This window comes from Nonomuraea sp. NPDC049141, assembly GCF_040648415.1.
Classification (GTDB): Bacteria; Actinomycetota; Actinomycetes; order Streptosporangiales; family Streptosporangiaceae; genus Nonomuraea.
On the sequence record NZ_JBEZDR010000017.1, the window covers coordinates 115344 to 173014 of the forward strand.

Genomic DNA, 57671 nt, shown 5'->3' on the forward strand with positions numbered 1-57671 from the left:
TCGAAAGGATCACGAGCCTTTGCTCGACGCGGCCGAACGGAGCGTCGCGGAACCTGCCGCCCAGGAACCTGCCTCTGTGAAGCCCGATCCCTGGTGGGGCCGCCGGCGAGCCCAATCCAAGGTCGGCGACGACCAGAGGAACTTCGGTCCTTGGTATCTGAGGTATATCGCCATCGGCGCGGCACGATGCGACCCGTCACGCGCCGAGACCATCGCTGCGCGGATCGTTGAAGCCCGCTATCGGGGTGAGGCATTCGCCGAAATGGCCCGCGAGATCGCCGAGATCAACCCCCTGCAGGCGCGGTGGTGGCTCAACGCCGCATACCAGACCGCCCTCGAAGCCGAGCCAACCCAAGCTGTCCCCACAATGGGAAAGATCGCAGCAGCCGGGGCCATCGTGGGCCCCAGCACCGCACAGCAGGCCGCTCAGTACATCACCGGCCATGCGGATGATACGGACCTGGAGCCATCGCAGCTGGTAGTGGCCGCCGAAGATGTCGTCGCCGTCGACCCAGATCTGGCCGTGCGCCTCATCGACCTCGCCGAGACCCGAGCGCAACAGCCCGGCAAGGAGCGGCTCGACAACCGTGATCTGGAGCGCGTGGCCAAGACTCTGATGGCAGTGGCGATAGCATGGGCCAACTCCAGACCTGAACGGACCGGACCCATCCTGCGCCACGTGCTGGAGGCGGCCCTGGCCGCACAATCGACCGAGTACCTGTCGATCGCTGAAACCGCCGTGCCGAACCCACAGGCCGTCGAGCGGCTCCTCCAGGAATACCGCGGTCCCGGCCGGAATCATCTGCTGTGCATCGCGACCGCGGCGTTCGCGGCGACCGATGCCCACCGCGCCGAAGGGTTCACCCAGGAGATCACCGATGACACCCTGCGGGACGCGGCACTCAACGTCCTCGCTATGTTGATCATCAAGCAGGCCATGAGCTCGGCTGTCGGCCCAAACGCCAAGCGCGCCACATAGCGCCCCGGATCCTGCCTCAACCCGTGTCTCCCATCCGACAATGCCCTTCGCAGCTCAGCGCCGTTGCCGGCTCCCGACCAGCGTTAAGCCGCGAGTGACGACGCGCTCGTCCCACGAGCGCGTTCGGCCGGGCCGGGATGACGTCCCTTGGAGTGGCCTACCTCCTGGCGATCCCTGGAGTGGGGTAACTCCTGGCGATCTTCCCGGGGCGTCGACGGACGATCACCTTGCGCTTTGAGAGTCTTGGATCTTGAGACCGACCGTGGAATTCCCCGAGGACCGGCCGGGGCAGGTGGCCTACTGGCGGTCGCTGGCCTGCCGGGCCTACCAGCGGCGCCTCCACTTGACGGGACGTCACCCGGGCGGGCCCGCCAATGTCGCCCTAGCCACCGAGCGGGGCCGGCGGTCCTTCCCACGCCTCAAGCGTCTGTTCAAATCCGCCACCGCCGCCATCGAGCCGCACCGCCACAGATGGACGCTGCACCAGCTGCGCCTACTCTGCGCTGGACGGTCGACTCCCCGCGAAGGCAGGGAAATCAGATACGGCCTCAGACAGCCGGGCGTCCGCGAAACGCGGGAAACAGATGTTGCGCCGGACAGACAGCTCCCCGGGAAGCGCGCAGAGAGCAGGTACAGCGTCAGACTGCCGGCCCTCAGGGACATGCGCGGAAACCGGGTCTTCGGAGCTGACGTGACATCGGATATGGCATCAGACGGCGACCTGCCCCCGGTGAACACGAGCAAATCAGGTACGGCGCCAGGTACCCCCTTAGAGGCCGAACTTCCGGAAGGACGAGGAAAACGAAGTACGGCTCCAGACCACCGAACCTCCGGAAGGAGAGGAAATCGGGTGCGGGGTCAGGCGGCGGGGTCTTCGGGGAGGGCGGGTGGGGGTGGTTGGACGGCGGGGATGCAGACGCGGTCGCGGCCGAGTTCTTTCGCCCGGTATAGGGCCAGGTCGGCGGCGGCCAGGAGTTCGATCAGGTCGTCGCCGTGGACGCTCATCAGGGCCACACCCGCCGAGACGGTGACGCTGATCATCGCGTCGTCGGCCGGGACGGCCATGCGGCCGATGCAGTAGCGGAGGCGTTCGGCCACTCGGCGCGCCTCGTGGACGTCGGCGCGTGGCAGGAGGACCACGAACTCCTCCCCGCCGAAGCGGCCCACCACGTCGTAGTCGCGCAGTTGGCTGCGGAGGGTGGCCGCGACGCCGACGAGGACCTGGTCGCCGGCGAGGTGGCCGTGCTTGTCGTTGACCCGTTTGAAGTGGTCGATGTCGATGATCAGGAGGGCGAGCGTCTCGCCGGTGCGGCGGGCGCGGACGATCTCGGTGTCGGCCTCCCGCTGCCAGGCTGCGGCGTTCAGCAGGCCGGTCTTGGAGTCGGTGCGGGCCGCCGCCTGAAGCTGGGCGTGCAGAAGGCTGCGCTGGAGGAGGACGACCGGCGGCAGGGCGAGGATCAGCAGGGCGAGGTTGAGCCCGCAGGCGATCGCGACCGTGACTCCCAGGCAGAGCTCCACGACGTCGAGGAGCACGCTCTCCCTGTCCCAGAGCACCTCGCGCCAGGAGATGTCGGGGTTGGCGGTGTGCGCGGCGATCGCGATGAGGATGGTGTTGAGCAGGGCGAAGATCATGGCGGCGGCGACCGCGAAAGCGATCGGGGGGCCGTTGCCCCGCGAGAGCACCGCCGAGTTGGGCACGAGCCAGTGGAACGTCACGGACGCCGTGCAGGCCGCCAGCCCGATGACCGCCGCGCTGCACACCCGTCGATAGAGGACCGTCGCACGGACCCGCCATTGCAGGAGGACCTGCAGCACGATCGGGGCGAACAGGGAGTAGACCGGCGGTAGCAGCAACGCCACCGGCAACCACCATGCCGACAGCAGGTCACGGGACACACCGGCGGGCATGCCCAGGCGTCTGGTGGCCTCGATGCAGACCGCGCCACAGCCCATAAGGGCGGCGAACGTCAGTAGTTCCGGCCATCGAAGCACGGTTGACATCATGAAATAGACGGTCGCGGCGAGATTGAGGGTGACAATTCCGCCCAGGTAGTACAGAAGCGGGCGGCGCTGTCCGAGTAGCGGCCAGCGGTCGGCCAGCGTTGACACACCGTTGCGAGGCTTGACCGAGGCGTGACTGGTCGCCGCCATCTCGTCCCCTCCCTGACTAACGATGTGTAACACATTAATTGCGGAGTGTGCGTTGCGCGATGGGAACCCACTACGTTTGACGTTGTGACCACATACGTGCTGTAGTCGGCGAATGACACCGCTCACTCCGCGAGCGGACCGTGCTCGGAAAGGAGCAGCCATGGTGCAGGGCGTGACCTGGACCTGAATGACGCTCTAGTCATCTGAAACCGGCAACGCCATCGGCCGAGTTTCGGTGCCAGGTCCTTCGGGGCTCCATGGCATCACCGCGTACGGCCGGTGCACCCCTCCCTCCCGCCCTCTCTCCCTGCGGGCGCATGAGCGGGCACCGGCTTGATCGACCGATGCTCCGCTCATGCGTGAGCCGTTGTGCCGCAGAGCCCGCTACGCCGCCGCCCGCTCCTCCGTCGGCCAACCGGCGTCCTCCGCCTCGGTCTCGTTGTCGTCAGCGCCCAAGATCCGTACGGTTGCGCTGCTGCTCCTGTCTGTGTGAGTGAGAGCGCCTGCGGACGGGGACCCCGTTGAGGCGGTTGGCGCAGCACCTGTTGATGACGAGGCGGATCGCTTGGCGCTGGGCTGCTTGGTGGGTGAGGTGCCGGTGCCCTGCTTGGTGGAGCCTGTCGTAGTGGTGCTTTCGAGGGTGCGGCTGCGGCGAGAGCCGGTGCCGAGCACGCTGGCGGATGTCTGTTCCTTGGCGCCAGCAGTCAGTGCACGTCCCTCTCCGACCGGGCCGCTCTCCCCGGACGTGTGCGTCTGTGAAGTCGAGCGATCCTGCTGCGAGATCGGGCGGTCCGGCGATGCCGAGACCCCGTCCGCGAGAGCTCGCGTCTCCGCCAGGTGTTCGGGTGCGCGCTGCTGCTCCTCCGCGCCGCTGACTACGACACCTTCATCGATCACATGCGCCCGAGTAACGGCCTGAGCATCCGCTCGCACGTCCATCCGCGCATCCGCCCGAGTAACGCCTTCAGCATCCGTCCTGGCGTCCGATCGAGCATCCAGCCGGGTTGCCGTGTGGCGGTCGGGGGTGGGTTTGGCGCCCAGGGCCCAGTCCTGGGTTTCCTCGTCCAGGCGGTCGCGCATCTCCTTGCTCACCGAGACGGTGCCGCCGGCGCGCTCCGGCTTGGCGAAGACGCCTGTGCCCCAGCGCAGGTCGTGGCCCACCGCGCTGGCCTCCACCTCGGGCATGAAGCGCCGGTCGCCCTCGGGGCCGAACTCCCTGATGCGGAGCTTCCCGGAAACGACCACAGGCTGCCCTACCTGCACAGATTTGGCGACATTGTCACCGAGGGCGCGCCAGCAGCGGACCGCGAAGCACACCCGCTCACCGTCGGCCCACTGCCCGGTCTTCCTGTCGAAATAACGGTGGGTGGTGAGCACTCGGAGCGAGGTCACCCTGGCCCCGTCGTCGAAGCTGTATTGCCGTGGCTCTGCTGCGACGTTGCCGGTGAGCGTGATGTAGATGTCGTTCATCCCGTTGCCTCCCCTGTGGCGGGCGGGGTGCCCGCGACCTGGGAATACGGTGCCTCAGGCGGGCAGGGGCGGGAGGAGGCGAACGGGGTTCTGTGGATAAGGCCACCGCTGGGGCGGAGGCCTGTGGACGGAGGTCAGCCGGACAGGCCGCGCATGGCGCTGTAGAAGGCGTGGTGACGGCCGAGCTCGCGTTCGACGGGCTCCACCACCATGGTCTCCGACACCGCGGCCACCCGGCGGCGCATCTCCCGCTCCAGCCGTTCGCGTTCCCTCGACGCTCCAAGCACGACGAAGTTACGCGACGCGATGCCCGACAGCGCCCCCAGCCCCAGTACGGAGGCCATCATCAGCCCCACCCAGGGCAGCGCGGCGCTGTCGCCGAGCAGTTGGAGAGCCGCGGGCAGCTGGCCGGGGACGGTCAGCCCCACCGTCAGCCAGGCCAGTCCGCCGACGAAGGCGCCGACCAGGAAGTACTGCCAGATCTTCAGCAGCCGCCACCAGCCAGGAACCCGGTCGAGCTCGGGCGCGACCTCCGTGAGGTCCTCGGTCAGCGCTTTGGGCAGCTGGCTGGAGCGGGAGCGGGCCGCGCGGTGCACGGCGGTGCGCCACACCGGGTGCATCCCGACCGACAGTCCGTCGGCCAGCGCCTGCACGGCGTTGGACACCTCGGCGGCCTGCGCACTCACCGACCCGGTCGTGATGCCGCGGATCTCGTCGCTGACATCCTCCAGCCGCAGCGATTTGAGCGGGTCCGGACGGAACTTGGCCAGCCAGCGCGGGTACGGCCAGCCCACCCAGCGGCTCGACCGCTCGGCGTAGACGTTCTCCATGGCCTCGCCCACGGCCGGAACGCCCACAGCGTCGCAGAGCGCGTCCGTCAGACCGAGCCTGCGGGCCTCGTCGACCGACGCCGGTGCGGAGAGCGCCTGGCCGACCGGCATGGTCTGGGACAGGCGCTGCTCCAGCCGGCGCAGGTCGGCTTCGATCTTGTGGATGGCCGCCCGCCGCCGGCTGACCGCACTCGAGATGACGCTCTTGAGGCTGTCGACGCCCCGGCCGCTGACCGCCGAGGTGGGCACCACGCTGGGGTGTTCGACGCCTTCGCGGCGGAGCAGGTCGTTGAGGTCGATGACCAGCTCGGCGAGCTCTTCGGGGCTGAGCCGGTCGGCCTGGTTGAGCGCGAACACGGTCACCGCCTCGTGCCCGGCCAGTTCGGCGACGTAGCGCCGGTGCGTGGAGGCGTCGGCGTATTTCTGCGGGTCGAGCACCCACACCACGAGGTCGGCCAGGCCGATGAGCCGGTCGGCCTCGGTGTCGGTGAGTGCCCTGATCGAGTCGTGGTCGGGCAGGTCGAGCAGGATCAGCCCGTGGAGCTGGCTCTCGCCCTTGTCCAGCGCGCTGGCGCGGGCGAAGCGGTGGCGCCACTGGATCTGCAGCCAGTCGAGCAGCGGCGCGGCACCCTCCAGCCCCCACACACAGGCGTGTGTACGGGCGGTGGTGGGCCGGCGCACGCCCGTGGGCGACAGCTCCAGCCCGGAGATCGCGTTGAACAGCGACGACTTGCCGCTGCCGGTGCCGCCGGCAAGGGCGACCACGGTGTGCTCCGACGACAGCTTGAGCCGGTCACCGGCCCGCGTCAGCAGCGTGCTCGCCTCGGAGAGCAGCTTCTGGTCGAGCCGCCCGGGCCCGAGCTCGACGATCTTGGTCAGCGCGGTCAGCCGCGGAGCCAGGCCCGGCCTGGTGGTGACGGTGGTCATCGAGCGACCTCGAGGTTGTACGTCGCTTGGTAGAGGCGGGTCGCGATGGACTCGTCGGGTATCCCGGCCGAATCGAGCGCTTGCACGTAACGCATGGATTCCTCGTCGAACAGCATGCCGATCCTGGCTCGGAGGTCACTGAGCGCCTTGGCGCCGATGCCGCGCAACGACTCGGCACCGAGCAGCGCGTTGACCAGCCGGTGCGGGACGCCTTCGACGGTGCCGCCGCTGAACATCGCGACCATGAAGATCAACGATAGCGAGTCGGCATCGAACGACACGAATTTCGACACCGACCGCTTGGCCACGCCCTCCGTACGTACGAGCTCCGTGACGTGCTCCTGCCAGGCGGCGATGGCCCGGGTGGCATGACGTACGAGCTCGTCGGAAGGGCCGTCGAGGCCGGCGCCGATCGTGCCGCCCAGCTCCGAGCGGTGCCGCCAGCGGGCGACCACCTCCTCGGCGGCGCGGTTGGCGGCGGCGACGATCAACGATTCCAGACCGGCACGCAGCGCCGATCGGAACGCCGTGACACGCTCGGGCGCCTGCCTGCTCGACCTGCCCCGCTTGCGGAACTGGATAGTGCGCATGAGGTCGCCGGACCCGGCGAAGTCCTGCCAGCGAGCCAGCACCTCGCCGTGGACCAGCATGCCGTTTCTGGTCGCCTTGTCGATCTCGGCGAGCGCGCTCATGTAGGCCGCTTCCACGTCCGCGCGGAGCTCCGTGCGGAACGCGACCTGCCCCTCCAGGTGCCTGGCCAGCGCGGGGACGCGGGTGCGGAAGCTGTCGAGCACGCCGTTGAGCGTCTCGTGTACGGCCTGCGCGCGGCGGTCCTCGTCGACGGAGAGCTCGGCCAGCCAGAGGCGCAGATCGGTCATCTCGTGGTCGGGCAGCCTGCCGTCGACCACCTTCGCCTCGCCGATGACGAACCTGTCGACCTCGCCCAAGCCGTATTCGGTGAGCATCCGGACGAAGTGCTTCAGCACGACCTCACGCGCCTTGGGCTGGACGCGCGAGAGCACGATGGCCAGCCGGGCACCGCGTTCCTTGGCCAGGCGCAGCAGGTTCCAGGCGGGGGCGTCGGCGTAGCGGGCGGCCGTGGTGACGAAGATCCACAGGTCCGCGGCGTCGAGCATGCGGTGGGCGATCTCGTGGTGCTCCTCGACGACCGAGTCGATGTCGGGGGTGTCGAGCAGCGCGACGCCCTGCGGCAGCTTCTCGGTCGCGACCACGACCAGGCTGCCGAGGCCGGCGTCGCGCGAGGGCTTGTCGATCCGCCGCATACCGCCGAGCAGGTCACCCTTGGTGAACCACTGCCGGTCGTCCGGGTGGCAGACCAGCACGGGGATGCCGGTGGTGGGCCGCCGTACGCCGGTGCGGGAGATGTTCTTCTCGGCGAGGGAGTTGACCAGGGTGGACTTGCCCGCGCCGGTCGAGCCCGCGACCACTATGAGGGCGGGCGCGGTGTTCGTCCGTACTCTCGGGATTACGTAGTCCTGGAGCTGGGCGAGCAGGTCGGCACGGGCCTGCCTGGCCTCGACCGCGCCCGGCAGGTCCAGGCCGAACCGCAGGTCGGACACGCTCTCGCGAAGCGCGTTGAGCGCCGCCGTCAGCGCCGCGACCATCTCGGGAGGCAGCGGCTCGACGCGCGGTGCGGGGGGCCTCCCACCGGCGGGCTTCCCCGCGTCGGCGGCCGCCGCGGAGTCTTCGCGGACAGCCTGCGCGGCCACCTTTCGTTCGGCCTGCGGGTCCGGGAAGTGCCAGGCGGACGGCTCCTTGGCGGCGTCCGCCGATCCCGCAGGCTCGTCCTCGGCAGACTCGTCGGTCTCCGCGGGCTCGACCCGCGCCTGCGGCTCATCGAGTGTCAGGAACCCGGCCGGTTGCCCAGGCTTGTCGGTCTCCGCGAGCTCTGCCCGCGCCTGTTGCTCCGCGAGCTTCGCCCGTGCCTCCGCCTCGTCGAGCTCCCTGAGCCAGGCCGGCTCCGCGGGCTCGTTGTGCTCGTCGGGCTCTGCTGGCTCGTCTGGCTGCGCAAGCTCGGCTGATTCCGCGGGCTCCTCGTCAGACGGAGCCTCAGGCTCCTCCAGCTCCGCCCGCACGTCAGGCTCCTCGTCAGCCGGCTCGTCCAACTCGGCCCATGCCTCCGGCTCTGCGGGGTCCACATCGCCCGCATCGCCGACATCAGACGACGCCTCGGGCCCGTCAGAAGATTCCTCGGACGACGCCTCAAGCTCCGCCGCCTCGCCGGACGACACGTCAAGCTCCTCCGGCTCTTCGGAGTCCGACGCGCCCACATCGCCGACATCGCCGACATCAGACGACGCCTCGGGCCCATCAGAGGGCTCCTCGGACGACGCCGCAAGCTCCGCCGCCTCGCCGGGAGACTCTCCGGCCGAAGCCGGGGCCTCCTCCTCGGCCGCAGAGGCCGGCGATGGCGCCGCAGAATCGTCTTCGACCGCGGCGGCCGGCGTCGGTGCCGCGGACTCGTCTTCGTCTGCAGCGGTCGAGGATGACGCCGCAGAATCGTCCCCGACCGCAGCGGCCGGTGGTGGCGCCGCGGACTCGTCCGTGATGGCGCGGAAGCTCAACGTCTGCTCCCCAGGCGACTCCTGGCGCCCGTCATCCATGGCCGTGCTCACGGCAGACGCCCCGCTCGAACCATCTCGACCTCCTGGCCGACCCTTACGACGTCGCCGACGATGACGATCGCCGGCGGCCGTATACCAGCCGCGGACACGCGGTCGGCCACGGTGGAAAGTGGAGCCACAACCGCCCGCTGGGTCGGAAGAGTACCGTCCTGTACCACCATTACGGGAGTCTCCGGAGGGCGTCCATCTCTCAGGAGTGCCTCGGCCACCTTCGCCAGCCTCTCGACGGCCATCATCAGCACCAGCGTGCCCCGCGAACGGGCCAGCCCCGGCCAGTCGACGGTCGATTGGGGGTCGTCCGGCGCGACGTGCACGGAGATCACGTGAAACTCCTGGCTGACCCCGCGATGCGTCACCGGGACCCCGGCCGCGGCGGGCACCGCCACGGCGCTGGTGATGCCGGGAACCACGAGGACCGGGATGCCCGCGCGGGCACAGGCGATCATCTCTTCGCCGCCGCGCCCGAACACGAACGGGTCGCCGCCCTTGAGCCGGACCACGAACTTGCCCTGTCTGGCCCGGTCGATGAGCAACTCGTTGATGGACTCCTGCGAGAGCGACCTGCCATAGGGCACTTTGGCCGCGTCGATGAGCTCGACGTCGGGTGCGAGCTCGTCGAGGAGGGCGCGGGGCGCGAGCCGGTCGGCGACCACCACGTCGGCCTGCGCGAGGAGCTGCCGCCCCCGCACGGTGATCAGGCCGGGATCGCCGGGCCCACCGCCGACCAGGGCCACGCCGACGGGTTTGGTACGGCTGCGGCGGGCATCGACCGTGCCGTCGCGCAGCGCGCCCACGACCGCGTCCCTGATGCCGGCCGCCCTGCGCGGGTCGCCGCCGGCGGTCACCGCCACGGTGATCTCGTCGACCCGCCCGGAGGCGGGGGTCCAGGCGGCGGAGGCGTCCTTGTCGTCGGCGCGCACGCACCAGATCCGTTTGGCCTCGGCCTCGGCGGCGACGGCGGTGTTGACGGATCTGTCGTCGGTGCAGGCCTGGACGAGCCAGGCTCCGTCGCAGTCGCCGACCTCGTAGGGCCGGGCGTGCCAGGTGATCCGGCCGGTGGCGATCAGGTCGTCGAGAGCCGGCGTGACGCTCGTGGACACCACGGTGACCTCGGCACCGGCCTCCAACAGCGCCGGAACCCTTCGCTGGGCGACACGCCCGCCGCCCACGACGAGGACCCGGCGCCCGGAAAGCCGCAGGCCAAGGAGGTAGGGGCCCATGCTGGGGAATCTCCCGTTCGCGAAGCTTGGTGTGTTAAGAGGTAAACCTACCGGGTCTTACCGAGAGATTTATCGGCCGTCAAGAAGCGGCTGGTGAGGATCCCAGCGGGGCCCGCCATTATCGTCCTTCCGGCGTCTGGCCATCGCTGACAGCGCCTCAAGGATAACCCGGTTCCCGAGGAACGCGGTGATGTCCGCATGATCGTACGGCGGAGCCACCTCGACCACCTCCATGCCGGCCACCGGCAGTTCGTAACAGATCCGCCGGACCGAGTCGAGGAGTTGCCTGGCCGACAGCCCGCCCGGCTCGGGCGTGCCGGTGCCGGGCGCGTGCCCTGGGTCGCAGACGTCGATGTCGACGGACAGGAAGATCTGGTCGCACTCGTCGAGCGCGATGCCGAACGCCTCGGTCAGGCACTCCTCCAGCCCCCGGGCGACGATCTCGGTCATCTCGTACGAGCGCATGTGCTGCTCGGCCATCCAGCCGAGCGTCTCGGGGCCCGGCCAGTAGCCGCGCAGGCCGATCTGCAGGAACCGGTCACCGCGGATGGCACCGGACTCGATGAGCCGGCGCATGGGCTGGCCGTGGCCGTACAGGTGGCCGAAGGCGATGTTGCCCGTGTCGGCGTGCGCGTCGAAGTGGATCATCGAGGTGCGGCCCGGCTCGTACGCCCTGGCGGTGCCCCTGGCGTCGGGCAGCGCGACCGTGTGGTCGCCGCCCAGGACGAGCGGCACAGCCCCGGAGGCGGCGACGCGGTGGACCGCGTCCTCGATGGCGGCCAGCGAGGACTCGACGTCGCCGGAGTAGCACTCGACGTCGCCCGCGTCGAGCACACGCAGGTCCTTGAGCGCGTCCACGCGCAGCGCCAGGCTGGGCCTGGAGCCGTCGTGCGGCAGGTAACAGGCCTGCCGCAGGGCCATCGGGCCGAACCTGGCTCCGGGACGGTTGGAGGTCCCACCGTCGAACGGAGCCCCGATGATCACTACGTCGGCGCCCGCGTAGGTCGCCGGGTCGCCGACGTCGCATCGGTCGACGCCGAGGAAGGTGATATCGGGCCCGTACATGGGGCCGTATCTCGACATGACCCCATCATCACACGGGTTTTTCCGTCACTCCCGCCGAGTCGAAGGTGGCGACCTCGTGCATGACACGTACGGCGGCGCAGACGATCGGGTAGGCCAGCAGCCCGCCGGTGCCCTCCCCCAGCCGCAGCTCCAGGTCCACCAGGGGGCGCAGACCGAGGTGTTCGAGGGCGGCGGTGTGGCCGACCTCGGCAGAGCGGTGCCCGGCGACGCAGTGATCCAGCGCGGCGGGGTCGAGCGCGGCCGCCACGAGGGCGGCCGACCCGGCGATGACCCCGTCGAGGATCAGCGGCACGCGGGCCGCGGCGCCGCCGAGGATGAAGCCCACCAGCGCCGCGTGCTCGAAGCCGCCCACGGCGGCCAGCGCCCGCAGGGCGTCGCTGGGCAGGGACATGACGGAGTTCACGCCGTTCACCCGGAGCGCCTCGCGGATCACTTCCACCTTGCGGGCGTGGGTCTCGTCGTCGATCCCGGTGCCCCTGCCCGTGACCTCGACGGGGTCCCGGCCGGTGAAGGCGGAGATCAGCGCGGCGGAGGCCGTGGTGTTGGAGATGCCCATGTCGCCGGTGATCAGGCAGCGGGCGCCGCCCGCCACCAGCTCGCGCGCCACCGAGATGCCGGCTTCCAGAGCCTGTACGGCCTGATCCACGGTCATGGCCGGACCCACGGACATGTCGTCCGTACCGTAGCCGATCTTGCGCTTGACCAGGCCAGGCGCGTCGGGCAGGTCCGCCGCGACACCGACGTCGACCACGGTCACCGTCGCGCCCACCTGCTTGGCGAAGGCGTTGGCCACCGCGCCGCCCGACAGGAAGTTGGCCACCATCTGGACCGTGACCTCCTGCGGCCACGGGGTGACGTTCTGGGCGTGGACGCCGTGGTCGGCGGCGAAGATGGCCAGGGCTGCCGGGTCCGGCATGGGCGGCGGGGTGGCGCCCGCGGCGCCCGACAGACGTACCGCGACCTCTTCCAGCGCGCCGAGCGAGCCGCGCGGCTTGGTGAGACGGTCCTGGTAGGCCCGGGCGTCGGCGATGGCGCGCGGGTCGGCGGGGCGAATCGCGGCGAGCGTCTCAGCGAGCACGGCTTACCTCCGGGTAGGGATCAGGGGACCAAGTTGGAGCGCTTCCTCGTAGCGGTCGATGACGACATCGGCCAGGGTCTCGCAGTCGCCGATCACCTCGGCGCAGCGGATGTCGAGCTCGGGGTGGCCGGCGCCATAGGCCAGCGCCTGCGCCCACACGCGCTCCAGCATCCCGCCCGCGAACAGCAGGTACGGCACGACGATCACGCGCTTGGCACCCAGGCGGCGGCAGCGCTCGAGCCCGCCGGGGACCCCGGGTGGCGTGACCGACACGAAGGCGGTCTCGACCGTCATGAAGTCATAGGCGTGCGTCTCCCAGAACAGCCGGGAGACACGGTGGATCTCGGCGTTGCCCGTCGGGTCGGTGGAACCCTCGCCGACCAGGACGACCGCGGTCTCCCCGGGCTCGATGTGGGCAGGCGGCTCGATGGCCGCCGAGTCGACGGCCCGCAGCCGCGGGCGGCCGCCGACCAGCTCCAGCGGGCGCAGTTTGGGTATCTCGGTGGCGGCGTCGTTGAGCCGCTCGGCCAGCAGCGCGAGCACGCGCGGGTCGGGCCCGAGCGGGCGGCCGTAGTCGCACATCAGCGTCGGGTGCCGTTCCTGCACCCGCGCCATCTCGGCGGGGAACTCCGCGCCCACCCGGTTGAGGCTCAGCGGCAGCGCCACCAGGCGGTGGTGTCCCCGGGCGACCAGGGAGGCGACGGACTCGCTCACCCGTGGCGTGGCGCGCTCGAGATAACCGCCGGAGACGTCGGCGGCCCGCTGGTCCAGACGGCATCGGAGCCTGTGGACGAACCTGCCGAACTCGGCGGAGTCGGCGTCATCGTTCGAGCCCTGCCCGATGAGCAGGAGCGGGGGCTTCATTGAGGGATTCTCCGGTGCGTAGGCAAGACACGCGAGGATAACCGATGCGTGCCGGTTGGGACAGGTCACGCCACACGCGAGGGGGTCGCGTGCACGACGAAGACTGGGTCGGCCGCGGTCAGGCTATGCGATCCGTCCGGCTGAATGGTGAGCTTTGAGGCGATTATCTGCGTGCCCTCGGCACGATAGCCGTGCTCGCGGAGCCGGTCGAGCACCGCGGCGACCTGTTCGACCGACTTGAGCGCGCATACCAGCGTACGGGGGCGGCGGGCGGCGCAGGCGACGATGACATCGCCCCCGCCCCCGCCGACGAACACGGCGTCGGGATCGGGCAGCGGTTCGAGCGCGGGTGGCGCCTGGCCCCTGGCCAGCGCCACTTTGACGCCGTGTTCGAGCACCGCGGCGCGCAGCCGGGCGCAGGCCGCGTCGTCACGCTCGACGGCCACGACGGCCGCGCCGAGCCTGGCGCACTCGACGGCGATCTCGCCGGAGCCGGCGCCCACGTCCCACACCAGGTCGCCGAGCCTGGGGCCGAGCTTGGCCAGGATGTACGCCCTGGCCTCGGCCGGGATCGCGGTCGCGGACGGCAGCGCCCACTCGGCCGGCCCCGGCTGCGCACCCGCCACCCAGCTGGGCTCTCTGGCCTGGTGAAGGGGGTCGATGACGAGCACCACGTCGGGGTCCTTCCACGGCCGGGTGGTGGCCTCACCCATGCGGCTGTGGGTGACCCGCTCGTCGGGCCCGCCGATGTCCTCGCAGACGATGAGCTCGCGCGGGGTGGTGGGAGCCAGCTCGCGGGCGATGTCACCGGGCCCGACCCCGGGCGCGACCAGCAGGGCCACCTTGGGGTGCGCTCTGCAGGCGTTGACCACGCGGTTGAGCTGGTGCGGGCCGGCCGGGGCGACGACCAGGGCGTCCTCCCAGTTGAGCCCGGCGCAGGCGAAGGCGCGGGTGACCAGCGAGGTGGCGGGGAGCACGTCGGGCTTGAGCCCGTGGGCGCGCAGCCTGCGTACCACGCCGAAGAAGCCGGGATCGCCCTCGGCGACCACCACGGCGGCGCCCTCGCCCTGCTCGAAGTGGCTGTCGAGGGTCTGGAGCAGCGACCCGTCGGCCACGACCGGCGCGGTCAGCTTGAGCTGCCCGATGATGGCGTCGGGCCCCACCACGAGCGTCGCTCCGCGCAGCCGCTCGACCGCCCTGGCCGACAGCTCTGATCCGTCCCACCCGACCACTGTGATCATGGGCCTCACCACCTCACCACTAAGGGTGACTGTTGCTGAGGAGTTTCACAAAGGGGTAGGAGGGCCAGTCCGGTGTGCCTGTCCGCACGAACCAACCCTTAGCTCAGATCGGACGGGATGAGACTGTAGACGACCAGGTCCCGGCCCTGGAGCGCGTTGCGCACCACGCCCTCGCGGACGAAGCCCGCCTTCTCCGCGACACGCTGCGAGGCCACGTTGGAGACCGCGACGCGCAGTTGCAACCGCACGAAACCCTGCGTGACGAACAGCCAGCGGGACACCGCCCGCACCGCCTCCCCCGCGTACCCCTTGCCGCGGGCCCAGGGCGCGGTCATGTAGCCGACCTCCACCGTTCGGTTGGCCCAGTCGGCGTCCCTGAGGTCCACGTTCGCCACGAAACGGCCGCCGGCCAGTTCCGCCACGGCGTAGGCGATCCCGTGTCCCCTGGTCCGTGCCCGCTCGGCGGCGCCGATGAACGCGCGGGCGTCCGCCTGGGTGTAACCGCGCGGCAGCCCGGTCTCGGCCTGGGTGAGCGGGTCGGCGCCCGTGGCCGCCAGGTCCGCCACATCCGCCTCGGCCAGCGGTCTGAGCAGCAGTCGCTGGGTACGCAGCTCGGTCCGGGGCAGCGTCTCGAAAGGGGCGCGACTGTCGCCGCGCAGCAGGCCGAAGATCACCAGATCATGCGGCCCGTCGTCCTCCATCGCGGCGTCACGGAGCACGCCTTCCCAGGTGAAGCCCGCTTTCTGCGCGACGCGCAGCGAGGCCAGGTTGTCGAGGTTGGCCGTCAGATCGATCCTGCGCAGCTCGGTGGTGGCGAACACCCAGTCGACCAGCCCGCGCACGGCTTCGGGGGCGAAGCCGCGGCCCCGGTAGAGGGGGTGCACGCCGTAGCCGACCTCGGTCGTGCCCGCGCCCCACGCGGTCTTGAACAGGCTGATGGCGCCGACGACGCGGTCGTCGGCGTCGGCCATCGCCAGGTGCACGCCCTGCCCGGAGCGCCGCAGCTCGTGCACGCCGGTCTTGAGCCAGTGCGCGATGCCCGACACCTTGGCGGGCGTGCCGGGCGGCAGGAACTGGACACCGGACTGCACGATCGAGCGGATCCGGTCGGCGTCCCTGGTGCTGAAGGGCCGGAGCACGAGCCGCGCGGTGGTGATTCTCACGCCGGGATCGAACACCCTCGGCAGGGTACACACTCGCGATGTTTGCTCATGAAAGCGGGGGTAGGCGCAGGGGAGAGGAAGAAGTGGAGGTGGTGAGCAGTGCGGCTCGACTTCATCCGGCCGCTCTTTGAGCGCCGCGGGCCGTACGCGTCGGTCTATCTGGCCGGGCTCACTCAGCGCGACCGCGAGCGACACTGGCAGGTGCTGCGCCGCCGGCTCCGTGGCGAAGCGGACCCGGCGACGCTCGACGCCCTGGAGGCGGAGGCGGCCGGGGCGGCGGCGGCCGGGCGGGCGATGTTCGCCACCCACGGCGACGTGGTGCTGGCGGAGACGTTCGCCGAGGAGCCGGCCGCGCTGGCCGCGTACTCGCCGTTGCCGCTGGTCACGCCCATGCTCATGCTGCGCGGGGAGAACGTGCCGCATCTGCGGGTCATCGCCGACCACGCGGGCGCCGAGCTGACCGCCTTCGGCGGCGGCTCGCCCCGCCGGTCCACCGTGGAGGCCACCTCGTGGCCGCTGCCGAAGACCGCGCAGGGCGGTTGGTCGCAGAAGCGGTACGAGCGCGCCGTGGAGGAGGCGTGGGAGCAGACCGCGGTGGCCGTCGCGCACGAGATCGACGAGCAGGTCCGGCGGCTCGGCCTCGAACTGATCGTGCTGGGCGGCGAGCCGAAGTCGCGCGCGCTGCTCTGCAACCACCTCGGTACGAAGTCCGCGGACCGCGTGATGATGGTCGAGCACGGCAGCCGGGCCGACCACGGGCAGTTCGTACGCGACGCCGAGACCGCGCTCGACGCCTACCTCGAGCGCCGCCGGGCGGAGCTGCTCGACCGGCACCGCGAGGCCGGCGGCCCCACCGGACGGGCCGGCGTCGCGCACGCCCTGCGGGAGGGCAGGGTGCACGCGGTGCTCATGCCGGGCGAGCTGCCGCAGCCCATGTGGATCGGCGGCGGCGGCACGCAACTGGCCCCCGACGCCGGGGAGCTACGCGGCTGGGGGGTCGACGAGCCGCGGCCGGAACGCGCGGACTCCGCGCTGGCCAGGGCCGCGACCATGACGGACGCCGAGCTGTGGTTCACGCCGGAGGTCGCGGACGTGGCGGCGGTCATCAGGTACTTATGATCACTTCCAGCGTCCTGGGCCCGTGTACGCCCTCCACCCGGTTGAGCTCGATGTCGCTGGTCGCCGACGGCCCGCTGATCCAGGTCAGCGGGCGGACCGGGTCGAGCCTGGCCACCGCTTCGGGGACGCCGGCCACGATCTGGTCCGCGCGGACCACGCACAGGTGATAGTCGGGCACCAGGGTCTGCGCCCTGCGGCCCTGACCGGGGCCCGCGTCGAGGACGATCGTGCCGGTCTCGGCGATCGCCACCGCGCAGCCGGTGACCACCCCGTCGGCGCCGTCCAGCTCGGCCACCGTGCCGCCCGCGACGCCGCCGGGCACCCGCCACTCCGGCGGCAGCCCGTCCGGCACGACCATCCGGCGGCCGGCCACCAGCTCGGTTATCTTGCCGGGCACCTCGGCCGAAGGCAGCACGTGCACGACCGCGCGGTAGTCGTCCACCCGCTCGGCGAACAGCCCCACCAGGTCCTCCACCTGCGCTGCCGTGCGGTAGCCGCGCGGGATCGCCACCTCGGGCGCGCCTTCCACGGCTCGGCGGACCCTGGCCAGGATCTCGTCACGCGCGCTCATTACGCTCCCACCAGTCTCTGAACGATTCTTCCGGGATCTCCGGCAGGTCCCGGGTGTCGGTCCAGGCCGACAGCGGGCCCGGCAGGCGTTTCGGCACCACCTTGCGGAAGCGGGTGGCCAGGCGTTGCGCCTTCGACAGGCGTACCTCGTCGTTGAGTATCCAGCCCGCCACGCGCATGCCCACGCGCTCGGCCGGCGCGTGGCGGACCTTGGCGCGCAGGTCCACGAGCACCTCGGGGATGTCGATGGCGACCGGGCACACCTCGTAGCAGGCGCCGCAGAGGCTGGAGGCGTACGGCAGCGAGGCGTCGAGCTCCGACGACATGCCCCTGAGCTGCGGGGTGAGGATCGCGCCGATCGGGCCCGGGTAGACCGAGCCGTAGGCGTGGCCGCCCGCGCGTTCGTAGACCGGGCAGACGTTCAGGCAGGCCGAGCAGCGGATGCAGCGCAGCGCCTGGCGGCCCACCTCGTCGGCGAGCACGTTCGTGCGGCCGTTGTCGAGCAGCACCAGGTGGAAGTCCTGGCCCTCGGTCGAGCCGGTCCACATGCTGGTGTAGGGGTTCATGCGCTCGCCGGTTGAGCTGCGCGGCAGCAGCTGCAGGAAGACCTCCAGGTCGCGCCAGGAGGGCAGCAGCTTCTCGATGCCGACCACACTGATCAGGGTCTCCGGCAGCGTGAGGCACATCCGGCCGTTGCCCTCGGACTCCAGCACCACCAGCGTGCCGGTCTCGGCGATCATGAAGTTGGCGCCCGAGACGGCGACCTTGCTCTTGAGGAAGCGTTCGCGCAGGTGCAGCCGGGCGGCCTCGGCCAGCGCGCGTGGCTCGTCGGTGAGGTCTTCCGGGACCGGGCGCATCTTGTCGAGGAAGATCTCGCGGATCTCGGCCCGGTTGCGGTGGATCGCGGGGACCAGGATGTGGCTCGGGAAGTCGTCGCCGAGCTGGACGATCAGCTCGGCCAGGTCGGTCTCGTAGGCGGTGATGCCCTGCGCGGCCAGCGCCTCGTTGAGGCCGATCTCCTGGGTGGCCATCGACTTGACCTTGACCACCTCGGTCTCGCCGGTGGCCTGGACGAGCCGGGTGACGATGCGGTTGGCCTCGTCGGCGTCGCGGGCCCAGTGGACGTGGCCGCCCGCCCTGGTCACGGCCTCCTCCAGCTGGACGAGGTAGCGGTCGAGGTGGCGCAGGGTGTCGTCCTTGATCGCCTTACCGGCCGCGCGGAGCTCCTGCCAGTCGGGGAGCTCGTTGACGACGTTCGCGCGCTTGCCCCGGATGGTGTGCGTGGCCTTGCGGAGGTTGTAGCGAAGCTGAGAGTTCTGTACGGCCTTCGCCGCATTTTGCGGGAAATTTCCTGGCATGCCGATGAATGTCGCGCTCATTGGGCGTCGCCACCTTTGGTGGAAGCTTCGGTCGAGGCGAGGATCTCGGCGAGGTGCATGACCCGGACCCCGGTCCGCTGGCGGCTGAGTGTGCCGCCGATGTGCATCAGGCACGAGTTGTCGGCCGCGCACAGCACCTCGGCGCCCGTGTCGAGCACGCTGCGTGCCTTGTCGGCGCCCATGGCGGCGGAGACGGCCGGGTTCTTGACGGAGAACGTGCCGCCGAAGCCGCAGCACTCGTCCGCCGCCGGGAGCGGGACCAGCTCCAGACCCCGGACGTTCTGGAGGAGCCTGGTCGGGCGGTCGCCGAGGTGCAGCCCGCGCAGCGAGTGACACGTCGGGTGATATGTCACCCGGTGCGGGAAATATGCGCCTACGTCGTCGACTTTCAGGACGTCCAGCAGGAACTCGGAGAGCTCGTAGACCTTGGGCGCGACCTCGGCGACCGCCGCCGCTCCCCTGCTGCCCGGCCGGACCAGCTTGGGGTACTGCTCGCGCACCATGGCGGCGCACGATCCGGACGGCGCGACGACCGCGTCGTATCCGGCGAACACCTCGGTGAAGCGGCGCGCCAGTCGTACGCCCTCCTCGCGGTAGCCCGTGTTGACGTGCATCTGGCCGCAGCACGTCTGGGCGGTGGGGAAGTCCACCTCGCAGCCGAGCCTGCGCAGGAGCGACACGACGGCCTTGCCGGTGCCGGGGAAGAGCGTGTCGTTCACGCACGTGATGAACAGGGCGACTCGCACAACTCTCCTTCCGATGTATGGTCTGACCACAGTATGGTCAGACCATATCGAATCCACACCCAGGGGGACAGTGGTGACCGACTGGCGTCCCGTCCGGCGGACTCGCACATTCGAGGACGTACTCGCACAGATCGAACGGCGCATCGCCGAAGACGGTCTCACCGCCGGCGACCGGCTGCCCGCCGAGCGCAGCCTGGCCGAGCAACTGGGGGTCAGCCGCTCGTCGGTGCGGGAGGCCATGCGCGTGCTGGAGACGCTCGGCGTGGTGTCGTCGCAGGTGGGGCGGGGGCCGGATGCCGGGGCGGTGCTGACGTCCCGCCCCGACACGGCGCTCACCGACCTGCTCCGGCTGCATCTGGGACTGGCCAGCCTGGAGCTGCGCGAGGTGATCGACACCCGGCTGATGATCGAACGCTGGGCGGCGACACACGCGGCCACGGCCGGGGCCGACACCTCCGGCCTCGCCGCCGCCCTGGCGGGCATGGACGCGGCGCGGTCGGCGGAGGAGTTCGTCGAGCACGACACCGCCTTCCACTGCGCGCTGGCGGACGCGTCGGGGAACCGGCTGATCTCGGCCATCATGCGGTCGCTGCGCGACACGATGCGGCGCTACTCGGTGGAGGCGGTGACGCGACTCGGCGACACGTCCGTGCTACGGGCCGACCACGAACGCATTCTCACGGCCGTACAGGCGGGCGATGCCGAGGAGGCCGCGACCGCGGTCGCCGAGCACCTGGCCCACGCGTACCCGTCTCTTAGCTGAAAGTGGCCCGGTGGTCCCGGACCCAGGACTCGTAGGAGGCGGCCGGCCGGCCCAGCACCGACTGGACGTCCTCCGAGACGTGCGGCCAGCCCACCTCCTTGAGCATGGTCCAGCCCGTGGCCGCGACTTCGACCAGGGTGGGATCGGCGCCCGAGGCGAGCATCTGCTCCTTGGCCGTCTGGATGGGGATCTCGACGGTCGCAAGCGGGCGGCCGAGCACCTTGGCCAGGATCGCCACCTGGGCGGGGACGCTGAGCAGCTCCGGACCCGTGAGCTCGTAGGTCCGCGAGTCGTGCGCGCTCGTGGTGAGAGCGGCCACCGCCACGGCCGCGATGTCGCGCGGATCGATGATGGGCTGCGCGCCGTCGCCGGTGAAGTTGGGGATCGGACCGCCCGCCTTGACGGCTTCCGCCCAGCCCAGCGAGTTGGAGGCGAAGCCGGCCGGGCGGAGCATGGTCCATGACATGCCGCTCGCCTTGATGGCCTCCTCGCCCGGCACGTGCCACGATCTGACGTCGGCGGGGTCGTCGGTGTCGCCCGTGCCGACGGCCGAGAGCTTCACCACCTTCTTGACGCCCGCCGCTCTGGCCGCCTCGATCATGGCCTGGTCGTGTTCCTTCAGCTTCTGGCCGAATCCGGTCAGCAGAAGGGCGGCCGACACGCCCTCGAACGCCTGCCGCAGCGATCGCGGGTCCTCGAAGTCGGCCTGGACGGCTTCGCCGCCGGGCGCGCGGGAGAGGTCCCGGGTCATGGAGCGGACGTCTTCACCGCGCTCGAGGAGGAGGCGGGCGGTCAGACTGCCTATGGTGCCCGTGGCACCGGTGATCAGAATCATGTCTTTGAGGCTGGCAGCGCACCTCTCTCTGGTTATAGGAAGAATCGGCACATGAGCACAGCACTTCCGAGAGCCGGACGGATCCACGTCCGGGAGCCCGACACCGCGCCGATGGTGGCCTTCCGCACGGTCGACGGGGACGGGCGCCTGTACGTGCTGGGGCCGCGCACGCGGGCGTCTTACCTGGCGCCCAAGGACGTGCCGCACTGCGTCACGGTACGACTGCGCCCGGAGACCGCCCGGCCCCTGCTCGGAGCGCCGATGAGCGAGCTCGTGGATCAGATCATCCCCCTCCGGGACCTTTGGGGGGCGCGAGCGGACCGGCTGGCCGGCGAGCTGGCGGACCTGGTGACGGGAGAGGACTGGGCGGAGCGGGTGATGACACGGCTGGAGGCGGCCTTCCGCGACCGGCTCGCCGCGCAGCCGTCCGCCGACCTGGACCGGGCCGGCCTGGTGGGCGCGGCGGCGGCGCTGCTCTCGGCCGGAGCGGCGCGGCCCCCGGTGACCGAGGTGGCCAGGGAGCTGGGGGTGAGCGAGCGGCACCTGCGCAACCTGTTCACGGGTGGCGTAGGCGTCCCGCCCAAGCGGTTCGCCCGCATCGACCGGGTCCGTGGCGTGCTGGCCAGGGTGTGCCGTGAGGAGGCGGCGTCACTGGCCGCCGACGCGGGCTACTACGACCAGTCGCACATGACGGCGGAGTTCCGTGAGGTGATGGGGGTGCCGCCGAACGCCTACCGTGCGGGCCGGCTGCCCGTCCCCAACGCCTGCTCAGCCGGCTGAGTCGGCCTGCAGGCAGGTGGCGCCCGAGCAGGCGTGCATCCTCGACAGCCGTTCCTGGAGCCCCAGCAGGAGCTGCGGATCCGCGAGCCGCGCGAGGTTGTGCAGCTCGTACGGATCTCGGGTGAGATCGTACAGCTGGAGCTCGCCGGTCGAGTACCTCACATACGTATACATATCCGTCCGCAACGCCTCATAGGCGGGCACCGGCGTCTGCGCGGCCGACGACACGTCGGCCGGCCTGCTGAACTCGACCAGCACGTTCCGCCGCCACGGCGACGGGTGCTGCCCCTGCAACAGCGGCACCAGCGACCGCCCTTCGACGAACGGCGGCACCGTGGCCCCGCCGAGCGCGGCGAAGGTGGTCGCCAGGTCCACCGTCGCCGTCAACTCCTTGATCGTCGAGCCTGGCGCGATGCCCGGCCCGCGCACCACCAGCGGGACGTGGATGGACTCCTCGAACGGGGTGGTCTTGCCCTGCTGGAGGCGATGGGTCCCGAGATGGAAGCCGTTGTCGGAGGTGAAGAAGATGTAGGTGTTGTCGAGCTTGCCGGTGTTCCGAAGGGTGGTGATCACCGAGTTGACGAGGTCGTCGACGCCGAGCATGGCCCGCAGCCTCCTGCGGTAGCGCTCGTCGATCTCCTCGATGGCCTTGCGCGAGAACGGCGGCCTCGACCGCAGCCACTCCGGCTCCTCCGACACGTCCGGCTGGTCGAACGACGGCGTGCGCGGCGCCCGCGCGTCGGGGAACGCGTCGACGTGCCGGATGGCGGGGTTGGCCGGGTTGTGCGGCGCGATGGGGGCGAGGTACAGGAAGAACGGCTGCTGGGCGGCGGTGATGAAGTCACGGGCCTTGCCCGCCAGCACGTCCTCCAGGTAGTCCTCCTCGCCCCAGCCGTGGTCCACCAGCTTCCCGTTCTCGTTGAGGCGGTAGCCGTACTCCTGGTACAGGTCGCGTACGGGCACGTCCCACTCGTGCCAGCCGGGCGGCACGTACGTCTCGGCGGCGGTGGTGCCCGGATAGTGGTTGAGGAACTTGCCCATGAGCCCCGTGCGGTAGCCGGCCTGCTGCATCCAGGTCCCGATCGTGGAACGTTCCAAGCCCAGAGTGTGGAAGCGGTCGAAGCCGCCTTCGGGTGCGGTGTTGGTCCACACCCCATGGCTGTGGACGTACTGGGAACGCAGGATCGACGTGCGCGACGGGCAGCACCAGGAGTTCGTCACGAAGAACCGCTCGAACGAGGCGCCCTGCTGCACCAACTGCTGGGTTATCGCGGGAAAGTACGGGAGCGTCCCGTTCTCCAGGTCGTCCGCCACCACGAAGACGATGTTCGGCCGGGCAGCCCCGGAGGCCACCGCCGGCCGCATCATCGGCGCCACCGCCGCTGACAGCAGCAGCAGAACGCAGGCGAGGCGACACAGCACGTTAACCACGCAGCTAATTTCCCCGAAAGATCATGCATTGACACCCGGCACCTCGACAGCCGTAATAGAACTTAATTCCGGAGGTGTCACATGAAGCTCGGCTTGCAGCTCGGCTACTGGCAGCGCAACGCGGACGACGCGACCGAAACGGTCCTGACGGCCGAACGGCTCGGCTACGACTCGATATGGACCGCCGAGGCGTACGGCAGCGACGTCTTCACCCCCCTGGCCTGGTACGGCGCGCGTACCTCGCGCATCAAGCTCGGCACGTCGATCGCCCAGATGTCGGCCCGGCCGCCGGTCACCACGGCGATGACCGCGATGACGCTCGACCACCTCACGGGCGGGCGGCTGCTGCTCGGCATCGGCGCCTCGGGACCCCAGGTGGTCGAGGGCTGGTACGGCCAGCCGTTCGCCAAGCCGCTGACCAGGACCCGCGAGTACGTCGACATCATGCGCCAGGTGTGGCGCCGCGAGGAGCCGGTGACCAGCGACGGAGCGCACTACCCGCTCCCCCTGCCGGACGGACTCGGCAAGCCGCTCAAGCTCATCACCCACCCGCTGCGGCCCGACATCCCCCTCTATCTCGGCGCGGAGGGGCCCAAGAACGTGGCCCTGGCCGCCGAGCTCGGTCAGGGCTGGCTCCCGCTGTTCGCCTTCCCGTCCAAGATCGAGGAGATGTACGGCGAGGCGCTGTCGGGCGCCGCGCCCGGCTTCGACGTCGCGGCCATGATCATGGTGGTGATCTCCGACGACGTACGGGCCGCGCTCGACGGCGTGAAGATGATGCTCACGCTCTACATCGGCGGCATGGGCGCCAAGCACCGCAACTTCCACGCCGACATCATCGGCCGGATGGGCTTCGCCGAGGCCGCCGAGCGCATCCAGGCGCTCTACCTGGCCGGGAAGAAGGACGAGGCGTTCCAGGCGATCCCGGATGAGCTGGCCGACGGCATCTCGCTCGTCGGCCCGCCCGGACGGATCAAGGAACGCCTCGAACTCTGGCGTCAGAGCCCGGTCACCAGCCTGCTCGTGATGGGGCCCCGTGACGAGCGGTCACTGACGATCATCCGCGACCTCGTACTGAACTGACGCTAGTCGGGGCGCGGGGCCGGGTCGGTGGTGACCGATTGGAGCAAGGGCCTGCTCAGCGCCCCCGCCGCGATCACCCCGGCGAACCCGAGCCCGACGCAGACGACCAGTGTGATCACCCCGGTCGCGTTCACCGCGCCGATCATGAACGGCGAGGCGCAGAACGCGCCGACCAGGATCGCGCCGCCACCCATCACGGTGAGCGGGATGAGCGTCTCGGCCCTGCGCGCCTTGTCGAGCACCTCCAGCGGCGTGCCCGCCAGGCGCAGCAGCCCGTACGTCTGGCGGCGGTCGAGGATCGAGGAGGCGGCGGTGATCCCGGCACTGGCGATGGCCACCAGGAAGGACACCGACAGCACGACCACCGTGCCCGCGCGGACGTCGGCCAGGATCTGGACGCCGAAGTGGTCGTCGTCGGCCTCCGTGGTGGGCGTGTGCCCGGGAACGAGCCCGGCGAGGGCCGTACGGGCCCGGTCGACGGTCGCGGCGTCGGCCGAGGTGCCGAGCGCGACGGCGACGAGCTTCTTCGCCGGCTTCACCGTGGCCGTGATCCCCGCCGCCTTCAGCCGGGTGCGCGCCTGCTCGGCCACGGTGGCCGTCTGATCCGCCGGGACGGCCACCTGGAGCTGACCCGTGGTGGCGGAGCCGCTGAGAGCGCCCGGGCTGAGCAGGCAGAGGAACCCGGCGACGAAGCCGGTCATGGCCACCCCGCTCACCGTGCGCCACGCCGAACGCGGATCGTCCACCAGCCGGCGGCCCGCCAGCAGCCGCGCCGGCCGCCTGGCCCGCCCGGCTGTGACGCGCCCGATGATGCCGACCACCCACGGGCCGACCAGATTGACGCAGAGGAACGCCAGGCCGATCACCACCGCGATGGGGCCCACGGCGTTGCCCCGGCTCAGGAACGGAACGGCGGCGAGCACCGCGAGCAGGACGACGACCCTGATGAAGCGCATCGCGGGTGGCGTCTCCCGCTTGGCCACCCCGAGCGGGCTGACGACGACCCGCCGCAGCCCCACCACGGCCGACAGCCCCACCAGCAGCGGGACCGCGACCAGCAGCCCGCCCAGGACCAGCGGGCTGGGCCACAGGTCGGAGACGAACCACGCCCCGCCGCCGATCTGGATCCCGGCCAGCAGAGGCGCCGCCAGGGCGTAGGCGAGCGTGCCCGTGACCGCCCCCGCGAAGGCCACGATCACCGCCTCGGCCACGGTCATCCCGACCACCTGGCCGGGCGTCGCGCCGACCAGCCTGAGCGTGGCCAGGCGCTGGTCCCTCCTGGCCACGGTGAGCCGGGCCGCCGCGCCCCCGAACACCAGCAGCGGCACGACCATGAGCACACTGGCGATGAGCGCCAGCACCTGGTAGGCCTCGGCGTCGTCCATCGGCTCCCCCGCCAGGCTCGCCACCTTCACCGGGCTGTAGCCGACGATCCAGTCGTCGCTCCTCGGCCTGGTCAGCTCGGGCGCGTCCGGCTTGTGGCCGACGACCGCGACGAGCTCGCCCGGGTAGATCAGCGCTTCCTCGCCGAGCACGCCCTTGGGGTTCGGGAAGCGGGCGGCGAGCTGCTCGGCGGGCAACTGCCCGGCCAGCTCCTTCAGCGCCGGGGAGAGCCATACCTCGCCGGGCGCGGGGAAGCGGGCCATGCCGGGCGGCGCGGGCGCGTCCGCGCCGAGCGCCGCCAGGTCGATGATGGTGATCTCCTTATCGCGTACGTAGTCATGCCGGGCCGCCTCGATCGCCACGGCCGCGCCCTTGGTCGCGACCGGGTTGCGCCAGGCGCTCCGGTCGGCCCTGGCCCCGAAGGCGAAGTTGGCGGCCACCGCGAACAGCAGCAGCGCCGTGGACACGGCGACGGCGCCCAGGGTCAGCCAGGTGCCCAGCAGACCCTTGCGGCCACCGCCCTTGAGCAGCCGCCAGGTCAGGTCGAGGTTCACGCGCGCACCCCGCCGGCGAGCAGGTGGCCGTCGCGGACCTCGACCGTGCGGTCGCACCAGCCGGCCACGTTGGGGTCGTGGGTCACCACGATCAGGCAGGCGCCGTTGTGCTTGGTCGCCTCGACCAGCAGCCGCATCGTCTCCTGGCCGGTCGTCTGGTCGAGCGCGCCGGTCGGCTCGTCGGCGAAGACCACCGCGGGCTTGCTGACCAGCGCCCTGGCGATGGCGACGCGCTGCGCCTGGCCGCCGGACAGCTCGCCGGGGCGCCGGGTCTCCATGCCGTGCAGGCCGAGAGGGCCGAACCAGTCGCGGGCCTGCTGTACCGCCTGCGGCCTCGGCACGTCGCCGAGCATCAGCGGGAGGGCCACGTTCTCCTCGGCGGGCAGCTCGGGCAGGAGCTGGCCGAACTGGAAGACGAAGCCGAAGCGGGTGCGGCGCAGCGCGCTGCGGTCGCGCTCGCGCAGGTTGTCGATGCGCTGGCCGAGCAGGTGCACCTCGCCCGAGTCGGGCTTCATGATGCCGGCCAGGCAGTGCAGCAGGGTTGATTTGCCGGAGCCGCTCGGGCCCATGATCGCCACGGCCTCCCCAGCACGGACCGCGAGGTCCACTCCGGCCAGGGCGACCGTCTGCCCGAACCGCTTGGCCAGGGCCCGTCCAACAAGCACATCGTTCATGGCGTCGAGCCTCTCGCCGGACAGGGGCCGGGCGGATCGGCCGGACGTCCTGTCCCCCTCGGCCGAACGGCTGATCCTAGAGTTGTCGCCGTGACTATTCGCGTACTCATCGCCGACGATCAGCAACTTGTCCGTACCGGATTTCAGATGATCTTAGATGCGCAACCGGACATGGAGGTCGTGGCGGCGGTCGCCGACGGCGCGGAGGCGGTATCCGAGGCGAGGCGGCTCCGGCCGGACGTCTGCCTGCTCGACATCCGCATGCCCAAGCTGGACGGCATCGAGGTGACCCGCGCCCTGGCCGGCCCCGGCGTCGAGAACCCCATGCGCATCGTCATCGTCACCACCTTCGACCTGGACGAGTACGTCTACGGAGCGCTGCGCGCGGGGGCCCTCGGCTTCCTGCTCAAGGACAGCGGGCCCACGCTGCTGATCGAGGCGGTCAAGGCGGCGGCGGGCGGCGACTCGCTGGTGTCGCCCTCGGTGACGGTACGGCTGCTGCAGCACCTGGCCCAGCCCAAGCTTCGCGTCGCCGCCCCGCTGAACGACCCGCTGACCGACCGCGAACTCGACGTCGTACGCCTGGTGGCGAGGGGCCGCACGAACCAGGAAGTGGCCGGCGAGCTGTTTGTATCACTTTCGACGGTAAAGACCCATTTGGGGAGCATCCAAGGAAAGCTCCGTGTCCGTAATCGGGTGGAAATCGCAGCTTGGGCGTGGGAATCCGGTGTCGTGAGCTGATTAACAAGTGACCTGGCGGGATAGAAGTGAAGCAGAACCTCAGCGCATGGCCCGGGGGGAGAACAACGTGCGCTACGCCCAGGCACCGCCCACTAGGGCAGCTTCTGTCGTCTACGTAACACTTGCCGCACAGGTCCTCTCCCTGGGCGCTCTCGTGATCTTCGAACACAGCCGTGGCCGCCGCCTCGCCACCCAGCTCGCGGCGTTCGGCGGCCGTCCGCACGGCGCCGACGCCGACGCGGTGGTCGGGGCCGTGACGGTGTTCGCCGTGCTGATGATGCTGGTCGCGGGGACGGCGATGGCCGCTGCCGCGGCCTACGTCACCTGGCTCGTCCGCGCCAGACAGGCCAACGACCGCTCGGCCCCCGCGGGCCCGGTGGCCGCCGCCTGGCTGATCCCCGGCGTCAACCTGATCGCGCCCCTCCTCCTGGTGGACGAGGTCTGGCGCGGCACCGGCCCACCGCACGACCGGCGCCGCTGGCTCGCCCTGCTGACCGCCTGGTGGCTGTCCTGGCTCGCCACCCTCACCCTGGTGACCACCCGCCTCCCCCTGGGCCACTCGGACGGCCTGACCGGCATCGGCCTCCCGGAGCTCACCTGCGCGATGGTCTCCGCCCTGCTGTGCGCGGCCACGGTCCGCGACATCACCAACATCCAGTGCGCTTCCCGCAGCCGGGGCCGTGCCCGCCTCCGCACCGCGGGCACCGTGACCCAACTCCCCACCCCACCACCCACGGAGCCCGCTCCGCTTGAGCAGACGGGTTGATGACCCCGGAGATGGCCAAGAAAACGCCGTAACGGCGACCGGCCACGTGCCGGTCAGCGGGCGTCTTCCTGGAGGCCCCTGGCCACGGTCGGCGGGTGGCGGTGGGGGCGGCTGTGCCGTAAAAGCGTAAAAAAATCACGCCGCACTAGGCCCCGAACTCCCCTGACTGGCATGCCAGAGACGGCGGGTGGGAGGAGCAACCACCGGCCCCAAGTCCGCGTAGGGGGAGAGGCTGTAGCCGTTGGCGTATTCGATGCGCCGACCGCCGACCCCCGCCGACTCCTCTGGAATCGACGCGAGTGGGGTCCGGGCGAGCATCGCTCTGACCGCCTCGATCCCGCTCGATCGCCACAGAGCGTCGAGATCGACCAGGTTCCAGCAGTCCACCGCGCGCATCGAGATCGCCCGGCGCCCCGTGCGCCGGACCACCCCCCTCGCCACCATGAGCCACGACCCGAACACCGTCGCCGCGCACCGCCCCTGCACCGACTCGAAGAACGTCAGGTCGATCGGCCCCGTCGAGTCGTCCAGCGTGGTGAAGATGACGCGCTGCCCCGACCGTACGGCCGGCGTCTGCGTGGCCACCTTGACCCCCGCGACCAGCACCTCGGCCCCATTGCGCTGGGACAGCAGCTCCGCCGAGCGCACCACCCCGATCGCGTCGAGCAGCTCGTCGTGGAAGCTGATGACGTGGCGGCTGATGTCGATGCCCAGGATCTCCAGCTCGGCCTCCACCATCTCGGTCTCGGTCATCTCGGGCAGCTCGCCGGGCGCGATGTGCTCGGTGAAACCCAGCGGGAGCTGCACGGCCGCTTCCTCGGGCCTCGCCGCGGGCACGGCGTCCAGACGCGCCGGGGTGTAGCGCCTGGACTTCGTGGTGGCCGGTTTGACGCCCGAGGCGGAGGTCCGGTCGAGGACGCCGACCTGGGCGATCAGGTCGCGGCGGGTCAGCCGCCCCGGCCGCCAGCGGGCCCCGCCCGGGTGCAGGTCGTGCAGGTCGTCGAGGCCGCCCACCTGGACGATCCGCTCGATGACGGGCCGCGACGGGCGGGCCCGGTCCCAGAAGTCCGCGAGCGAGGTGTACGGCTGGCCCGCCACCATGCGCCCCACCTCCGCCTCGCTCACCCCCTTGATCGCGGAGAACGGCACGCGCAGCGCGTACCCCTTTCCGATCTCCCCGGCCTTGAAGCCACCGGGCTCGATCCTGAGGCGCACCCGGGGGCCGAGCCGTTCCACGCGCCAGTCCTTGCCCGATCTGTTCACGTCGAGCGGCAGGATCTCCACCCCGCACTGCCGCGCCTCGTCGATGATCACGCGTTGCGGGTACATGCCGGGCTCGTGCGTGAGCACCCCGGCGAAGAACGCGGCCGCGTGGTGCCGCTTGAGCCAGGCCGACTGGTACGTGGGCAGCGCGAACGCCGCCGCGTGCGCCTTGCAGAACCCGAACGCGCCGAACGCGTCGAGCACCTTCCACGCCTTGTCCACGGCCGCGTCGCCGAACCCGTTCGACTTGGCCAGCGGCACGAAGTGCTTGCGCACCCGCTCGCGCCCCTCCGGCGAGGCCAGCGTGCGGCGCAGCGTCTCGGCGTGCGACAGGTCGCGGCCCGTCATCACCTCGATGATCCTGAGCACCTGCTCGTGGAAGACCACGACGCCGTGCGTCTCCTTCAGCGCGCCGCGCAGCCGCTCGTGCGGATAGTACGGCTCGCGCCACCCGTGCCTGGCCTCCAGATAGGGGGTGACCATGTCGGAGTTCACCGGTCCCGGCCGGAACAGCGAGATGTCCACGATCAGGTCGTGCATCTTGCGCGGCTCCAGCTTGGCGACCAGCTCGCGCTGGCCGGGCGACTCGATCTGGAAGCAGCCGAGCGTACGGCTGGCGCAGATCATGTCGTAGGTGGCCTGGTCGTCGTGGGGCACGTACTCGACGCCGGGCTCCGATCCGTGCTGCTTGTCGAGCTCGACCACGACGTCGTCCACCCGCTCGATCTCGCTCAGCGTGTAGGCCATCGCCGACTGCATCCGCACGCCCAGCACGTCGAGCTTGAGCAGCCCGGACTCCTCCACGTCGTCCTTGTCGAACTGCGACATCGGGAACTCCAGCAGGCTCCGCTCCACCGGCGTCCTGTCGCGCAGCTCCGCGTTGCCGATGAGGACCCCGCACGGGTGCAGCGCGATGTGCCTGGGCAGCCCGTCGAGCCTCTCCGCCAGCCGGAACACCCGCTCCAGCCCGGCCTCGCCGAGCCGGCTGTCGCGCAGCTCGGGCAGGTCGTTCAGCGACGCGGTGATCTGCTTGGCCCTGATGTGCGGGAACGCCTTGGCGATCGCGTCGATCTCGTGCGGCGGCAGCCCCATGGCCCCCGCCACGTCCCGGATCGCGCTGCGTGCCCGGTAGGTCTCCATCATCGAGACACAGGCCACCCGCGACTCGCCGTACCTGTCGAAGATGGCCTTGTAGCAGTCGAGCCGGCGCGCGGACTCCACGTCCACGTCGATGTCGGGCAGCCCGACGCGCCCGTCCGACAGGAAGCGCTCCATGAGCAGGCCGTGTTCGAGGGGGTTCACCTCGCCGATGCCGATGAGGTAGTTGACCAGGCTGCCCGCCCCCGAGCCGCGGATCGCGCAGCGGATGCCCATGCCGCGGATCATGTCGGTGATGCCAGCCACGGCTATGAAATATCCGGACAGGCGTTTCCGCTCGATGATGTCCATCTCGGCCCGCAGGCGCTCCCTGGCGTCGCCGGCGCGATCCAGCCCGCGCGAGATCAGCCCGTCCTCGACGCGGTGGCGCAGCAGCGGCACCGGGTCACGGCCGATCTCGGGCAGGTGCAGGTTCGGCGGGTCGTGCTTCAGCGCGAGCAGGTCGACCGGGTCGATCGCGCACGCCTCGGCCAGCGTGCGGGTGGCGTGCAGGAGGCGGCCGACGCGATTGAGGTCGGTCCCGCAGATCTTGGCCGCCACCTGCCACATCTCCTTGGTGCCCTTGAGGTAGGCGTGCGAGGTGGTGCGCTCCAGGTGGCGCGGGTGCAGCGGGACGAGCTGCCGCGCCGCGTCGAGCACGTCGCCGACCTGGTGGTCGGCGGGATCCAGGTATCTGACGGCATTGGTGAGCACGGCCGGTACGCCCCGGGACTCGGCCAGGGCGAGCATCCGTACGGCGGTGGTGGCGTCGCGGAAGCCGTACTGGTCGACCAGCTCGATCACCACGCCGGGCACGGTGGCCAGCCACAGGTCGAGCAGCACCCGGGCGTGCTCGTCACGCCGCTCGGCCACCGCGCGGCCCACGTCGGAACGGGGTCCGAGCAGCACCGACAGCCCGCCCGCGTCCAGGGAGCCGATCAGCTCGCGCGTCACCTCGGGCGCGCCGCGCTCGCCCGCGTAGTGGGCGGCCGTGACCAGCCGCACCAACTGGGACCAGCCGCCCGCCCTGGCCAGCACCGTGACCCGGTCCTGGGCCCCCGGCCCGGTCTTGACCCGGCCCCGGGCGCCCAGACCGCTCTGGTCCCGGGCGCCCGGCCCGGTCTTCCCGCGCGCCCCGGAGCCCGCGAGCGCGAAGTTGACCCCGAACACCGAGGAGATCCGGGCCTCCGCGCACGCCTGGGCGTGCTTGATCGCGCCGTAGAGCCCGTCGCGGTCGGTCAGCGCGAGGATGTCCATCCCGTCCTCGGCCGCCCGGTGCACCAGCGCCCGCGGGAAGGCGGTGCCGTAGCGCATGGAGTACGCGGAGCTCACGTTCAGGTGGGGGAACGGCGGGGCCATCAGTCCCACGCCCGCAGGAGCAGCCACCCGCCACTGGCGGTGTCGAACCGCAGCTCGTAGGAACCGACCTCGCGCCCGGGACTGGCCTCCACCCGCCAGAACTGCCGCTCACCGGGATCGTTCTCGTCGGTCTTCCACCACTCCCGGGCCACCACCCAGTGGTCGAGGACCCGGCGGACGAGATAGAGACGATCGCGCCAGACGAACTGGGTCGGCTCCCCGTCCCTCGTCCACACCTCTATCGGATCGCCATAGAGTCTGCTCAAGTCGCTTCTCCCCGCGGCTCTCGTGCCTATGCTGAGCCACCCGGGGGAAGGCGGGCGCTTATGACTCGAACATATGTTCTCAGGCCCCGAAACGCAAGTCGCCCGCCTGCCGCACCAGAGGGTTGGCGTCGATCGAGTTGCGGATGCTGAAGACCACGCTGCCCGCCCGGTAGCGGTCGTCGGACCACTCCACCGGCCGGCCCTCGTGCGTGGTGGTGATGCGGCGCTGGCGCAGCAGCGGGCTGCCGCGCCGTACCCCCAGGAGACGGGCGTCCCGGGCGCCCGCGGAGACGGCGTCGATGAGGTGCTCGCCATAGGCGAAGACCAGCCCGATCGAGTCGTACAGCGCCTCGGTGACCGACTCGCAGCCGGGCGCGAGCTCTTCGACGGCGGTGGCCACCCACTCCGCGTACACCGTGCGCTCCAGCAGGACGGGATCGCCCTCCAGTGTGCGCAGCCGGAGCACGTCGAGCACCTCGTCGGTGCCGAGCCTGGCGGCCTCGACGGGGCTCGCCGCCCGGCGACCCTGGGTGATCACCTGGCCGCCGAAGCGGTAGCCGTTGGCGCGCGCCCACTGGGCGAAGCTGTGCAACTCGGCGAAGCTCTGACTGCGCGCCTTGCCCAGCACGATGCGCCTGGCCCCCTGCCGAGAACCGACCAACCCCTCGGCGACCAGCACCGCTACCGCCTGGCGTACCGTGCCGCGGGCGGCGAGATAGCGGGCGGCCAACTCCGCCTCCGTGGGGAGCTGGGAGCCGACCGGATGCAGGCCAGTGAGGATGTCATCACGCAGCGCATCGGCGATCCGTTCATAACGCGCAACCATCCGCGACCCTTCGTATTCATGAAAGAGCAATCTTCATGCGGCCTACTAATGCTGGCTTGTTTGTACAAGTTCCCGTAAATTCTTCCCACACCCCTCGGAGAGTGGAGGCGACGTGTTCACACCTCGCGCCCGTGTGGCAGGCGTCATCGCAGCCCTTACCGTAGCCACGGCGGCGTGCGGCGCCGCCCCAGGCACTCAGCAGACCAAGGCGTCAGAAGGCGGGGTGAACGCGAAGACCGCCACCTCCGCCGCAGATTTCGGCGGCCTGGACAAACTCGTCGAGGCGGCGAAGAAGGAGGGCAACCTCCACGTCATCGCGCTGCCGCCCGACTGGGCCAACTACGGCGAGATCATCAAGGGATTCACCGCCAAGTACGGGATCAAGGTCGAGAGCGAGGACCCCGACGCGGCCAGCGCCGACGAGATCACCGCGGTGAAGACCCGCAAGGGCCAGGACCGCGCGCCCGACGTGCTCGACCTCGGCCAGTCGTTCGCGATCAGCGGTGCCAAGGAGGGCCTGTTCGCGCCCTACAAGGTGCAGGCGTTCGACAAGGTTCCCGAGGGCCAGAAGGAGCCGACCGGGCTCTGGACGAACGACTACGGCGGCTACGTGTCGATCGGCTGCGACGCCAAGAAGATCAGCACCTGCCCGGCCAGCTTCGCCGACCTGCTCAAGCCCGAGTACAAGGGCAAGGTCGCGATGAACGGCAACCCGACCAAGTCCGGCTCGGCCTTCGCCGGCGTCTACGCCGCGTCGATCGCGAGCGGTGGCTCGTTCGACGACATCCAGCCGGGCATCGAGTTCTTCAAGAAGCTGAAGGCCGCGGGCAACTACAACCCGGTCGAGACCACGCCGGCGACGATCGAGAAGGGCGAGACCCAGATCAGCATCGACTGGGACTACAACAACGCCGCCTACGTGTCCGAGATGACGGCCAAGGGCCTCGACTGGAAGGTGAACGTGCCTGCCGACGGCAAGTACTTCCAGATGTACGCCCAGGCCGTCAACAAGGACGCTCCCCACCCGGCCGCCGCCCGCCTCTGGCAGGAGTACCTCTACAGCGCCGAGGGCCAGAACCTCTACCTCAAGGGCTTCGCCAGGCCGGTGCTCCTGCCGGTCATGACCACCGACGGCTCGGTCGACAAGGCCGCCGCCGACGCGCTGCCCAAGGTCGAGGGCACGCCCACGTTCCCCACCCCCGAGCAGGTGGACGCGGCCAAGGCCAAGCTGGCCAGCGGCTGGGACGCGGCGATCTCGGGATGACCCGCGCCAAGGGGTGGCTCGGCGCGCTGCCCCTGCTCGTCTTCTTCGCGCTGGTCTTCGGCATCCCCGCCATCGCGCTGGTGGCGGGGGCGTTCACCGCGAACGGCGAGCCGAGCTTGGCCAACCTCGGTCAGAGCCTCCAGGGCGGCTACCTCACCGCGATGGCCGGCAGCGTCAAGCTCTCGGCCGTGGTGGCGCTGCTCGGGGCCGTGCTCGGCACGTTCCTCGCCCAGGCGGTGGTGACCTCCCGGTTCGCCCTGCTGCGTGAGGCGGTGCTGACGGCCTCCGGTGTGCTGGCCAACTTCGGCGGCGTGCCGCTGGCCTTCTTCTGGATCGCCACGCTCGGCAACTCCGGCGTGATCAGCGGCCTGCTCGGGCTGCCGTCCGGCGCGCTGTACACGTTCTGGGGCCTGGTGATCGTCTACCTGTACTTCTCGGTCCCGCTGATGGTGCTGGTCATGGCGCCCGCGCTGGACGGGCTGCGGCCGCAGTGGCGGGAGGCGGCGGCCAACAACGGCGCGACGGCCTGGCAGTTCTGGCGCTTCGTCGGGCTGCCGGTGCTCACGCCATCCATGCTCGGCGGGGTGGTGCTGCTGTTCGGCAGCGCGTTCGCGGCCTTCGCGACGGCCAACGCCATGGTCGGGACCGTGGTGCCGCTGGTGACCTTGAAGATCGCCAGCGCGCTCACGGGTGACGTGCTGATCGGCTACGAGAACATCGCGCTCGCGCTCAGCCTCGACATGATCGTGGTGGCCGGGCTGGTCATGGCGATCTACCTGCCGCTGCAGAAGAGGAGCACCCGATGGCTGCGCTGACCGGACTGGAGCCGGTGACCGCTCCCGCGCCGGCGCCTGCCCGGCCCCGGGTGTGGCGCGGGGTGGTGTTCCTGCTGGCCGCCGCGTACTTCCTGATCCCGCTCGGGGCCTCGCTCTGGTACACGATCTACACCCCCACGACCGGGGTGTCCTTCGCGGCCTACGGCGAGCTCCTGACGGCCGAGGGGTTCGGGTCGTCGTTGCTGCTGTCCATGTCACTGGCCGTCGCGACGATCGTGCTGGTCCTGCTGCTCACGCTGCCGGCGATGCTGGCCGTACGGCTCAGCGCGCCGCGGCTGCGGCCCGTGATGGAGGTGCTCTGCACGCTGCCGCTGGTGGTGCCGCCGATCACGTTCGTGGCGGGGCTCACCACCTCGTTGCGTACCGGGACCGACGTGCTGGCCCCGACGCCGTTCTGGGCGACGCTGATCGCGGTGCAGGACCCGGCCTTCCCCATCGTGCTCGTGTTCGCGTACGTGGTGCTGGTGCTGCCGTTCGTCTACCGTTCGCTCGACGCCGGGCTGCGCACCATGGACGTGCGTACGCTCGTCGAGGCGGCCCGCAACCTGGGCGCGTCGTGGCCGCACGTGCTGTTCAGGGTGATCATCCCCAATCTGCGCTCGGCTCTGGCCAGCGCGTCGTTCCTGACGCTCGCGCTGGTGCTGGGCGAGTTCACCGTGGCCAGGCTGCTGGGCTACCAGCCGTTCGCGGTGTGGATCGTGACGATCTCCGGGTCCAAGGGGCAACTGTCGGTCGCGGTGTCGATCCTCAGCCTGCTGCTCATCTGGCTGCTGCTGCTCGCGGTGTCCACCGCGTTCTCGGGAAAGGTTCGGAAATGACGGCTCAGGTGGAGTTCCGAGGGCTGCGGCGGGTGTTCGGCAAGACGGTGGCGCTCGACGGCTTCGACCTGACGATCGAGCCGGGCGAGTTCGTCGCCTTGCTGGGGCCCTCCGGCTGCGGCAAGACGACGGCGCTGCGGTGCGTGGCCGGGTTCGAGCGGCCGGACTCCGGCGCCGTGCTCATCGACGGCTCGGACATCACCGACATGCCCGCCAACAAGCGCGACGCGGGCATGGTCTTCCAGTCCTACTCCCTCTTCCCGAACCTGAACGCCCGCGACAACGTCGCCTTCGGCCTGCGAGTACGCAAGGTCCCCGTGGCCGCCAGACGCGCCAAGGCGGACGAACTCCTCGAACTCGTCGGTCTCCCCGCCCACGCCGACCGCTTCCCGCACCAACTCTCCGGCGGCCAGCAGCAGCGCGTCGCCCTGGCCCGCGCGCTCGCGCTGGAGCCCCGGGTGCTGCTGCTCGACGAGCCGCTGTCGGCACTCGACGCCAAGGTACGGGTGTCGCTGCGCGAGGAGATCCGCCGCCTCCAGCTCGATCTCGGCATCACCACCATCTTCGTCACCCACGACCAGGAGGAGGCCCTGTCGATCGCCGACCGGGTCGCCGTCCTGCGCAACGGCCGCCTGGAACAGTGCGGGCCGCCCGCCGAGGTCTACGACCGTCCGGCCACCCCGTTCGTGGCCGAGTTCGTCGGCACCATGAACCACCTGGCCGGGCACGTCTCCGGCGACCAGGTGACGGTGCTGGGCCAACTCCTGCCCGTCGACGGCTCGGCCCCCGGCACCCTGGAGGTGGACGTGCTGATCCGCCCCGAGGCCGTGCGGGTTACCCCGGCGCCGGAGGGCAAGGCGGAAGTGATCGCCGCCTCCTTCCGGGGCGCCTCCGTCCGGCTCCGGGTCGCCCTGTCGGGGGGTGAGGTCGTGGCCGACGTACCCGGTCACGAGGCGGTACGGCTGGCACCCGGCACCCGGGTGACGGTCCGCCTGGTGGAGCGGCCCGTACTGGTGGCCGAAAGAACGGTCACGGCCCCCTCCCCCGCCACGGAACCTGCCGATGCCGTCTGATCCGTCGTCACCGGAGCCGTCGTCACCGGAGCCGTCGTCACCGGAGCCGTCGTCACCGGAGCCGTCGTCATCGGGGGCGCCGATTTGGGAGGTGCCGCAGGCCGTCCTGTTCGACATGGACGGCACGCTGGTGGACACCGAGGGGTTCTGGTGGCAGGCCGCGACCTCGGTGGCGCGGACTCTCGGCGTCGAGCTGGGCCCCGCCGACACCCTGAACGTCCTCGGCCGCGCGGCCGAGGACGTGGCGGCCCTCTTGCTGTCCACCGCCGAGCCCCACGCCGCCGCCCTGCCCGACATCGCCCGGCAGCTCATCGACGCCTTCGCCGCCCGCATCGCCGAGCAGCCCGGAGGCGTACCGCTGATCCCCGGCGCCCTGGACCTCCTCGGCGAACTCCACGCGGAAGGCATCCCGACCGCCCTGGTCAGCGCCTCACCGCGGAGCATCGTCCACCTGGTCCTGCCCCGCCTCGACCACCACTTCGCCCTGATCGTGACGGCCGACGACACCACCCGCGGCAAGCCGCACCCGGACCCGTATCTGAAGGCCACGACCCAACTCGGTGTGGACCCACGACGCTGCGTCGCGATCGAGGACAGCCCCACCGGAATCGCCGCCGCCACCGCCGCCGGCTGCCACGTCATGGCGATCGACACCGGCCGGGGGCTGCCCAGCTTGCACTCACTGCGCGCTTTCAAGCCTTGACGCGTTGGGCGGGAAAGACGTGCGGGCGGAAAAGCAACTTCGATGGGAGCGAGGCCAAGGTGGAGCTCGCCGGACTTGTCGCCACCAATCAGCAGGATGGCCGAGCACCACGGATCGAACGCGAACAAGATCCGAACCTGCCGCAGGGCCGAGCATGGTCTGGCACAAGCGCGCCGAGGTCATCCGCCAGTCAGGCAGATGTCGGTAAGCTAGCCCGCCGTGAGTGGTGAATCCTCCCAGATCGGGCGCTACAGGTTGCTGAGCGTGCTGGGCCGAGGCGGGATGGGGACGGTCCATCTTGCCGAGGATCCCTCTGGGCAGCGGGTCGCCATCAAGGTGATCAACGCCGAGCTCAGCCAGCACGAGCAGTTTCGCATGCGGTTCCGCCGGGAGGCCGACGCCGCTCAGCGGGTCCGCAGGTTCTGTACGGCGGCGGTGCTCGAAGCGGCGCTCGAGGGCGATCAGCTCTATGTCGTCACCGAGTACGTGCCGGGGCCCAATCTGGAGGAGGCCGTCCGGCAGTCGGGGCCGCTCAAGGGGTCGAGTCTCGACGCGCTGGCGGTCAGCGTGGCCACCGCGCTCACCGCGATCCACGGGGCGGGGGTCGTGCACCGTGATCTCAAGCCGTCGAACGTGCTGCTGTCCCCCGTCGGACCGCGAGTGATCGACTTCGGCATCGCGCGGGCGCTCGACACACTGGGCGGGGTCACCGGGACCGGCGAGCTCATCGGCACACCCCGGTACATGGCGCCCGAGGTGCTGCGTGGCGATCCGGTCTCGCCCGCGTGCGACGTGTTCTCGTGGGGCTCGCTGATCGTGTACGCGGCGAGCGGGAAGGCGGCGTTCGGCGGCGACACGCTGCCCGCGACCGTCTACCAGGTGCTCAACACCGAACCGGTGCTCGACGCGGTCGAGCCGGGGCTGCGGGAGCTGGTCAGGGCGGCGCTACGCAAGGATCCGGCCGCGCGTCCGACCGCGCAGCAACTGCTCGATCATCTCGTCGGCGGCCGCTCGGTCGCGCCGGAGCAGGCCGCTCAGACGATACAGCCGACACAGACCGCTCCGGCGGTACACCCGGAGCAGGCCGCTCAGACCGCGCAGGTGGCCTGGCAGCACGCGACCGCGGCGTTCCCTGAGCGGCGGCCGTCCAGAAGGGGCCGGGTCGTCGCGGGCATCGCCGTGGCGGTGGCGGTGCTGGTCACCGGGAGCATCACGGCCTGGGCGACGCTCCGGGACAGCGGGCCGCCCGAGCTCCCGGTCCTGTACCAGGAGGACTTCACGCAGACCAGCGGCGGCTGGAGCGGCAGCTACGATCCGACGGACGAGGTCAGCTACGGCTACCGGACCGACGGCACGTACGGGCTCGACGTGGAAGCGGACTACGTGGAGCGCCTGGAGAAGGCCCCGGCGCCGTTCCTCATCGCCAAGCCGACGACCACGCCCAGCCCGTCGTCGACGCCCACGCCGATGCTGCCCCAGACGGTGGTGGTCGGCGTGACCGCCCAGGTGAAGCGGGCCGTGGGCACCGGCGAGTACGGCGTCTACTGCCACAACACCGACAACGGCACCTATTACGAGTTCGCCCTCGACACCTCGGGCATGGCACGCATCCGGCGCATCTTCGACGGCTCGGGCGGCACGCTGGCCCAGCCGGTCCAGGTGGACGGGCTGGGGAGCAAGGCCGTCAGGATCGAGGCCTCCTGCGAGCAGGACGGCAGCACGGTACGGCTGACCATGTGGGTGAACGGTGAGAAGGTCCACCAGGTCGACGACCCGAACGGCATCGGCAACGGCTACGTCGGCCTGTTCGCGCGCACGTCCAAGGCCGAACGGTCGGTGCTCAAGACCACTTTCGACGACTTCGAGCTACGTGGGAGAAAGGAACCCTGACCACACATGCTGATCGAGATCTCTGACGGAGCTCCGTACGGCATCGCCACCGGCCCCGACGGCGCGCTCTGGTTCACACTCGTGCACCAGGGCCGAGTCGGCAGGCTGGTGCCCGGTGCGGAGCCCGTGATCCACCAGCTCGACCCGGCGGACGGCGGGCCTACGGTGATCGTGCCCGGGGCTGACGGGGCCATGTGGTTCACCGAGTTCCAGGGCGGCCGGGTGGGGCGGATCACCGAGGCGGGTCAGGTGACCGCGTTCGAGGCGGAGAGTCCGTACGGGATCACCGCCGGGCCGGACGGGGCCATGTGGTTCACACGGACGCGGGCCGACAAGATCGGGCGAATCGCGGCGGACGGGGCGCGGACGGAGTTCGAGATCCCGGTGATGGGCGGTATGCCCTCGGGCATCACGGCGGGGCCTGACAACGCCCTCTGGTTCACGCTCAACCAGGGCAACGCCATCGGCCGCATCGCGCTGTCGGGCGCGGTGACGATCCATGAGCTGCCGACGGAGGGGGCCGCGCCGGTGGGCATCACCTCGGGCCCGGATGGGGCGCTGTGGTTCGTGGAGATCGGCGCGGGTCAGATCGGCCGCGTGGACCTTTCCGGAAAAATCATTGAATATCCGCTGCCGGAGCGGGCCTCCCGGCCGCACGCCATCGTCACCGGGGCCGACGGCGCCCTCTGGTTCACCGAGTGGGGCGCCAACCGCGTGGGCCGCATCACGACCGAGGGCGTCATCGAGGAGTACGACCTGCCCTCGCGCGACGTCCCGGCCGAGCCGCACGGCCTCACAGTGGGCCCCGACGGCGCGATCTGGGTCGCCCTGGAGGCGGGCGCGCTCGCCAGGATCGACCGATGATTGGCGGAAGGTGGAATCGGCGGGTCACGAAGGGGAGTTGACTAGGGATATGCGTGCCATAGTCATCACCGCCCAGGGCGGCCCAGAGGTCCTCGAGTACGTAGAGCGTCCCGACCCGGAGCCGGGTGACGGAGACGTCGGGATCGACGTCGCCGCCAGCGGCGTCAACTACATCGACATCTACCACCGCTCCGGGGCGTATCCGCTCACCCTGCCCAGCCCGATCGGCTCGGAAGGGGCGGGTGTCGTCTCCGCCGTGGGCTCCGATGTCACGGACGTGTCCGTCGGCGACACCGTGGCGTGGGCCAACGTGCTCGGCAGCTACGCCGAGAAGGCCGTGGTCCCGGCCGCCCGGGTGGTTCCGGTGCCCGCCTCCGTCTCCGCCGAGCTGGCCGCCGCGACGATGCTGCAGGGCATGACCGCCCACTACCTCACGCACTCCACGTACGAGGTGAAGCCGGGCGACAGCGTCCTCGTGCACGCGGGCGCCGGGGGCATGGGCCAGCTGCTGATCCAGCTCGCCAAGCTCAGGGGCGCGACGGTGCACACCACCGTCTCCAGCGAGGAGAAGGAGAAGGTGGCCCGCGCGGCCGGAGCCGACGAGGTGCTGCACTACGACGACTTCGCCGACGTGCTCCGCGGGCAGGTGGACGTGGTCTACGACGGCGTGGGGGCGGCCACGTTCGACGGCGGGCTGACGGCGCTGCGGACGCGCGGGCTCATGGCCCTGTACGGGGCGGCCAGCGGGCCCGTGCCGCCGTTCGATCCGCAGCGGCTCAACAAGGAGGGCTCGCTCTTCCTGACCAGGCCGACGCTGACCCACTTCATCGCCGAGCGGGAGGAGCTGCTGTGGCGGGCCTCCGACCTGTTCGGGTGGATCGCCGCCGGGGAGCTGAAGATCGACATCTCGCACCGTTATCCGATGGCCGAGGCGGGCCGTGCGCACGAGGACCTCGCCGCCCGCCGTACGACGGGCAAGCTGCTCCTGATCCCCTGAGCACCCTGCGGGAGGCGGTGCGGGTACGGCCGCCTCCCATGAACTACGCTCCCAAACGTGGACATAGCCCCCTCCATCTGGTCATTCGCCGCAGTGGTCGCTCTCCTGACCATCACCCCGGGCCTCGACACGGCCCTCATCCTGCGTACGTCCCTGCTGTCCGGCAGGCGGCCGGCCTGGGGCGTCGTCCTGGGCATCCAGCTGGGCACGCTCACCTGGGGCCTGCTGACCGCGGTGGGTCTGTCCACGCTCCTGGCCGCCTCCCAGCTGGCCTACGACATCCTGCGCTGGGCCGGCGCCGCGTACCTGGTCTGGATGGGCATCCGCATGCTCGTGACCAGGACGAAGCCGCAGGAGGGCACGGTGGAGACCGGCTTCGGCACCGGCTTCCGGCGCGGCCTGCTCACCAACCTGCTGAACCCCAAGGTTGGCGCCTTCTACGTGGCGATGTTGCCGCAGTTCATCCCGGCGGACGCCCCGCACGCGGCCATGGGCCTGCTCCTGGCGGGGGTCCACGTGGGCGAGGGCCTGCTGTGGAGCGCCGCGCTGGTCGGCTTCGCCGCCCTCATGAGCGGCGCCCTGCGTACCCCGGCCGTCAGGCGGCTGCTGGACCGCGTGACGGGCATTGTGATCGTCGCTTTCGGCATCCGGCTGGCCTTGGACAACTAGGGTCAACTATGCGCACGTCACGGCGCCCAGCCCCGCATCACCGGAGGAGCGTGTCCCTGGACAGGGGCCGGCCCCGCACCCGGGGTGGGGCCGGCCACTGCTGGCCGTAAAAGAGCATCTGGTCGTAAAGCGGTAGCGTGCTCCTGTGCAGACGGCGTTCGTGCTCGGTGGTGGCGGGGTCCTTGGCGCGCACGAGGTGGGCATGCTCCAGGCGCTCGACGAGGAGGGCATCGTGCCCGACCTCGTGGTCGGCACGTCCGTCGGCGCGCTGAACGGGGTGCTGCTGGCCGCCGACCCCGTCCGCGCCGTGGAGCGGCTGTCGTCGCTGTGGCGTTCCGATGTGGTCCGTACGGCGTTCGCAGGTTCGTGGGTCACCCGGCTGTCCACCTTGGCCAGGACCGGCACCCATCTGCACCCGATCGGGCCGCTTCGAGCGCTGTTGAGCGAGATGCTGCCGGTTTCAGAGATCGAGGAGTTGGCGGTGCCGTTCCAGTGCGTCGCGGCCTCGGTGGAGCGGGCCACCGCGCACTGGTTCGACCAGGGGCCGCTGGTCGACGCCGTGCTGGCCTCGTGCGCGGTGCCCGGGCTGCTGCCGCCCGTGTCCATAGGCGGCGAGCACTTCTTCGACGGTGGCCTGGTGCACAGCATCCCCGTCGGCCGGGCCGTGCAACTGGGGGCCAAGCGCGTCTACGTCCTGCACGTCGGGCGGATCGAGCGCCCGCTCAGCGTGCCGCGCCGGCCCTGGGAAGTGGGCATGGTGGCGTTCGAGATCGCGCGCCGGCACCGGTTCGCCGAGGAGATGGCCACGCTGCCGCCCGACGTCGAGGTGCACGTGCTGCCCGCCGGGGCGACACGGCCGATGTCGAACCTCCGCTACCGCGACCTGTCACAGATCTCCCATTACATCGAACGGGCCTACCACGCGTCTTCCCGATATCTCCAGACAGGAGGACGATGAAGATCTGACCATCTGGAGGCCGATGTTGCTGCCACCACGCATCCTGCGGCGCCTCATCCTCGCTCCACTCGTCATCGTGGTGACCGTGTTCGCGATCGTCACGCTGCCGGTGTGGGTCGTGGTGACGTTCGCCGCGTCGCTGCGCCTCCCGCCGCCGCAGCGCCGGGGGCTGCGGTTCGCCTGGTTCGGGGTGGCGTGGCTGACGCTGGAGTCGGCGGTGCTCGTCGCCTGCCTCGTGCTCTGGGTGGCCGGCGCGTTCGGCCGCGACCGGCAACAGGAGCGGCACTACGCGCTGATCAGATGGTTCCTGACCAAGGTGTACGGCGCCGCCGTACAGATCTTCCGCCTCACCGTCGACATCCACGAACCGCCGCTCACCGAAGAGGAACAGGCCGCCCGCCTCACCCGCCCGGTGATCGTCCTGGCCCGCCACGCGGGTCCCGGTGACTCCTTCCTGCTGATCTATCACCTGCTCTCCCTGTACGACCGGCGGCCCCGGATCGTGATGAAGGCGGCGCTGCAGTTCGACCCGTCGCTGGACGTGGTGGTCAACCGGCTGCCGAACGCCTTCGTGCCCCGCCGTACCGCCGAGAGCGGCATCATCGACGAGATCAAGCGGCTGTCCTCGACCATGGACGAGGACGACGCGCTGGTGATCTTCCCGGAGGGCGGCAACTTCACCCCCCGGCGCCGCCGGCTGGCGATCAGGCGGCTGGAGGAGAAAGGGCTGGACGAGGAGGCGTCACGGGCGCGCGGCATGGATCACCTGCTGCCGCCCCGCCCCGGCGGCGCCATCGCGGCCATCGAGTCCTGCCCGTCGGCCGACGTCGTCTTCGTCGCGCACACCGGCCTGGACGACCTCATCACGGTGGGCGACGTGTGGCGCAAACTACCGGTCAGCGCGCACATCACCGCGAAGTGGTGGCGGGTGCCCGCCTCACGCATCCCCAAGGACCGCGAGGCGCGGATCCGCTGGCTGTACGACCAGTGGGAGCTCATCGACGACTGGATCAGCGCCCAGCGACTCACCCTGCGCTAGCTCCCGGCGGAAGGAGCGGGACGGCGGGCGGGCCGTGCTCGATGAGGTCGAGCAGGGCGTCCGTGTCGAGGTGCTGTTCGACCAGATCGCCGAGGGCGTCCAGGCGGCTCTCGCGCAGCAGGGCGAAGTCCGTGTCCGGCGCCGGGACGAAGGCCCGCCCGGCCCGTTCGGCCACGTCGGTGAGGAAGGCGCGGCGGAAGCCGTCGTTCTCCAGCGCGCCGTGCCAGGTGGTGCCCCACACGTCGCCCGCACGGCAGCCGTCGAGGAACGGCTCGCCGCCTTCGACGGTCGCGACGCCGTGGTGGATCTCGTACGCGCTGACCGGATGCCCGTAGGCGTGACCGGCCGGGCGGCCGAGCGTCTTGCCCGCGGCGAACCGGACCCGGACCGGAAGCAGGCCCAGACCCTCGACCCGGCCGGCGCCCGACTCCACGTCGTCGTGGATCTCGCGGGCGAGCATCTGGTAGCCGCCGCAGATGCCGAGGACGGGCCCGGTGCGCCGCCGGACGGCGGCGGCCAGGCCGGTGTCGCGGAGCCAGGCCAGGTCGCTGACCGTCGCGCGGGAACCGGGCAGCACCACCAGGTCGGCGTCGTCGAGCTCCGCCGGATCGGTCACGAAGCGGACGAGCACTCCCGGCTCGCCGGCCAGGGCGTCGAGGTCGGTGAAGTTGGAGATCCGCGGCAGCTTGACCACCGCCACGCGGAGCGTCTGGTCGCCGTGGGGCCGCTGCGGGGCGATCGAGCGGCTGCCGAGGGCGAGAGAGTCCTCGACGTCCAGCCAGAGCCCGTCCAGCCAGGGCAGCACACCGTACACGCGGCGGCCGGTGAGGTCCCGGAGCATGTCCAGGCCGGGTTCGAGCAGCTCGGCCGCGCCGCGGAACTTGTTCACGACAAATCCGGAAATAAGCGCTTGATCGGCGGCGTCCAGCAGGCCGACCGTGCCGTAGAACGCGGCGAAGACGCCGCCGCGGTCGATGTCGCCCACCACGATCACCGGCAGGTTCGCCGCCCTGGCCAGGCCCATGTTGGCGATGTCGCCCCGGCGCAGGTTGATCTCCGCGGGGCTGCCGGCGCCCTCGCAGATGACGACGTCGTACGAGCTTCGCAGCCGGTCGAGCGAGGCCAGCGCGCTCTCGCGGAGCAGGTCCTTGAGCCGGCCGTACTCCATCGCGTCGACGTCGGCCACCGGCTGTCCCATCAGGACCACCTGGCTGCGGCGGTCGCTGCCCGGCTTGAGCAGGATCGGGTTCATGTCGGCGACGGGTTCGAGCCCAGCGGCCCGTGCCTGCACGGCCTGGGCGCGGCCGATCTCGGCGCCGTCGGCGGTGACGTACGAGTTCAGCGACATGTTCTGGGCCTTGAACGGCGCGACGCGGACCCCCTTACGGGCCAGCCAGCGGCAGATCCCGGCGGTGACGACGCTCTTGCCCGCGTCAGATGTGGTGCCGGCGACCAGCAGCGCTCCGCTCATGGCTTACATCTTGACCTGCTCCCCGCTCTAAAGGTACGGGACGGGGGTTCCCGTGCCGCTATGCGGCAGCTCGTGCCGCTTGCGCGGCTCGTGCTGTGGAACGGGGTGCTTGACGTTTCTCGGACCCGGGTGGGTCTCCACGCCCTGAGACGACCAGCCCGGCCGCCTGTCCTTTGGCCTTGATGTTCTGCGCCGCGACGATGTCGGCGTGCTCGGTGTGCCCGCAAGAAGTGCAGGAGAAGATCGCTTGGCTCTTGCGGCTCTTCTCGTCCACCTTCCCGCACGCAGGTTGCGGGCACGTCTGGGACGTGTACGCGGGGTTGATCTTATGGATGACGCTGCCGGTGTAGCGGGCCTTGGAGCGCAGGGCGACTTCCAGGCCGTACCAGCCCTTGTCGAGAATCGCCTTGTTGAGCCCGGATTTCGCGGCCGCGCCGTTGCGTAGGTACCGGCCCGGCCGGTCGGGGTCGGGCTTGGGCTTGACGGCCGCGCTCATGCCCTTGGTGTTCAGGTCTTCGATGACCACGTGCCTGTAGGTGCGGGTGAGTCGGTGCGCGGCTTGGGCGTTGAAGTCAGCGCGCCGCCACCGGACCCGCCGCATGATCTCACCCATCGCGGCCATGACCCTCTTGCGCCGCTTCGACCCCTTCTTCGTGCGGGCGAGCTGGCGTTGCAGCCGTAGATACCGTTGCGCTTGGCCGGGCGTGAGATACCCGAGGTCGTCCTTGCGGTCCCCTTTCGTCTCCCCTGGCAGCTGCCTGGAAGAGACACCGTCGGTTGTGGCGTGGCGGCGGTCGAAGAACTCCCCGTCCGACGTGACGGCGGCCGTGACGACCCCCCGGTCCACGCCCACCCACTGCGGGCACACGTGGTGCTCACGCTCAGCGATCCCATCGTCGATCAGGAAGCTGATGAACCAGTGCTCGCCGTCCTTCGACACGGTCGCGGACTTGACGCTTCCCCCGAGCGGGCGCGACATCCGAAACCGCGCCCACCCGAACTTGGGTAGGAACACCCGCCCCCACTTACGGGCGATCCGCTCTACGGGCAGGCGTTTGGCGGTGGGGAACCGAAACGACGGCTTGCTCTTCGCCTTCGACTTCCAGCGCACCTTCCAGGTGCCATGCTTGCGGCACGCCTGGTCCAGGTCCTTGAGGGTCTGCTGGATCACCTGGGCGGGGGCGTCGGCGAGCCAGTCGCAGTACGGTTCCTTCTTCGCCTCGGCAAGCTGCTTGCACTGCTCGGCATAGGTGATCCACTGGCCGCGCCGCCGGTAATCCCGCCGTTGTTCCAGACCGGTGTTCCACACGGCCCGGGAGATCCCGCCCAGCCTTTCGGCGAACGCCCGCTGCCCGAAGTCGAACTCCAGGCGGTATTTCCGGCCCGCCAACATGCGCAACACCCCCTACCCCACGGGACGCTCACAGTCTCACCGACTCGAACACATTACCATCTGGTCTATGAGCCATGAAGTGGAATATCGGCGAGGCAGACACGTGGTTTCCGCGATGCACGTCCATCTGGTCTTTGTCACTAAATATCGCAGAAACGTGTTCGACGACGCGATGCTGCGCCGCTGCGAAGACATCATGATCGAGGTGTGCGACAGCTTCGAAGCCGAACTACGCGAGTTCAACGGCGAACACGACCACGTCCACCTGCTCGTCCACTACCCACCCAAGGTCGCGATCAGCAAACTCGTCAACTCGCTGAAAGGCGTCTCCTCGCACTACCTCCGCAAAGAGTTCACCAGCCCGGACAACCCCGCCACGCACGGCCCCCTCTGGTCACCCAGCTACCTCGCCGCCTCCTGCGGCGGAGCACCACTATCGATCATCAAGGCGTACATCGCACAACAGCGCCACCCCACCTGAGGCTCCGGCTCCACGCTCCGGAATGCCCCGCCTACGGCAGGCCACCCCCCAACAGAGGACCGCATTCATCCCCAGCCCGAAGGGCCGTGGCTTTCTGCGGACCTTCAGTAAGCCGGTGCTCCTTCTCGCCGTGCCACTCGACGCTCAGCACCGTGGCGTCGTCCTGGAGGCGGCCGTGCTGGTGTTCGAGGATGGACTGGATCAGCCGGCGGAGCGTCTCCGGCGCCGACATCCCGTCGGCTTCGCGGCGGACGACGAAGTCGATGAACCGCTCGAGCCCGAACAACTCCCCTTCCGGGCTCTGCGCCTCGACGATGCCGTCGGTGTAGAAGAGCAGGCGATCGCCGCGTTCGAGCTGGTAGTGCTCCAGACCGGCGGACAGGCCCAGGCGGAAGCCCATCGGCGGCGACGGCACGCTCTCCAGGGTGGCGACGCGGCGGCCCCGCCGGATCACCAGCGGCGGGTGGTGCCCGCGATTGACCCAGGTCAGCTCGCCGGTCTTGAGGTTGAGGTCAGCGAGGATGCCGGTGGCGAACCGGGTGGCGCCGAACTGTTCGGCGATCGCCTCGTCGATGGCCTCGCTGGCCGCCAGCAGGCCGGTGCCCCGTAGCCGGTTGTTGCGGCAGGCGCCGACGGCGATCGTCGCGGTCAGCCCCGCGGAGGTGTCGTGCCCCATGGCGTCGAAGATCGACAGGTGCAGCGTGTCGCCGGCGAGGGCGAAGTCGTACACGTCGCCGCCCACGTCGTAAGCGGGCTCCAGCGCGGCGCCGACCACCACCTTGTCGTTGGCGAAGCTGCCGCTCGGCATCAGGTTCCACAGCACCTCGGCCGACAGGGTCATCGACTCCACGCGTACCAGCGAGGCGTAGGTGTCGCTGAAGTTGCGCTTGCTGATCAACAGCAGCGAGACCAGGCTGGCCAGCTGCTTCACCCGCCAGTCGATGTCGTCATCGCCCGCGGGAACGGTCACCCCCAGCATGCCGACCCGTTCGGTGCCGTCGAGCAGCGGCACCCACAGCCGCCGCCTTCCCTCCTCGGCCAGCGACTCCGGCTCACCCTCGACAACGTGCTTGGCCTGGACGACCTCCACATTGCGGTAGGCCCGCCCGGCGAGCGTGGAGTCGATGCGGATCGGCCGCAGCGACTCGCCCGCCGCGTCGTGCTGGCCGGGCAGCGGGACGAGGTACTGCTGCTGCAGGTCGACCACGTAGATCATGGTCTGGCAGAACCCGACCGGCTTGGCATGCTCGGCGACCAGGTCCGGCAGGTCCTCGATGGCGGCCCGGTGGCTCGCGACCAGTAGGCCGCCCAGCATGCGCTCACCCTCACTTCGCATGCGCCGCCTCCTACGTCTCCCAGAGGGTCATACCCCGATAGCGCGGTCTAGACCTGCGGGTTCATCGTCCGCGCGGGTTCGTTCGGTCCGGTCTGCCAAGCCGTTGTCCACGTCGCGTACTACGCTGCCAGCCATGTCCAGCGACGCCCTCATGGCCTGGCTCACCACGCGCGCCCCCGAGCAGTTGGCGCTCCTGGCCGATCGCGGCGCGCTACGGGTCCGCGGTCGCGAGCCGTCATTGGAGGACTACGCCCACCTGCTCAGGCAGGACCATGTGCTCGCCCGGTTGATGGGCTTCTGTACGCTCCCAGAGCTCCAGGCCCTGGGCGCGATCGCCTGGCTGTCCGCCCAGCGGCACGGCCCCTTCCCCGACGACTACTGGCGCGCTCCCGACCCGGACGAACGCGCGGTCCCCCGAGCCGAGGTGCTGACCCTCCTCGCGGGTCAGGACCAGGACCTGCGGGCGGAAGCGCAGGCGGCCCTGGAACGGCTGGCCCACCAGGCCCTGCTCCAGCCACCCCACGGCGAGCTGTGCGTGGTGGCCCCCTACATCCACCGGAACCTGGCGGACGGCATGGGACTGGGCCGCCCCGCCGCCCACCTCATCGCCCGGTATTTCAACGCGCCGGAGGTCCATCGGCTGGCCGCCGCGCTGGGGCTGGACAAGACGCCGGGCCGGGAAGCCGCCGAGCGGAACGTCGTGGCGTTCCTGACAGATCCGGAACGGCTGCACGCCCTGCTCGCGAAGGCTCCAGCCTCGGCCACGGAGCTGCTGGACCGGCTCGCGCACGAAGGGCCCCTGCTCGAGGTCCGCTGCTTCCACCCGGCGGGTCCGTACGGCACCAACAAGTACGTCTTTTTCGCCGGTGGCTCGGGGCAAGCCGGCGCGGACTGGCTGGCGGCGCGCGGGCTGCTGCTCCCGGCGGGCGTTCCCCAGGTGGCCGAGCTGCCGGTCGAGGTGGCGATCGCGGTCCGCGGCGAGCTGCGGGCGACGTTCACCCCGCGCCCTCCCCGGCCCCGCGACCTGCCGCGGGCCGAGAACATCGAACCCGCCGCCGAAGCCGCGGCCGGCACGCTCGCCTGGCAACTCGAACGGCTGCTCGCCGGCTGCGCCGAACAGCCGCTCACCGTACGCAAATCCGGCGGGGTCGCGATCCGCGACACCAAACGCCTGGCCAAGGGCATCGCCGAGCCCGAGACCGTCCGCTTCCTGCTGGAGCTGTGCTTCCGCGCCGGCCTGCTGGGCCTCCTGGCCGAACCGGCCGAGCCCCCCGCGAACCGCCGCGCCAAGGTGCCGCCGCCCTCCCACATCGTCCTGCCCACCCGCGCCTATGATCGCTGGCTGTCGTACGCGCCCGCCCAGCGGCTGGTCCCGATCCTCGCCGCCTGGGCCGTCTGCCGCGACATCCCGCTGTGGTGGCCCGACCCCGACCAGACGCCCGTCGCCCTGACCGGCCTCGACGACCCCGACGCGGTCAGCCTGCGCTACGCCCTGCTGGAGGCCCTGGCCGCCGCCCCCGCCCAGCGCGCGACCGACGCACCGCCCTACCTGGTGGCCGCCGCGACCTGGCACCGCCCCGCCCGGATACCGCAGGGCCCGGCCGGCGCCCAGCGCATCGAGTCCACCCTCCGCGAGGCCGCACTCCTCGGCGTCATCGGCCAGGGCGCCTTGACCCGGCTCGGCCACACCGTGCTCGACCTGCTCCGCACCGGCCAGGCATGGAAGACCGCGAACGCCGCCCTCTCCCCCGTCCTGACCGGCATGCTCCCCGCGCCCCGCACCACGGCCCGCTTCCAGACCGACCTGACCGCCGTGGTGTCCGGCGCCCCCGAAGCGAAACTGGCCGCCCTGCTGAACACGGTCGGCGTCCGCGAATCGGAAGGGCACGCGGTGGTGTGGCGCATCAGCCACGCCTCGGTACGGCACGCCCTCGACGCCGGCCACGAAGCGGGAACTCTGCTCTCCCGGCTCCGGGCCGTGGCGGAAGGCGACCTCCCACAGCCACTGGAGTACCTGATCAAGGACGTGGGACGGACGCACGGCCGGATGCGGGTAGTGCGATCCGGCTGCTGCATCCGCTCCGACGACGAGGCACTACTGGCCGAACTCGCCCACGCCAAGCCACTCCGCGCCCTCGGCCTGCGCCTGATCGCACCGACAGTGCTGATCAGCGCGAGCCCGGAACGGGAGACGATGACCGCACTGCGCGCCGCAGGCTACGCCCCGGCCCTGGAGGCGGAGACGGGCGCCACGCTGGTGGAAAAGCCCGCCACCAGGCGGGCGCCCTGACACCCGCGGACCTCGCTTTCAGGGCGCTTCGCGCTTTGGCGCTTCGGGCTGTGTTTTGTGGGGGGCTCGGGGGGGCTGCCGCCCCCTCACACTCCCCGGCCCCCAATCGAATCGCGTGACAGCAGTGCCTTGGTGACTCCAATGGCCAGAAGGGCACCATGTCCTCAAGCCGTGTGGAAGCAGTCTCGACTCCCCGGCGAGGAGCGGTAAGTGGCCCGCACCGAGTACTACGACGACCCTGACGCTCCCGAGCCGAACAGCCTGGTCGTGGGGGTGTCCGCCGTGGTCGTCGACGACGGAGGGCGAATCCTCCTGCAAAGGCGCACCGACAACGGGCTGTGGGCGTTGCCCGGAGGTGGGATGGACCTCATCGAGTCGGTGCCGCAGGCGGCCGTACGGGAGGTGAAGGAGGAGACCGGATACGACGTCGAGGTGAGCGGGATGGTCGGCCTCTACACCGACGCCCGGCACATCATCGCCTACAGCGACGGAGAAGTGCGCCGCCAGTTCAATATCTGTCTGACGGCACGCGTCATCGGTGGAGCGCTCGCGATCAGCGACGAGTCAACCGACGTCCGCTGGGTCAGCCCAGATGAGATCGAGGAACTGCCCATGCACGACACCCAACGACTCCGGATCGAGCACTTCCGCCAAGGAAAGGCGACGCCCTACATCGGGTGAAGCGGGCCGCTCCGGACCTTATAGCGCGCTTGGCTGGCTTGGTCGAGAGTTCGGACGGTTGGTCCCGGGGACCTACCGGCGTCGCCCGCCAGGCCGCCTCGTCCTGCGGGGTCGCGGGCTTGACGCCGAAATCCTGCCGGATGCGCCAGCCGGCCGGCTCCGGATCGGTCCATCCGTGACACGTCAATTCCCGCCGCAGCAGCGGATTCGCCACTGCGCGGCACCGCACGTCGTTAGTCCGGGCGCTGACCAGGCTGCTGTGGCGGTGGCTGCGGAGGCTGCGGGCTTGGCGGCTGCTGGCCCTCTGGCTCGCCTCCGCCGTAGCGGCGCTGCGCCTCGTCCACGCCCTTCTCGATGTGCTGGTCGTACTTGTGGCCGGTCCGCTCCTTGGCGAACCGCTCGGCGCGATCCAGCACCTTGTCAGCCTGCTTGGAGTGCCCTCTCGCCAGGTCCTCGGCCTTCTTCAACCATTCCGCGATGCGGCTCATGGCTGTGCCCCCTTCTCGTGCCTTACAGTTGCCCCCTACCCGGAGTCGGCGCGAGGTCACACCTCGCGCCGATCGCCAGCACGACCGCCACTGCCACTGCCGCGGTTCCGTCCGCGACTAGCGAACGGAACCGCATCAGAAGAGCACTTCAACCGTCTGGCTCTCAGCGCCGCAGTGCGACCAGTTCGCCCTTGCCCACGTTGATCGTGGTGACGGTCAGGCGCGGCTCCCGTTGGAGGAGGTCGTGCAGTGGGGCGATCTCCTCGGGGTGGGACAGGGCGTTGTCGGCCACGAGCACGCCGCCCTGCCGCAGCACCCGGTAGGGATGCGGCCACCAGGAGGGGTACTCGACGCGTTCGGCGTCGAGGAAGAGCAGGTCGACCGCGCCGTCCGGCATCCGGGCGAGCGCGGCGCCCCCGTCCTCGACGCGGAACTCGACGTGATCGGCCAGCCCCGCCTCGGCGACCGTGCGGCGGGCGTGCGCCTGGGCCTCGGGGTCGGTGTCGAGGCTGAGGAGGTGCCCGCCGACCGCCCGCGCGGCGTCGGCCAGCCACAACGTGGACACGCCCCGCGAGGTGCCGATCTCCACGATGATCCGTGCCCCTGCGCTCTGGGCCAGGAACCACAGGAACTCCCCGGCGTCGGGCTCCAGCACCCGCCACCGGTCCAGCCGGTCCTCCTGGCCGGCGTCGTGCTGGGCGGCGGCCGTGTTCAGCTCCGCGATGATCTTCCTTAGCGTGGCATCCATAGCAGGATTCTGCCTGGGGCCCGTCACGTGGTCACCGGCGCCATCCCCTGCTCCCGGTAGCCCGTCGGCCAGGCAGCGCAGCATCCGACTCAGCGGACGCCCGTCCGGCGACCTCGTCGTGTCGGCCGACGTCACTGCCCAGTGCGTCCCAAAAGCCAACCGACGTGTCCCGCAGGCCAACCAGCACGTCCCACAGGCCAACCAGCGCGCCCCCGAGGCCAACCAATGTGTCCCGCAGGCCGAACAGCGTGGCCCTCAGGCCAAGAGGCCCCGCAGGACATAGGGCATGATGCCGCCATGCCGGTAATAGTCGGCTTCCCGTCTCGTGTCGAGGCGGACAGTCACCTGGAAGGCGATGTCACCGGCGGTGACGGTCAGCGTGGGCGGAACCAGGCCGTCGCCGATCGGGCCGAGGCCGCGGATCGTGATGATCTCCCGGCCCGTCAGTCTGAGCTCGTCGGTGCCCTCGCCAGGCATGAACTGCAGCGGGAGGATACCCATGCCCACCAGGTTCGAGCGGTGGATGCGCTCGAACGACTTGGCGATGACGGCCCGCACGCCCAGCAGCGCGGGGCCCTTGGCGGCCCAGTCGCGGGAGGAGCCGGCGCCGTAACCCTCCCCGGCGAGCACCACGGCCGGGACCGACGCCGCCCGGTACGCGCAGGCGGTTTCGTAGACAGTGGTGATCGTGCCGCCGTCGAGGAAGTTCGGGGTGAACCCACCTTCGGTGCCGGGGACGAGCTGGTTGCGCAGCCGTACGTTGGCGAAGGTGCCGCGCATCATCACATCGTGGTTGCCACGCCTGGAGGCGTAGGTGTTGAGCCGGCCACGTGGCACGCCCAGCCCGGTGAGGTAGCGGCCGGCGAGACCGGCGGGCGGGATCGCCCCGGGGGGCGAGATGTGGTCGGTGGTGATGAAGTCGCCGAGTTTGACCAGTACGCGGGCGTCGGCGATGTCGGTGACGGGCGGTGGTTCGAGGGGCATGCCCGCCACGTAGGGGGCGCGGCGCACGTAAGTGGATGCGGGGTCCCAGGGGAAGGTGGCGGAGCTTTGAGTCTCCAGCCGTTGCCAGCGTTCGTCGCCGTCGAACACGTCGGCATAGGCGCGGGTGAACATCGACGGCTGGATCACCTGCTCGACCACGCCGCGTACCTCGTCCGCCGTCGGCCAGAGATCCCGCAGGTAGACAGGCCGGCCCGCGAGGTCCGTGCCGAGGGGTTCGGTGGTGAGGTCGAGGTCCATCGTGCCGGCGATGGCGTAGGCGACGACGAGCGGGGGCGAGGCCAGGTAGTTGGAGCGAACCTCCGGCTGGATGCGGCCCTCGAAGTTGCGGTTGCCCGACAGGACCGCGGCCACGTCCAGGTCGTGCTCGGCCACCGCCCTGGACACCTCCTCGATGAGCGGCCCCGAGGCGCCGATACAGGTCATGCAGCCGAACCCGGCCAGGTGGAAGCCGAGTTCCTCCAGGTAGGAGGTCAGGCCCGCCACACCGTAGTAGTCCATGACGACGCGCGAGCCGGGCGACAGGGTGGTCTTCACCCAGGGCTTGGCACGCAGGCCGCGCCGGACGGCGTTCCTGGCGAGCAGCCCGGCGGCGACCATGACCGAGGGGTTGGAGGTGTTGGTGCAGGAGGTGATCGCGGCGATGGCGACGGCTCCATGGCCGATCTCCTCGCCGCTCTCCCCCAGCCTGGCCCGCACCTCGGGCCGTGCCTGAGCCCGGAAGGCGGCTTTGGCGGCGTCGAGCGGGACGCGGTCCTGCGGCCTGCGCGGCCCCGCGATGGACGGCACGACGGTGGCCAGGTCGAGGTCGAGGTCGGCGGTGTAGCCGGGCGGCGACTGCGGATCGTGCCACAGCCCCTGCGCCCTGGCGTAGGACTCGACGAGGTCCGCGTGTTCGGCGGCGCGGCCGGTGAAGCGCAGGTAGCGGATGGTCTCCGCGTCGATGGGGAACAGCGCGGCGGTGGAGCCGAACTCGGGGCTCATGTTGGAGATGGTCACCCGGTCGGTCACCGGCAGCGCGGTGACGCCCGGGCCGTGGAACTCGACGATCTTGCCGACCACGCCGTGCGCGCGTAGCAGCTCGGTGAGGGTCAGGACGAGGTCGGTGGCGGTGGCGGCCGGAGGGAGCGCGCCGTGCAGGCGTACCCCGACCACGTCGGGCACGACGATGGACACCGGCTGGCCGAGCATCGCCGCCTCGGCCTCGATACCGCCGATCCCCCAGCCCAGCGTGCCGATCCCGTTGACCATCGTGGTGTGCGAGTCGGTGCCCAGGCACAGGTCGGGGAACGCCGCGCCGTCCTGGCGCATCACCACGCGGGCCAGGTGTTCCACGTTGATCTGGTGCATGATGCCCTTGCCCGGCGGCACCACGGTGAAGCCGCGCAGCGACGCCTGGCCCCAGTGCAGGAACCGGTAGCGCTCGGCGTTGCGCTCGTACTCCAGCTCGGCGTTGCGGGCCAGGGCACCGGGGCGGCCGAAGGCGTCAGCGATGATGGAGTGGTCCACGATGAGTTCGGCGGGGATGGCCGGGTTGATGCGGTCTGGATCGCCGCCGAGCTCCGCCATCGCGTCGCGCATGGCGGCCAGGTCGGCGAGCGCGGGCACGCCGTTGGTGTCGTGCAGGAACACCCGGGCGGGGTGCAGGTCCACGGCCGCGGCCCGGTCCGCGCGCGGCTCCCATCCGGCCACGGCCCGTACCTGCTCGGCCGGAGCGCCGTGCCGCAGCAGGTTCTCCAGGATGATGCGCAGGCTGTACGGCAACCGGGGCGGGGCGAGATCAGAGACGCGGTGGATCCGCCACTCGCGGGACCCCACACGCAAGAACTCGTCGTCTTCGGACGTCACCGGCCTGTTCATGAGGCCTCCTGCTCGGAGGGCGCCTTGGTGGGTATCGCAGTCATGATGATCTTTCTCCGCTGTGGTCGCCGGTGTCGGCAGCGGCCTCGGGCAGGTCCTCGGGGAAGGCAGGCGTCCAGAAGCTGTTCAGGTGCGTGCCGGACTCGACGCATTCGGCGGCCACGGTTCGCCAGGCGGGATAGTGCGGCGCGGAGCGGTGCTCCACGGTGAAGGCCGCTTCGTCGCGGTAGATCTCGTACAGGGTGAACCGGTGCGAATCCTCGTGACCGCGCAGCACGTCGAAGCGCAGGCGGCCGGGTTCGCGGCGGGTGGCGCGGGCGTTGGCCTCGATGCCGTCGAGGAAGGCGGCGAGATGGCCGGGGCGTACCCGCAGGTGCACGATCACGACGAACATACGCTCATCCAGTCGGGCAGCGGGATCGCGCCTGCCTTGGCCAGCCGTTCGAGGCCGCGCAGGGTCCGCTCGGGCAGCCGCACTCCGGCAAGGGCGGCCTCGGCGGCGTTGCGGTCCTCGATCTCGCCGGGGTAGAAGATCTCGTCGAAGCCGGGAGCCCGCGGCACGGCCTTGGTGCGGTCGATGAGGTCGTCGAGCCGGTGGGCGTAGTCGGCGGGGTCGGCGACGGCGTCGAGGCGGAGGGCGAGCAGCAGGTGGCCGCAGCCGGAGCGGCGGTCGGGCACGTAGGGGCCGGTCACGTCGGTGGCGTAGGAGCTGCCGGTGAGCACGCCGGACAGCACGTCCATCATGAACGAGATGCCGTATCCCTTGTGCCCGGCCATGGGCAGGATGAGCCCGTCGATCGCCTGGCGCGGGTCGGTGGTGGGGGTGCCGTCCGCGGTCTGGGCCCAGCCGTCGGGGATGGGCTGCTCGCGTTCCAGCGCGGCGTAGATCTTGCCGCGGGCGACCGTGGTGTTGGCGATGTCGAGCACGACCGGACCGAAACGCCCGCCGGGAACCGCGATGGACCACGGATTCGCGCCGACGCTCTTCTCCCGGCCGCCCCACGGGGCCATGGCGGGGCTGCCGTTGGTGGTCAGCAGGGCGACGCAGCCCTCGGCGGCGATCATGCGGGTGAAGTAGGCGGCGGTGCCGAAATGGTTGCTGTCGCGGACCGCGACCATGCCGACTCCGTGCTCGGCGGCGCGGCGTACGGCGTCGCGGGCCGCGTACGCGGTGACGACCTGGCCGACACCGTCCCGGCCGTCCAGAACGGCCACGGCGCCGCCGTCGATGACGGTCGCCACGTCGGTCACCGCACGCATGGCGCCGGAGCGCAGGCGGTCGGCGTACCACTCCAGGCGCAGCATGCCGTGCGAGGGGTGTCCCTGCATGTCGGCCGTGACCAGGCTGTCGGCCACCAGCCGGGCGTCCGGCTCGGGGACGCCGAGCGAGGTCAGAATGGCGGTCCCGAACGCGACCAGGTCGGACGGCGGGATCATGTCACCTTCCCTTTCTTACGGAGGACTGCCGCCCGCGCGGGTCC

General features: G+C 70.7%; 50 protein-coding genes (2 of these 50 cut by a window edge). 21 read left to right on the forward strand and 29 right to left on the reverse strand.

Annotation, left to right across the window (positions count from 1 at the left end):
• On the forward strand, positions 1-979 hold the 3' end of the coding sequence (locus AB0B91_RS41900) for a serine/threonine-protein kinase (RefSeq protein WP_358332561.1). The gene continues 1694 nt to the left of window position 1, outside the view; only the last 979 of its 2673 coding nucleotides appear in the window; its start codon lies off the left edge, out of view; its stop codon occupies positions 977-979.
• An 858-nt stretch (positions 980-1837) separates the two neighbouring features.
• On the opposite strand, the gene AB0B91_RS41905 is transcribed toward AB0B91_RS41900, so the two are convergent.
• The 10 genes from AB0B91_RS41905 to AB0B91_RS41950 all read right to left on the reverse strand — a co-directional run bounded on the left by AB0B91_RS41905 (position 1838) and on the right by AB0B91_RS41950 (position 15654).
• The gene (locus tag AB0B91_RS41905) at positions 1838-3130 is read right to left on the reverse strand and encodes a GGDEF domain-containing protein (RefSeq protein ID WP_358332564.1); all 1293 of its coding nucleotides are present in this window, start codon (positions 3128-3130) and stop codon (positions 1838-1840) included.
• A 384-nt stretch (positions 3131-3514) separates the two neighbouring features.
• Complete coding sequence (locus tag AB0B91_RS41910; RefSeq protein ID WP_358332567.1) at positions 3515-4600, reverse strand: single-stranded DNA-binding protein; 1086 nt, start codon at positions 4598-4600, stop codon at positions 3515-3517.
• Positions 4601-4734: 134 nt separating this feature from the next.
• Positions 4735-6357, reverse strand: a complete 1623-nt coding sequence (locus AB0B91_RS41915; RefSeq protein ID WP_358332570.1) for a GTP-binding protein — start codon at positions 6355-6357, stop codon at positions 4735-4737.
• Positions 6354-8609, reverse strand: coding sequence for a dynamin family protein (locus AB0B91_RS41920; RefSeq protein WP_358332573.1), 2256 nt, complete (start codon positions 8607-8609; stop codon positions 6354-6356). The genes AB0B91_RS41915 and AB0B91_RS41920 overlap by 4 nt, the downstream gene beginning before the upstream one ends.
• Positions 8610-8989: 380 nt before the next feature.
• The gene (gene cobA, locus AB0B91_RS41925; RefSeq protein ID WP_219537529.1) at positions 8990-10222 is read right to left on the reverse strand and encodes a uroporphyrinogen-III C-methyltransferase; all 1233 of its coding nucleotides are present in this window, start codon (positions 10220-10222) and stop codon (positions 8990-8992) included.
• A 69-nt stretch (positions 10223-10291) separates the two neighbouring features.
• Positions 10292-11305 (reverse strand): agmatinase, encoded by a 1014-nt coding sequence (speB, locus tag AB0B91_RS41930; RefSeq protein WP_358332577.1) that lies wholly within the window; start codon positions 11303-11305, stop codon positions 10292-10294.
• Between the two features lie 10 nt (positions 11306-11315).
• Complete coding sequence (cobT, locus tag AB0B91_RS41935) at positions 11316-12386, reverse strand: nicotinate-nucleotide--dimethylbenzimidazole phosphoribosyltransferase (RefSeq protein ID WP_358332580.1); 1071 nt, start codon at positions 12384-12386, stop codon at positions 11316-11318.
• A 3-nt stretch (positions 12387-12389) separates the two neighbouring features.
• On the reverse strand, positions 12390-13250 hold the full coding sequence (locus AB0B91_RS41940) for a sirohydrochlorin chelatase (RefSeq protein WP_358332582.1): 861 nt from the start codon (positions 13248-13250) through the stop codon (positions 12390-12392).
• A 65-nt stretch (positions 13251-13315) separates the two neighbouring features.
• Positions 13316-14491, reverse strand: a complete 1176-nt coding sequence (locus AB0B91_RS41945; RefSeq protein ID WP_358332585.1) for an SAM-dependent methyltransferase — start codon at positions 14489-14491, stop codon at positions 13316-13318.
• Positions 14492-14589: 98 nt separating this feature from the next.
• Positions 14590-15654, reverse strand: coding sequence for a GNAT family N-acetyltransferase (locus tag AB0B91_RS41950; RefSeq protein ID WP_358332588.1), 1065 nt, complete (start codon positions 15652-15654; stop codon positions 14590-14592).
• Between the two features lie 99 nt (positions 15655-15753).
• Between AB0B91_RS41950 and AB0B91_RS41955 the strand changes: the two genes are divergently transcribed.
• A complete protein-coding gene (locus tag AB0B91_RS41955; RefSeq protein WP_358332591.1) occupies positions 15754-16773 on the forward strand; it encodes a Vms1/Ankzf1 family peptidyl-tRNA hydrolase in 1020 nt (339 codons plus the stop codon).
• On the opposite strand, the gene AB0B91_RS41960 is transcribed toward AB0B91_RS41955, so the two are convergent.
• From AB0B91_RS41960 to AB0B91_RS41970, 3 genes are read right to left on the reverse strand one after another with little or no spacing between them, the layout of a single operon-like run.
• Positions 16760-17344: a lactate utilization protein C gene (locus tag AB0B91_RS41960; RefSeq protein WP_358332594.1), complete on the reverse strand. Its 585-nt coding sequence runs from the start codon at positions 17342-17344 to the stop codon at positions 16760-16762. The genes AB0B91_RS41955 and AB0B91_RS41960 overlap by 14 nt on opposite strands.
• The gene (locus tag AB0B91_RS41965; protein ID WP_358332597.1) at positions 17331-18722 is read right to left on the reverse strand and encodes a LutB/LldF family L-lactate oxidation iron-sulfur protein; all 1392 of its coding nucleotides are present in this window, start codon (positions 18720-18722) and stop codon (positions 17331-17333) included. Before AB0B91_RS41965 ends, AB0B91_RS41960 begins: the two co-directional genes overlap by 14 nt.
• On the reverse strand, positions 18719-19468 hold the full coding sequence (locus AB0B91_RS41970; protein ID WP_358332599.1) for a (Fe-S)-binding protein: 750 nt from the start codon (positions 19466-19468) through the stop codon (positions 18719-18721). Before AB0B91_RS41970 ends, AB0B91_RS41965 begins: the two co-directional genes overlap by 4 nt.
• A 73-nt stretch (positions 19469-19541) precedes the next feature.
• On the opposite strand from AB0B91_RS41970, the gene AB0B91_RS41975 reads away from it, so the two are divergent.
• Entirely contained in the window at positions 19542-20231 is a 690-nt protein-coding gene (locus AB0B91_RS41975; RefSeq protein ID WP_358332602.1) for an FCD domain-containing protein, read from the forward strand.
• Here AB0B91_RS41975 and AB0B91_RS41980 read toward each other — a convergent pair.
• Positions 20224-21066, reverse strand: a complete 843-nt coding sequence (locus AB0B91_RS41980) for an NAD(P)H-binding protein (protein WP_358332605.1) — start codon at positions 21064-21066, stop codon at positions 20224-20226. The two genes, AB0B91_RS41975 and AB0B91_RS41980, sit on opposite strands and share 8 nt — an antisense overlap.
• Before the next feature lie 51 nt (positions 21067-21117).
• On the opposite strand from AB0B91_RS41980, the gene AB0B91_RS41985 reads away from it, so the two are divergent.
• On the forward strand, positions 21118-21846 hold the full coding sequence (locus AB0B91_RS41985) for a helix-turn-helix domain-containing protein (RefSeq protein ID WP_358332608.1): 729 nt from the start codon (positions 21118-21120) through the stop codon (positions 21844-21846).
• On the opposite strand, the gene AB0B91_RS41990 is transcribed toward AB0B91_RS41985, so the two are convergent.
• Complete coding sequence (locus tag AB0B91_RS41990) at positions 21835-23277, reverse strand: sulfatase (protein WP_358332611.1); 1443 nt, start codon at positions 23275-23277, stop codon at positions 21835-21837. The two genes, AB0B91_RS41985 and AB0B91_RS41990, sit on opposite strands and share 12 nt — an antisense overlap.
• Before the next feature lie 81 nt (positions 23278-23358).
• Here AB0B91_RS41990 and AB0B91_RS41995 point away from each other — a divergent pair, with 81 nt between their 5' ends.
• Positions 23359-24360 (forward strand): LLM class F420-dependent oxidoreductase, encoded by a 1002-nt coding sequence (locus tag AB0B91_RS41995; protein WP_358332613.1) that lies wholly within the window; start codon positions 23359-23361, stop codon positions 24358-24360.
• Between the two features lie 2 nt (positions 24361-24362).
• Here AB0B91_RS41995 and AB0B91_RS42000 read toward each other — a convergent pair whose 3' ends face one another.
• Together AB0B91_RS42000 and AB0B91_RS42005 are read right to left on the reverse strand one after the other, a co-directional pair.
• Positions 24363-26297, reverse strand: coding sequence for an FtsX-like permease family protein (locus AB0B91_RS42000; protein WP_358332616.1), 1935 nt, complete (start codon positions 26295-26297; stop codon positions 24363-24365).
• Positions 26294-26971, reverse strand: coding sequence for an ABC transporter ATP-binding protein (locus AB0B91_RS42005; RefSeq protein ID WP_358332619.1), 678 nt, complete (start codon positions 26969-26971; stop codon positions 26294-26296). The genes AB0B91_RS42000 and AB0B91_RS42005 overlap by 4 nt, the downstream gene beginning before the upstream one ends.
• A 90-nt stretch (positions 26972-27061) precedes the next feature.
• Between AB0B91_RS42005 and AB0B91_RS42010 the strand changes: the two genes are divergently transcribed.
• Together AB0B91_RS42010 and AB0B91_RS42015 are read left to right on the forward strand one after the other, a co-directional pair.
• The gene (locus AB0B91_RS42010) at positions 27062-27712 is read left to right on the forward strand and encodes a response regulator transcription factor (protein ID WP_358332622.1); all 651 of its coding nucleotides are present in this window, start codon (positions 27062-27064) and stop codon (positions 27710-27712) included.
• A gap of 154 nt (positions 27713-27866) precedes the next feature.
• Positions 27867-28478, forward strand: a complete 612-nt coding sequence (locus AB0B91_RS42015; protein ID WP_358332625.1) for a DUF4328 domain-containing protein — start codon at positions 27867-27869, stop codon at positions 28476-28478.
• A 135-nt stretch (positions 28479-28613) separates the two neighbouring features.
• Here the strand turns inward: AB0B91_RS42015 and dnaE are convergent, their stop codons facing one another.
• The 3 genes from dnaE to AB0B91_RS42030 form a co-directional block, all read right to left on the reverse strand.
• The gene (dnaE, locus tag AB0B91_RS42020; protein ID WP_358332917.1) at positions 28614-32237 is read right to left on the reverse strand and encodes a DNA polymerase III subunit alpha; all 3624 of its coding nucleotides are present in this window, start codon (positions 32235-32237) and stop codon (positions 28614-28616) included.
• Entirely contained in the window at positions 32237-32503 is a 267-nt protein-coding gene (locus AB0B91_RS42025; RefSeq protein ID WP_219537547.1) for a DUF6504 family protein, read from the reverse strand. The genes dnaE and AB0B91_RS42025 overlap by 1 nt, the downstream gene beginning before the upstream one ends.
• 79 nt (positions 32504-32582) lie before the next feature.
• A complete protein-coding gene (locus AB0B91_RS42030; RefSeq protein ID WP_358332628.1) occupies positions 32583-33329 on the reverse strand; it encodes a GntR family transcriptional regulator in 747 nt (248 codons plus the stop codon).
• A 223-nt stretch (positions 33330-33552) separates the two neighbouring features.
• Between AB0B91_RS42030 and AB0B91_RS42035 the strand changes: the two genes are divergently transcribed.
• The 11 genes from AB0B91_RS42035 to AB0B91_RS42085 all read left to right on the forward strand — a co-directional run bounded on the left by AB0B91_RS42035 (position 33553) and on the right by AB0B91_RS42085 (position 44440).
• Positions 33553-34593: an ABC transporter substrate-binding protein gene (locus AB0B91_RS42035; RefSeq protein ID WP_358332631.1), complete on the forward strand. Its 1041-nt coding sequence runs from the start codon at positions 33553-33555 to the stop codon at positions 34591-34593.
• A complete protein-coding gene (locus tag AB0B91_RS42040) occupies positions 34590-35408 on the forward strand; it encodes an ABC transporter permease (RefSeq protein WP_358332634.1) in 819 nt (272 codons plus the stop codon). The genes AB0B91_RS42035 and AB0B91_RS42040 overlap by 4 nt, the downstream gene beginning before the upstream one ends.
• Positions 35396-36247 carry an ABC transporter permease subunit gene (locus AB0B91_RS42045; protein WP_358332637.1) on the forward strand — a complete coding sequence of 284 codons (852 nt, stop codon included), beginning with the start codon at positions 35396-35398 and terminating at the stop codon, positions 36245-36247. Before AB0B91_RS42040 ends, AB0B91_RS42045 begins: the two co-directional genes overlap by 13 nt.
• Complete coding sequence (locus tag AB0B91_RS42050; protein ID WP_358332640.1) at positions 36244-37320, forward strand: ABC transporter ATP-binding protein; 1077 nt, start codon at positions 36244-36246, stop codon at positions 37318-37320. The genes AB0B91_RS42045 and AB0B91_RS42050 overlap by 4 nt, the downstream gene beginning before the upstream one ends.
• Positions 37321-37411: 91 nt before the next feature.
• Positions 37412-38023 carry an HAD family phosphatase gene (locus AB0B91_RS42055; RefSeq protein WP_358332643.1) on the forward strand — a complete coding sequence of 204 codons (612 nt, stop codon included), beginning with the start codon at positions 37412-37414 and terminating at the stop codon, positions 38021-38023.
• Between the two features lie 219 nt (positions 38024-38242).
• Positions 38243-39913: a serine/threonine-protein kinase gene (locus AB0B91_RS42060; protein ID WP_358332646.1), complete on the forward strand. Its 1671-nt coding sequence runs from the start codon at positions 38243-38245 to the stop codon at positions 39911-39913.
• Positions 39914-39919: 6 nt separating this feature from the next.
• Positions 39920-40777, forward strand: coding sequence for a virginiamycin B lyase (locus AB0B91_RS42065; protein ID WP_358332649.1), 858 nt, complete (start codon positions 39920-39922; stop codon positions 40775-40777).
• Positions 40778-40826: 49 nt separating this feature from the next.
• On the forward strand, positions 40827-41774 hold the full coding sequence (locus AB0B91_RS42070; RefSeq protein WP_358332653.1) for a quinone oxidoreductase: 948 nt from the start codon (positions 40827-40829) through the stop codon (positions 41772-41774).
• 57 nt (positions 41775-41831) lie between these two features.
• Positions 41832-42443 (forward strand): LysE family translocator, encoded by a 612-nt coding sequence (locus AB0B91_RS42075; protein WP_358332656.1) that lies wholly within the window; start codon positions 41832-41834, stop codon positions 42441-42443.
• Positions 42444-42588: 145 nt separating this feature from the next.
• Positions 42589-43401 carry a patatin-like phospholipase family protein gene (locus AB0B91_RS42080; protein ID WP_358332659.1) on the forward strand — a complete coding sequence of 271 codons (813 nt, stop codon included), beginning with the start codon at positions 42589-42591 and terminating at the stop codon, positions 43399-43401.
• Between the two features lie 22 nt (positions 43402-43423).
• Positions 43424-44440: a 1-acyl-sn-glycerol-3-phosphate acyltransferase gene (locus AB0B91_RS42085; RefSeq protein WP_358332662.1), complete on the forward strand. Its 1017-nt coding sequence runs from the start codon at positions 43424-43426 to the stop codon at positions 44438-44440.
• Here AB0B91_RS42085 and AB0B91_RS42090 read toward each other — a convergent pair.
• Together AB0B91_RS42090 and AB0B91_RS42095 are read right to left on the reverse strand one after the other, a co-directional pair.
• Positions 44427-45911: a cobyric acid synthase gene (locus tag AB0B91_RS42090; protein WP_358332665.1), complete on the reverse strand. Its 1485-nt coding sequence runs from the start codon at positions 45909-45911 to the stop codon at positions 44427-44429. The genes AB0B91_RS42085 and AB0B91_RS42090 overlap by 14 nt on opposite strands.
• Positions 45912-45969: 58 nt before the next feature.
• Positions 45970-47304 carry a transposase gene (locus tag AB0B91_RS42095; protein ID WP_358332668.1) on the reverse strand — a complete coding sequence of 445 codons (1335 nt, stop codon included), beginning with the start codon at positions 47302-47304 and terminating at the stop codon, positions 45970-45972.
• Positions 47305-47371: 67 nt separating this feature from the next.
• Between AB0B91_RS42095 and tnpA the strand changes: the two genes are divergently transcribed.
• The gene (gene tnpA, locus AB0B91_RS42100) at positions 47372-47785 is read left to right on the forward strand and encodes an IS200/IS605 family transposase (RefSeq protein ID WP_358332671.1); all 414 of its coding nucleotides are present in this window, start codon (positions 47372-47374) and stop codon (positions 47783-47785) included.
• 31 nt (positions 47786-47816) lie between these two features.
• Here tnpA and AB0B91_RS42105 read toward each other — a convergent pair whose 3' ends face one another.
• Positions 47817-49121 carry a GAF domain-containing SpoIIE family protein phosphatase gene (locus AB0B91_RS42105; protein ID WP_358332673.1) on the reverse strand — a complete coding sequence of 435 codons (1305 nt, stop codon included), beginning with the start codon at positions 49119-49121 and terminating at the stop codon, positions 47817-47819.
• Between the two features lie 133 nt (positions 49122-49254).
• Between AB0B91_RS42105 and AB0B91_RS42110 the strand changes: the two genes are divergently transcribed.
• Entirely contained in the window at positions 49255-51411 is a 2157-nt protein-coding gene (locus AB0B91_RS42110; RefSeq protein ID WP_358332676.1) for a helicase-associated domain-containing protein, read from the forward strand.
• A gap of 210 nt (positions 51412-51621) precedes the next feature.
• Positions 51622-52092, forward strand: a complete 471-nt coding sequence (locus AB0B91_RS42115; protein WP_358332679.1) for an NUDIX domain-containing protein — start codon at positions 51622-51624, stop codon at positions 52090-52092.
• A 233-nt stretch (positions 52093-52325) separates the two neighbouring features.
• Here AB0B91_RS42115 and AB0B91_RS42120 read toward each other — a convergent pair whose 3' ends face one another.
• The 6 genes from AB0B91_RS42120 to otnC all read right to left on the reverse strand — a co-directional run.
• The gene (locus AB0B91_RS42120) at positions 52326-52580 is read right to left on the reverse strand and encodes an antitoxin (RefSeq protein WP_358332682.1); all 255 of its coding nucleotides are present in this window, start codon (positions 52578-52580) and stop codon (positions 52326-52328) included.
• A gap of 163 nt (positions 52581-52743) precedes the next feature.
• Positions 52744-53328: a class I SAM-dependent methyltransferase gene (locus AB0B91_RS42125; RefSeq protein ID WP_358332685.1), complete on the reverse strand. Its 585-nt coding sequence runs from the start codon at positions 53326-53328 to the stop codon at positions 52744-52746.
• 255 nt (positions 53329-53583) lie between these two features.
• Positions 53584-56190, reverse strand: coding sequence for an aconitate hydratase AcnA (gene acnA, locus AB0B91_RS42130; RefSeq protein WP_358332688.1), 2607 nt, complete (start codon positions 56188-56190; stop codon positions 53584-53586).
• Positions 56191-56230: 40 nt separating this feature from the next.
• Positions 56231-56584, reverse strand: coding sequence for a putative quinol monooxygenase (locus tag AB0B91_RS42135; RefSeq protein ID WP_358332690.1), 354 nt, complete (start codon positions 56582-56584; stop codon positions 56231-56233).
• Positions 56572-57627: an Ldh family oxidoreductase gene (locus AB0B91_RS42140; RefSeq protein WP_358332693.1), complete on the reverse strand. Its 1056-nt coding sequence runs from the start codon at positions 57625-57627 to the stop codon at positions 56572-56574. Before AB0B91_RS42140 ends, AB0B91_RS42135 begins: the two co-directional genes overlap by 13 nt.
• A 1-nt stretch (position 57628) precedes the next feature.
• Positions 57629-57671: the end of a 3-oxo-tetronate 4-phosphate decarboxylase gene (gene otnC, locus AB0B91_RS42145; protein WP_358332696.1), read on the reverse strand. The gene runs 644 nt beyond the window's last position; only the last 43 of its 687 coding nucleotides appear in the window; its start codon lies beyond the right edge, outside the window; the stop codon is at positions 57629-57631.

What these genes read in the sequence shown, in the direction of transcription:
- AB0B91_RS42040 (WP_358332634.1), top strand. Translation starts at nt 34,590, where the DNA reads ATGACCCGCGCCAAGGGGTGGCTCGGCGCGCTGCCCCTGCTCGTCTTC.
- AB0B91_RS42105 (WP_358332673.1), bottom strand. Translation starts at nt 49,121, where the DNA reads ATGCGAAGTGAGGGTGAGCGCATGCTGGGCGGCCTACTGGTCGCGAGC.
- AB0B91_RS41915 (WP_358332570.1), bottom strand. Translation starts at nt 6,357, where the DNA reads ATGACCACCGTCACCACCAGGCCGGGCCTGGCTCCGCGGCTGACCGCG.
- AB0B91_RS41995 (WP_358332613.1), top strand. Translation starts at nt 23,359, where the DNA reads ATGAAGCTCGGCTTGCAGCTCGGCTACTGGCAGCGCAACGCGGACGAC.
- AB0B91_RS42125 (WP_358332685.1), bottom strand. Translation starts at nt 53,328, where the DNA reads ATGGATGCCACGCTAAGGAAGATCATCGCGGAGCTGAACACGGCCGCC.
- AB0B91_RS42090 (WP_358332665.1), bottom strand. Translation starts at nt 45,911, where the DNA reads ATGAGCGGAGCGCTGCTGGTCGCCGGCACCACATCTGACGCGGGCAAG.
- tnpA (WP_358332671.1), top strand. Translation starts at nt 47,372, where the DNA reads ATGAGCCATGAAGTGGAATATCGGCGAGGCAGACACGTGGTTTCCGCG.
- AB0B91_RS41985 (WP_358332608.1), top strand. Translation starts at nt 21,118, where the DNA reads ATGAGCACAGCACTTCCGAGAGCCGGACGGATCCACGTCCGGGAGCCC.
- AB0B91_RS41940 (WP_358332582.1), bottom strand. Translation starts at nt 13,250, where the DNA reads ATGAAGCCCCCGCTCCTGCTCATCGGGCAGGGCTCGAACGATGACGCC.
- AB0B91_RS42120 (WP_358332682.1), bottom strand. Translation starts at nt 52,580, where the DNA reads ATGAGCCGCATCGCGGAATGGTTGAAGAAGGCCGAGGACCTGGCGAGA.
- AB0B91_RS41965 (WP_358332597.1), bottom strand. Translation starts at nt 18,722, where the DNA reads ATGAGCGCGACATTCATCGGCATGCCAGGAAATTTCCCGCAAAATGCG.
- AB0B91_RS41910 (WP_358332567.1), bottom strand. Translation starts at nt 4,600, where the DNA reads ATGAACGACATCTACATCACGCTCACCGGCAACGTCGCAGCAGAGCCA.
- AB0B91_RS41905 (WP_358332564.1), bottom strand. Translation starts at nt 3,130, where the DNA reads ATGGCGGCGACCAGTCACGCCTCGGTCAAGCCTCGCAACGGTGTGTCA.
- AB0B91_RS41980 (WP_358332605.1), bottom strand. Translation starts at nt 21,066, where the DNA reads ATGATTCTGATCACCGGTGCCACGGGCACCATAGGCAGTCTGACCGCC.
- acnA (WP_358332688.1), bottom strand. Translation starts at nt 56,190, where the DNA reads ATGAACAGGCCGGTGACGTCCGAAGACGACGAGTTCTTGCGTGTGGGG.
- AB0B91_RS42095 (WP_358332668.1), bottom strand. Translation starts at nt 47,304, where the DNA reads ATGTTGGCGGGCCGGAAATACCGCCTGGAGTTCGACTTCGGGCAGCGG.
- cobA (WP_219537529.1), bottom strand. Translation starts at nt 10,222, where the DNA reads ATGGGCCCCTACCTCCTTGGCCTGCGGCTTTCCGGGCGCCGGGTCCTC.
- AB0B91_RS42085 (WP_358332662.1), top strand. Translation starts at nt 43,424, where the DNA reads ATGTTGCTGCCACCACGCATCCTGCGGCGCCTCATCCTCGCTCCACTC.
- AB0B91_RS42065 (WP_358332649.1), top strand. Translation starts at nt 39,920, where the DNA reads ATGCTGATCGAGATCTCTGACGGAGCTCCGTACGGCATCGCCACCGGC.
- AB0B91_RS42135 (WP_358332690.1), bottom strand. Translation starts at nt 56,584, where the DNA reads ATGTTCGTCGTGATCGTGCACCTGCGGGTACGCCCCGGCCATCTCGCC.
- AB0B91_RS42050 (WP_358332640.1), top strand. Translation starts at nt 36,244, where the DNA reads ATGACGGCTCAGGTGGAGTTCCGAGGGCTGCGGCGGGTGTTCGGCAAG.
- dnaE (WP_358332917.1), bottom strand. Translation starts at nt 32,237, where the DNA reads ATGGCCCCGCCGTTCCCCCACCTGAACGTGAGCTCCGCGTACTCCATG.
- speB (WP_358332577.1), bottom strand. Translation starts at nt 11,305, where the DNA reads ATGTCGAGATACGGCCCCATGTACGGGCCCGATATCACCTTCCTCGGC.
- AB0B91_RS42070 (WP_358332653.1), top strand. Translation starts at nt 40,827, where the DNA reads ATGCGTGCCATAGTCATCACCGCCCAGGGCGGCCCAGAGGTCCTCGAG.
- AB0B91_RS42030 (WP_358332628.1), bottom strand. Translation starts at nt 33,329, where the DNA reads ATGGTTGCGCGTTATGAACGGATCGCCGATGCGCTGCGTGATGACATC.
- AB0B91_RS42110 (WP_358332676.1), top strand. Translation starts at nt 49,255, where the DNA reads ATGTCCAGCGACGCCCTCATGGCCTGGCTCACCACGCGCGCCCCCGAG.
- AB0B91_RS42140 (WP_358332693.1), bottom strand. Translation starts at nt 57,627, where the DNA reads ATGATCCCGCCGTCCGACCTGGTCGCGTTCGGGACCGCCATTCTGACC.
- AB0B91_RS41960 (WP_358332594.1), bottom strand. Translation starts at nt 17,344, where the DNA reads ATGAGCGCGCGTGACGAGATCCTGGCCAGGGTCCGCCGAGCCGTGGAA.
- AB0B91_RS42005 (WP_358332619.1), bottom strand. Translation starts at nt 26,971, where the DNA reads ATGAACGATGTGCTTGTTGGACGGGCCCTGGCCAAGCGGTTCGGGCAG.
- AB0B91_RS41945 (WP_358332585.1), bottom strand. Translation starts at nt 14,491, where the DNA reads ATGATCACAGTGGTCGGGTGGGACGGATCAGAGCTGTCGGCCAGGGCG.
- AB0B91_RS42045 (WP_358332637.1), top strand. Translation starts at nt 35,396, where the DNA reads ATGGCTGCGCTGACCGGACTGGAGCCGGTGACCGCTCCCGCGCCGGCG.